Origin of the sequence: Nonomuraea sp. NPDC050783, from assembly GCF_040802095.1 — a bacterium.
GTDB lineage: Bacteria > Actinomycetota > Actinomycetes > Streptosporangiales > Streptosporangiaceae > Nonomuraea.
Genome location: NZ_JBFAHK010000017.1, coordinates 1 through 56879, shown reverse-complemented (window position 1 = coordinate 56879; position 56879 = coordinate 1). Strand labels below are relative to the sequence as shown.

Annotated in this window: 46 protein-coding genes (1 of these 46 running past the window's edge); 28 read left to right on the top strand and 18 right to left on the bottom strand. The window is 73.8% G+C overall.

Features of this window, described 5'->3' with window-relative positions; translation table 11 throughout:
- The 4 genes from AB0H75_RS35220 to AB0H75_RS35205 all read left to right on the top strand — a co-directional run.
- A protein-coding gene (locus AB0H75_RS35220) for a PP2C family protein-serine/threonine phosphatase (RefSeq protein WP_367803966.1) crosses the window boundary here: on the top strand, nt 1-1001 show its 3' portion. 178 nt of this gene lie to the left of the window's left edge; only the last 1001 of its 1179 coding nucleotides appear in the window; its start codon lies off the left edge, out of view; it ends in the stop codon at nt 999-1001.
- 83 nt (nt 1002-1084) lie between these two features.
- Nucleotides 1085-1573, top strand: a complete 489-nt coding sequence (locus AB0H75_RS35215; RefSeq protein WP_367803965.1) for a MarR family winged helix-turn-helix transcriptional regulator — start codon at nt 1085-1087, stop codon at nt 1571-1573.
- Between the two features lie 14 nt (nt 1574-1587).
- A complete protein-coding gene (locus AB0H75_RS35210) occupies nt 1588-2898 on the top strand; it encodes a hypothetical protein (protein WP_367803964.1) in 1311 nt (436 codons plus the stop codon).
- A gap of 30 nt (nt 2899-2928) precedes the next feature.
- Nucleotides 2929-3465: a hypothetical protein gene (locus AB0H75_RS35205; RefSeq protein ID WP_367803963.1), complete on the top strand. Its 537-nt coding sequence runs from the start codon at nt 2929-2931 to the stop codon at nt 3463-3465.
- A gap of 6 nt (nt 3466-3471) precedes the next feature.
- On the opposite strand, the gene AB0H75_RS35200 is transcribed toward AB0H75_RS35205, so the two are convergent.
- The 6 genes from AB0H75_RS35200 to AB0H75_RS35175 all read right to left on the bottom strand — a co-directional run bounded on the left by AB0H75_RS35200 (nt 3472) and on the right by AB0H75_RS35175 (nt 7021).
- Nucleotides 3472-3876: a hypothetical protein gene (locus AB0H75_RS35200; RefSeq protein ID WP_367803962.1), complete on the bottom strand. Its 405-nt coding sequence runs from the start codon at nt 3874-3876 to the stop codon at nt 3472-3474.
- 87 nt (nt 3877-3963) lie between these two features.
- A complete protein-coding gene (locus tag AB0H75_RS35195) occupies nt 3964-4428 on the bottom strand; it encodes a PPOX class F420-dependent oxidoreductase (protein WP_367803961.1) in 465 nt (154 codons plus the stop codon).
- Between the two features lie 43 nt (nt 4429-4471).
- Nucleotides 4472-5242: a MauE/DoxX family redox-associated membrane protein gene (locus AB0H75_RS35190; RefSeq protein ID WP_367803960.1), complete on the bottom strand. Its 771-nt coding sequence runs from the start codon at nt 5240-5242 to the stop codon at nt 4472-4474.
- A gap of 17 nt (nt 5243-5259) precedes the next feature.
- Complete coding sequence (locus AB0H75_RS35185; protein WP_367803959.1) at nt 5260-5859, bottom strand: cell wall protein; 600 nt, start codon at nt 5857-5859, stop codon at nt 5260-5262.
- Nucleotides 5860-5868: 9 nt separating this feature from the next.
- Nucleotides 5869-6318: an RlpA-like double-psi beta-barrel domain-containing protein gene (locus AB0H75_RS35180; RefSeq protein ID WP_367803958.1), complete on the bottom strand. Its 450-nt coding sequence runs from the start codon at nt 6316-6318 to the stop codon at nt 5869-5871.
- Between the two features lie 106 nt (nt 6319-6424).
- Nucleotides 6425-7021: a TetR/AcrR family transcriptional regulator gene (locus AB0H75_RS35175; RefSeq protein WP_367803957.1), complete on the bottom strand. Its 597-nt coding sequence runs from the start codon at nt 7019-7021 to the stop codon at nt 6425-6427.
- Between the two features lie 101 nt (nt 7022-7122).
- Between AB0H75_RS35175 and AB0H75_RS35170 the strand changes: the two genes are divergently transcribed.
- A complete protein-coding gene (locus AB0H75_RS35170; RefSeq protein WP_367803956.1) occupies nt 7123-8088 on the top strand; it encodes an oxidoreductase in 966 nt (321 codons plus the stop codon).
- Between the two features lie 119 nt (nt 8089-8207).
- Here the strand turns inward: AB0H75_RS35170 and AB0H75_RS35165 are convergent, their stop codons facing one another.
- Entirely contained in the window at nt 8208-9062 is an 855-nt protein-coding gene (locus AB0H75_RS35165) for a hypothetical protein (protein WP_367803955.1), read from the bottom strand.
- Nucleotides 9063-9264: 202 nt separating this feature from the next.
- Here AB0H75_RS35165 and AB0H75_RS35160 point away from each other — a divergent pair, with 202 nt between their 5' ends.
- Nucleotides 9265-9969, top strand: coding sequence for a ThuA domain-containing protein (locus AB0H75_RS35160; RefSeq protein ID WP_367803954.1), 705 nt, complete (start codon nt 9265-9267; stop codon nt 9967-9969).
- Entirely contained in the window at nt 9954-11039 is a 1086-nt protein-coding gene (locus tag AB0H75_RS35155; RefSeq protein ID WP_367803953.1) for a Gfo/Idh/MocA family protein, read from the top strand. Before AB0H75_RS35160 ends, AB0H75_RS35155 begins: the two co-directional genes overlap by 16 nt.
- Before the next feature lie 32 nt (nt 11040-11071).
- Here AB0H75_RS35155 and AB0H75_RS35150 read toward each other — a convergent pair whose 3' ends face one another.
- From AB0H75_RS35150 to AB0H75_RS35140, 3 genes are read right to left on the bottom strand one after another with little or no spacing between them, the layout of a single operon-like run.
- Entirely contained in the window at nt 11072-11377 is a 306-nt protein-coding gene (locus AB0H75_RS35150; RefSeq protein ID WP_367803952.1) for a hypothetical protein, read from the bottom strand.
- Nucleotide 11378: 1 nt separating this feature from the next.
- A complete protein-coding gene (locus AB0H75_RS35145; protein ID WP_367803951.1) occupies nt 11379-11735 on the bottom strand; it encodes a PRC-barrel domain containing protein in 357 nt (118 codons plus the stop codon).
- Nucleotides 11736-11752: 17 nt separating this feature from the next.
- Entirely contained in the window at nt 11753-12190 is a 438-nt protein-coding gene (locus tag AB0H75_RS35140; protein WP_367803950.1) for a DUF1772 domain-containing protein, read from the bottom strand.
- A gap of 150 nt (nt 12191-12340) precedes the next feature.
- Between AB0H75_RS35140 and AB0H75_RS35135 the strand changes: the two genes are divergently transcribed.
- From AB0H75_RS35135 to AB0H75_RS35125, 3 genes are all read left to right on the top strand, one after another.
- Nucleotides 12341-13573: a cytochrome P450 gene (locus AB0H75_RS35135; protein ID WP_367803949.1), complete on the top strand. Its 1233-nt coding sequence runs from the start codon at nt 12341-12343 to the stop codon at nt 13571-13573.
- A 112-nt stretch (nt 13574-13685) separates the two neighbouring features.
- A complete protein-coding gene (locus tag AB0H75_RS35130; protein ID WP_367803948.1) occupies nt 13686-16202 on the top strand; it encodes a polysaccharide lyase family 8 super-sandwich domain-containing protein in 2517 nt (838 codons plus the stop codon).
- 286 nt (nt 16203-16488) lie between these two features.
- Complete coding sequence (locus tag AB0H75_RS35125) at nt 16489-17265, top strand: glycoside hydrolase family 25 protein (protein WP_367803947.1); 777 nt, start codon at nt 16489-16491, stop codon at nt 17263-17265.
- A 25-nt stretch (nt 17266-17290) separates the two neighbouring features.
- Here AB0H75_RS35125 and AB0H75_RS35120 read toward each other — a convergent pair whose 3' ends face one another.
- Both AB0H75_RS35120 and AB0H75_RS35115 read right to left on the bottom strand, forming a co-directional pair.
- Nucleotides 17291-19411 carry a DUF4132 domain-containing protein gene (locus AB0H75_RS35120; protein ID WP_367803946.1) on the bottom strand — a complete coding sequence of 707 codons (2121 nt, stop codon included), beginning with the start codon at nt 19409-19411 and terminating at the stop codon, nt 17291-17293.
- A 1-nt stretch (nt 19412) separates the two neighbouring features.
- Nucleotides 19413-19805 (bottom strand): hypothetical protein, encoded by a 393-nt coding sequence (locus AB0H75_RS35115; protein WP_367803945.1) that lies wholly within the window; start codon nt 19803-19805, stop codon nt 19413-19415.
- A gap of 161 nt (nt 19806-19966) precedes the next feature.
- On the opposite strand from AB0H75_RS35115, the gene AB0H75_RS35110 reads away from it, so the two are divergent.
- The 5 genes from AB0H75_RS35110 to AB0H75_RS35090 are packed head-to-tail and all read left to right on the top strand — an operon-like array spanning nt 19967 to nt 24728.
- Nucleotides 19967-20797 (top strand): S1C family serine protease, encoded by an 831-nt coding sequence (locus tag AB0H75_RS35110; RefSeq protein WP_367803944.1) that lies wholly within the window; start codon nt 19967-19969, stop codon nt 20795-20797.
- Between the two features lie 14 nt (nt 20798-20811).
- Entirely contained in the window at nt 20812-21798 is a 987-nt protein-coding gene (locus AB0H75_RS35105) for an AAA family ATPase (RefSeq protein ID WP_367803943.1), read from the top strand.
- A gap of 7 nt (nt 21799-21805) precedes the next feature.
- A complete protein-coding gene (locus AB0H75_RS35100) occupies nt 21806-22693 on the top strand; it encodes a DUF58 domain-containing protein (protein WP_367803942.1) in 888 nt (295 codons plus the stop codon).
- Nucleotides 22690-23655, top strand: a complete 966-nt coding sequence (locus tag AB0H75_RS35095; RefSeq protein WP_367803941.1) for a VWA domain-containing protein — start codon at nt 22690-22692, stop codon at nt 23653-23655. Before AB0H75_RS35100 ends, AB0H75_RS35095 begins: the two co-directional genes overlap by 4 nt.
- A complete protein-coding gene (locus AB0H75_RS35090; protein WP_367803940.1) occupies nt 23655-24728 on the top strand; it encodes a VWA domain-containing protein in 1074 nt (357 codons plus the stop codon). Before AB0H75_RS35095 ends, AB0H75_RS35090 begins: the two co-directional genes overlap by 1 nt.
- Here the strand turns inward: AB0H75_RS35090 and AB0H75_RS35085 are convergent.
- From AB0H75_RS35085 to AB0H75_RS35070, 4 genes are all read right to left on the bottom strand, one after another.
- Nucleotides 24706-25038 carry a YnfA family protein gene (locus AB0H75_RS35085; RefSeq protein WP_367803939.1) on the bottom strand — a complete coding sequence of 111 codons (333 nt, stop codon included), beginning with the start codon at nt 25036-25038 and terminating at the stop codon, nt 24706-24708. The two genes, AB0H75_RS35090 and AB0H75_RS35085, sit on opposite strands and share 23 nt — an antisense overlap.
- Nucleotides 25035-25547, bottom strand: a complete 513-nt coding sequence (locus AB0H75_RS35080) for a MerR family transcriptional regulator (protein WP_367803938.1) — start codon at nt 25545-25547, stop codon at nt 25035-25037. Before AB0H75_RS35080 ends, AB0H75_RS35085 begins: the two co-directional genes overlap by 4 nt.
- Entirely contained in the window at nt 25544-25894 is a 351-nt protein-coding gene (locus tag AB0H75_RS35075; RefSeq protein WP_367803937.1) for a hypothetical protein, read from the bottom strand. Before AB0H75_RS35075 ends, AB0H75_RS35080 begins: the two co-directional genes overlap by 4 nt.
- Nucleotides 25895-25957: 63 nt before the next feature.
- Nucleotides 25958-26581: a carboxymuconolactone decarboxylase family protein gene (locus AB0H75_RS35070; protein WP_367803936.1), complete on the bottom strand. Its 624-nt coding sequence runs from the start codon at nt 26579-26581 to the stop codon at nt 25958-25960.
- 333 nt (nt 26582-26914) lie between these two features.
- Between AB0H75_RS35070 and AB0H75_RS35065 the strand changes: the two genes are divergently transcribed.
- From AB0H75_RS35065 to AB0H75_RS35045, 5 genes are all read left to right on the top strand, one after another.
- Nucleotides 26915-28234, top strand: a complete 1320-nt coding sequence (locus tag AB0H75_RS35065; RefSeq protein ID WP_367803935.1) for a trypsin-like serine protease — start codon at nt 26915-26917, stop codon at nt 28232-28234.
- 95 nt (nt 28235-28329) lie between these two features.
- Nucleotides 28330-28650, top strand: a complete 321-nt coding sequence (locus AB0H75_RS35060; RefSeq protein ID WP_367803934.1) for an ALF repeat-containing protein — start codon at nt 28330-28332, stop codon at nt 28648-28650.
- Nucleotides 28599-29693, top strand: coding sequence for an ALF repeat-containing protein (locus tag AB0H75_RS35055; RefSeq protein WP_367803933.1), 1095 nt, complete (start codon nt 28599-28601; stop codon nt 29691-29693). Before AB0H75_RS35060 ends, AB0H75_RS35055 begins: the two co-directional genes overlap by 52 nt.
- Nucleotides 29678-30682 (top strand): DddA-like double-stranded DNA deaminase toxin, encoded by a 1005-nt coding sequence (locus tag AB0H75_RS35050; protein WP_367804127.1) that lies wholly within the window; start codon nt 29678-29680, stop codon nt 30680-30682. The genes AB0H75_RS35055 and AB0H75_RS35050 overlap by 16 nt, the downstream gene beginning before the upstream one ends.
- Nucleotides 30683-30720: 38 nt before the next feature.
- On the top strand, nt 30721-34386 hold the full coding sequence (locus AB0H75_RS35045) for an AAA family ATPase (RefSeq protein WP_367803932.1): 3666 nt from the start codon (nt 30721-30723) through the stop codon (nt 34384-34386).
- A 35-nt stretch (nt 34387-34421) separates the two neighbouring features.
- Here AB0H75_RS35045 and AB0H75_RS35040 read toward each other — a convergent pair whose 3' ends face one another.
- Nucleotides 34422-34979: a dihydrofolate reductase family protein gene (locus AB0H75_RS35040; RefSeq protein WP_367803930.1), complete on the bottom strand. Its 558-nt coding sequence runs from the start codon at nt 34977-34979 to the stop codon at nt 34422-34424.
- Between the two features lie 408 nt (nt 34980-35387).
- Between AB0H75_RS35040 and AB0H75_RS35035 the strand changes: the two genes are divergently transcribed.
- Nucleotides 35388-37571, top strand: a complete 2184-nt coding sequence (locus AB0H75_RS35035; RefSeq protein ID WP_367803929.1) for an iron-containing redox enzyme family protein — start codon at nt 35388-35390, stop codon at nt 37569-37571.
- A gap of 17 nt (nt 37572-37588) precedes the next feature.
- On the opposite strand, the gene AB0H75_RS35030 is transcribed toward AB0H75_RS35035, so the two are convergent.
- The gene (locus AB0H75_RS35030; RefSeq protein WP_367804126.1) at nt 37589-38203 is read right to left on the bottom strand and encodes an LmbU family transcriptional regulator; all 615 of its coding nucleotides are present in this window, start codon (nt 38201-38203) and stop codon (nt 37589-37591) included.
- A 656-nt stretch (nt 38204-38859) separates the two neighbouring features.
- On the opposite strand from AB0H75_RS35030, the gene AB0H75_RS35025 reads away from it, so the two are divergent.
- The 7 genes from AB0H75_RS35025 to AB0H75_RS34995 all read left to right on the top strand — a co-directional run.
- Complete coding sequence (locus AB0H75_RS35025; protein WP_367804125.1) at nt 38860-42156, top strand: amino acid adenylation domain-containing protein; 3297 nt, start codon at nt 38860-38862, stop codon at nt 42154-42156.
- Nucleotides 42149-43306, top strand: coding sequence for an acyltransferase domain-containing protein (locus AB0H75_RS35020; RefSeq protein ID WP_367803928.1), 1158 nt, complete (start codon nt 42149-42151; stop codon nt 43304-43306). Before AB0H75_RS35025 ends, AB0H75_RS35020 begins: the two co-directional genes overlap by 8 nt.
- Entirely contained in the window at nt 43303-46662 is a 3360-nt protein-coding gene (locus AB0H75_RS35015) for an amino acid adenylation domain-containing protein (RefSeq protein ID WP_367803927.1), read from the top strand. Before AB0H75_RS35020 ends, AB0H75_RS35015 begins: the two co-directional genes overlap by 4 nt.
- Nucleotides 46655-49237 carry a type I polyketide synthase gene (locus AB0H75_RS35010; RefSeq protein WP_367803926.1) on the top strand — a complete coding sequence of 861 codons (2583 nt, stop codon included), beginning with the start codon at nt 46655-46657 and terminating at the stop codon, nt 49235-49237. The genes AB0H75_RS35015 and AB0H75_RS35010 overlap by 8 nt, the downstream gene beginning before the upstream one ends.
- Before the next feature lies 1 nt (nt 49238).
- The gene (locus AB0H75_RS35005) at nt 49239-52595 is read left to right on the top strand and encodes an aminotransferase class III-fold pyridoxal phosphate-dependent enzyme (RefSeq protein ID WP_367803925.1); all 3357 of its coding nucleotides are present in this window, start codon (nt 49239-49241) and stop codon (nt 52593-52595) included.
- 29 nt (nt 52596-52624) lie between these two features.
- Nucleotides 52625-54328: a carbamoyltransferase N-terminal domain-containing protein gene (locus tag AB0H75_RS35000; RefSeq protein WP_367803924.1), complete on the top strand. Its 1704-nt coding sequence runs from the start codon at nt 52625-52627 to the stop codon at nt 54326-54328.
- Nucleotides 54329-56879 (top strand): condensation domain-containing protein (locus AB0H75_RS34995; protein WP_367803923.1); only part of this gene is annotated, 2551 nt, incomplete at its 3' end.

Here is a 56879-nt window from a genome sequence, read left to right as displayed (position 1 = left end):
GCACGCCCGCCGGCCGCGCGTTCGCCGCCCAGGTGCCCCAGCTGGAGGGCAACCTGTTGCACCTGCCGGTGAGCGCGTGCGGCGAGCGGGTCGGGGTCCTCAGCCTGAGCTTCGCCACGCCGCCCGGCACGGAGGTCGTCGAGGACCTGCGGGACGTGGCCGTCGCGCTCGGTCACGCCCTGCGCGACGCCGACCGCATCACCGACCGTTACCACCGGGTACGCCGCGCCGCCCGCCTCACCCTCGCCGCCGAGATGCAGTGGGCCCTGCTGCCCGGCTGCGGCCACCAGGGCGACGGCTACCGCCTGGCCGGCCAGCTCGAACCCGCCTACGCCGTCTACGGCGACAACTTCGACTGGTCCTGCGGCCCCCGCCGGCTCATCCTGTCGGTCACCGACGGCATGGGCGCCGGCGTGGAGGCCGCCATGCTCACCACGCTCGCCATCACCGCCCTGCGCAACGCCCGCCGCTCGGGCGCGGGCCTGGAGGAGCAGGCGGGCCTCGCCGACGAGGCGATCTACGGCCAGTACGGCGGCCGCCTGCACGTCTCGACGCTGCTGCTGCGCTTCGACGCCACCACCGGCGAGGTGGCCATGGTGGACGCCGGCTCGCCCAAGCTCATGCTCATGCGCGCCGGCCAGGTCCGCCACGTCGAGCTGGACCAGCAGCTCCCGCTCGGCATGTTCGGCAACACCGCCTACACCGAGCAGCACCTGCGGCTGGAGCCCGGAGACCGGCTCATCATCGCCAGCGACGGCGTCCACTCCTCGCGCTCCCAGGGCGGCGTGGAGTTCGGCGTCGCGTCGCTGGAGGCGCTGATCAAGTCCACCCGGATGCAGCCCGCCGACGAGGCGGTACGCACGATGATCCGGGGACTGCTGGACTTCCGGCAGGGTATGGAAGTGCTGGATGATGCGGTGGTGGTTTGTCTCGACTGGACCCCCGACCCCGATTCGAGACAAGAGCCATCGCAGACGCGCCCCGACCGAGACCTACCATGACCGGCACTACCTCATTGAGTGGATAGCGAGTGATAGACGAGCCTGTCCCGACTGCTGGAGCACCTGACCCCTTCGTCGGCCACTTGCCGCCGACGGAGTGGGCTGTCATCGAGCGAGAGGCCGCGGCCCTGGTGGCCGTCTGGGGCCGCTCGCGGCAGGCGTTCGCCACGAAGGTGTCCTCCATCCAGCTCCAGGCGCTCCTGACCATCGAGAGACACGAGACGATCAACCTGGGCAGCCTGGCCGCGGCGCTCGGCGCGGTGCCCTCCTCCGCCAGCCGCCTGTGCGACCGGCTGGAGGCCGCCGGCCTGGTCCGGCGCTCCCACTGCGAGGAGGACCGGCGCGAGCTGACGCTCTCCCTCACGCCCTCGGGCCGCTCCCTCGTCGAGGAGTTGCAGCAGCGGCGGCGCGACGACCTGGCGCGGGTGCTCAGCGAGATGCCGGCGGCCGGGCGCATCGCGCTGCTGCGCGGGTTGCAGGCCTTCGCCGAGGCGGCCGACCGGATCACGGCGCGCGAGACGCCCGAGGAGGACGACGACTGGACCCAGATCGCCGCCCGCCTCCTCGCCTGAGGGTGACGGCACGGATGGCCGCGCGGGTGAGGGGTGTTGGCCCGCTGCTGGTCGCGTTCGCTCTCGTGGTGGCGGGCTGCGCGGCCGGGCGGGAGACGCGTGGCGCCCCGCCGCCGGTGCCCGCCTCCTCGTCCACCCCGGCGTCCGCCTCCTCGGCCGTGTCCGCCGCGCCGGACGACGGCTCCCCGACGCCGGGCCCGGTCGTCACCCCGGCCGCCGCCACCGCCGCCGGCGGCTGGCGCTACGCCTACGTCAGCGACCGGCCCGGCTCCCGCCTCACCGATGTCACCGCCGCCGGCCCCCGCGAGGCCTGGGCCGCCGGCGCCGAGGAGGACCGGCTCCTGCTCCTGCGCCACGACGGCACCGCCTGGCGCAGGGCCGAGCCGCCGCCCGGCGCGCCCGCGGTGCCGGCGGGCGCGGACGTGCGCGTCGCCGCCTCCGGCCCCCACGACGTCTGGCTGCTGCTGCCCGAGGTCTCGGCCGGCGACCAGGTCGAGTCCCTCACCGCCGTCCGCTGGGACGGCACCGCCTGGCACCGGGTCCCCGGGCGCGTCGAGGCCCCGGCCGTCGCCGACTTCGCGGTGCTCGGCCCCGCCGACGCCTGGGCCGTCTACGGCGCCGACCGCCCGCAGGCCGCCCACTGGGACGGCCGCGCCTGGACCGAGGTGCCCCTGCCCGCGGACGCGACGGCGCTGAGCGGCACGAGCCCCACCGACCTGTGGGCGGTCGGCTCCCGCCGGTCCGGCCCGGGCATCACCGACACCGAGCTGAGCCAGCCCGCCGCGATGCACTGGGACGGCCGCTCCTGGCGGCTGGTCCCCACCCCGTCGTACGCCTTCCCCCCGCCCAAGCCGCCCGAGGGCAGCGCCGGGCTGGACGGCGTGCTCGCGCTGTCGTCCACCGACGTGTGGGCGATCGGCGCCCACACCTTCAACCACGGCGAGACGGACGACGAGCCGCCCGACCCGCCCGCGATCCTCCTGCACTGGGACGGCCGCCGCTGGAGCAGGCACCCCGCCGTCCCTCAGGCCGGTTACTGCTGCCCCCGCCTGGCCCCGGACGCCTCCGGCGGCGTCCTGGTCGTGACCGGCAGCCCGCGCCTGCGCGACACCTGGCGGCTGGCGCCCGCCGGCGGCCCCGGCCGCTCCGGCGGCACGGGCGGCACCGCGACCCGGCTGCCGCGCCTGCCCGCCGTCCCCGGCCTGAAGCGCTCGCAGTTCTTCACCCCCGAGGGGCTGGCCCGCTCGGGCGCCACGTGGGCGGCCGGCACGCTGGAGGCCGACGGCGGTTTCTGGCGCCGCGCCGCCATCGCCGCGCTCTCGTGAGATCGGCCGCGGTGTGGTGGAATCCGCGGAGTGGACAAGGATCGGGCCCGGCAGTCAGCCGGGGAGTCGCTTCTCTACTTCTTCGTGCTCCTGCTGCTGAGCGGCGGGCGCCTGGCGTACTTCTACACGCCCAGCGGCGAGACGGTGGCGTACACCGGCTGGTACGAACCGCTGCGCGGCACGCCCATGACGGCCGCCTACGAGTCGGTCCTGGCGATCAGCACCGACGTGCCCCAGGGCCTGCTCACGCGGCAGCTCCACGTCAAGGTGACGACCGTCCTCGCGCTGGGCACCGTGGTGTGGGCCCTGCTCGGCCGCTTCCGGTACGCCCTGGCCGTGCTGGTGCTGATCGCCGTGGCCGGCACGGCCGGGTACGGCGCCGCCGACGAGATCGTCCTGGTGGAGCTGCCCATCCCCGTCTGGTACGGCCTGCACCTGGCGGCGGCGCTGGCCATCGCGGTCACGCTGGTGGTCTCCTCCCGCCGCGAGGCCGCCCGGCGGCCGCGTACGCCCGCCTTCGTGGCCCTGGCCGCGGGGCTGGCGCTGCTGGCGGTCTACGTCCTCTGACCGGCGTCAGCCCATCGTGAGCACGGGCTTCCACGTCGAGCACTCGCCCGTCGGGCGGGCGGCGGTGCCGCGGCAGACCTGGACGCGGATCTGCACCACGTTGCGGTAGTCCTTCTTGAACGTGCCCACGCCCGGCTGGCAGTTGTAGAAGCCGTAGGTCTTCCAGCGCCCGTTGCGCGAGTCCTGGGCCTTGAGCACGGCCCACGCGCAGCCCTTGCCGCGCGTGTCCTCCAGGTTGCCCCGCACCTGGTAGCCGAACTGGTGGAGGTACACCTTCCCCCACGAGCCCGCCATGCCGTCGGCGGAGTAGGCGGGGCCCCACTTCCAGACGGCCGGGGTGGCCGAGGCGGGCGTGGCGGCCACCCCGAGGGGCAGGACGACGGCGGCGGCGAGGACGGCGAGCAGACGCACGAGGGGTCTCCGTAAGAAAGCATGAATCGGACACCTCTACTAATAGGCCCCCATACTTGCGAGCGGCTTGGAGCCCAATGGTCCTCTCTACGGCGCCAGCCGGGCGGGGAAGCCGCCGGTGGCGATCGGGCCCCAGCGCTCGATGTGCAGGCGGATCAGCGACTTGTCCTGGCGGCGCATGGCCTCGCGGTACTCGTCCCAGTCGGGGTGCTCGCCGGCGATGCACCGGTAGTACTCGACCAGCCCGTCCAGCGCCTCGGGCATGTCCAGCACCTCGGCCCGGCCGTCCACCTGCACCCAGGGGCCGTTCCAGTCGTCGGACAACACGCAGATCGACACCCGCTCGTCCCGCCTGGCGTTGCGGGCCTTGGCCCGCTCGGGATAGGTGGACACCACGATCCGCCCGCCCTCGTCCACGCCGCAGGTGACCGGCGAGAGCTGCGGGCGGCCGTCGGCGCGGGCGGTGGACAGCAGGCCGTGGTGCCGGGGGCGGAGGAAGTCGAGCAGCTCGGGCAGCTCGACGCGGCGCGCGGTGGCGATGTTCGGAGCCATCTTCGGAGTGCCTTTCGGGTCGGACGGGAGTCCGATCCTTTCATCAGGCGAGGGCGGCCTCGTCGACCAGGGCGACCCTGACGGTACGCGGGTCGTCGCCGCCCAGCGGGAGCGCGAAGACCGCCGTGCGGTCGCCGGCCCCGTAGACCACGAACCGCGTCCCGTCCTCGTCCCAGGTCTCCCGCACGTCCGAGGTGAGCCGGGCGGACGCCGAGCAGTACGCGGGGCTGCGGCGCAGCAGGTGCAGCGAGGTCTCCAGCGGCACGTCCCCGGCGGGCGGGACGGCCAGCGGCGGGCACAGCCGGGCGCGCAGGCGGCGCAGCGGGACGAGCCAGTGGCGGTCCAGCTCCGCCGAGAGGGCGAGCAGCGCCACGACCTCCAGGACGGCCAGGGGCACGAGCGGCGGGTGTGCGCCCGTCGCGCCGGTCGCCAGCAGGCCGGCCGCGAGCAGCAGCCCGGCGCGGGCGAAGGCCCGCACGTCCACGGGGCGGGAGTGCCCGCCCAGGCAGCCGCACGAGGTGGCCGGCGCGGCCACGGAGGCGTAGGCGAGGTAGGCGAGGAACCCCGCCGACAGCAGCGCGGCGGCCGCGCCGTCCAGGGGGTGGACCGGCGGCACGAGCAGCGCCGCGGCCACGGCCAGCTCCGCCAGCCCCACCAGGCGGAGCGCCGGGACCGCGCGCGCCGCGCCCACGAGCCGGGCCAGGGCGGTCCGCCCGGCCTGGGCCCGCGTCCGCCGGCTGAGCAGCTTCACCAGCCCCGCCCAGAGGAGGAAGAGGGCGATCACGTACGGCTGCGACGCGGCGATCCCGTCCATCACGGTCCTCCTGGTTCCTAGTGCGGCGAGAAGACGGTGGCGATGTCGACCTCGTTGGTGTCCGGCCGCCAGGCGCCCAGGATCTGCACGTGCTGGGCGACCTTCAGCAGCGACAGGTCGGAGGTCGGCGGGGACTCGGAGTGGACGGCGACCGACGTGCCGGGCACGACGTGGCACAGCACCTCGTGCCCGTTGTGGTCCAGGTGGAGGGTCTGGTGCTTGATGTCGGTGATGTGGCCCTTGATGTTGACGATGTTGAGCCACACCGCCTCGGCGGCCAGCATCCCGTCGGGCATGCGGACGCCGCGCGCGTACAGGCCGTCACCCGGCCTGGCCTGGTCGAAGCCGACCGGGCCGAGCTTCCACAGGCTGGTGCCGTCCACGACCCTGATGGTGTGGAAGACCATGTTCGAGCCGAGGACGAGCAGCGTGTTGTCCTTGATCGAGCGGATCCGGCCCTCGGCGAAGTTCGGGTCGGGGGCGCCGGGCTCGGCGTCGGGGGCCGCGGCGGTGGCGAAGGCGGCCTCCGGGCCGAGCGAGCCGAGCGCGGTGGCGGCCACGACGCCGGCGCCGCCGCCGAGCACGGCGGACCTGAGCACATCCCGTCTGCTGCGCATGCCCGCCCCCTACACCGTCGAGATCTCGGCCGGGCGCAGGCCCGCGGACAGGCTGGCGATCCGGCTGAACGCGGCCGGGGTGAGGTCGATCAGCCGGTTGCTCGCGCAGGTGGCGCCGCAGCAGCTCTGCTCGCCGCAGAACAGGTCGGTCTGCGGGCCGCAGTCGGCGATGGTGGTGACGACGCTGGTGCCGGTGCACAGTGCCGTGGTGCGGTGCTGGAAGCCGCAGGTCCGGCGCGAGAGGCTGAAGCCGCAGCTGTCGGGGCGGGTGATGGCCCAGCAGGCGTCGGAGGTGTTGGGCCAGGCGTGTTGCAGGTTGCCGGAGTTGCAGGTGCCGCAGGCTCCCTTGCCGGTGCTGCTGCAGGGGCCCCAGGCGTTGCCGCAGCAGAACCAGGAGACCTCACCTTGGACGGGGCCGAGTAAGTCGGCGGGCGGTCCGGCGGACGTGGTACGCGCCATGCGCGTCTCCCTTCGGGTGAGCTTCGGGGGGTTGAAGCTTTCCGACTCGATCTATGAGTACCATGTAAGGATTTTTCGTCAATGCCCGATTTGTAGAAGGCCCGATCTACAGGGCGCCGGCGCGCGCGGCGGCCAGCGTGACGCGTACCGCGTGGTCGGCGGTCGTCTCGTCGACCGGGTCGGCGGTGACGAGCAGGCGCAGATAGATCGGCGCGGCCAGGGTCTTCAGCACCTCGGCGGGATCGACGCCCCGGGGCAGTTCGCCGCGCTCGACGGCACGCGTGACCACCGGCTCGGCCCTGGCGAGCCGGTCGGCGAAGACCCGCCGCCGGGCCGCGGCGATCTCCGGCAGGTGGGCCGCGCCGGTGAACATGGCGGCGAGGACGGCCCGCCCGGACGGGCTGGTGAACGTCTGGACGATCGAGCGGGCCAGCGCCCGCAGGTCGTCCTCGACGGCCCCGGTGTCGGGCACGGGGATGTCCGCCGCCATGTGCTCGGCCAGGGCGTCGGCGAGCAGCGTCTCCCGGTCCTTCCACCGCCGGTACACCGTCGTCTTGTGGACCCCGGCGCGCTGGGCGACGTTCTCGACGGTCAGCGCGGCGTAGCCCTTGTCCACCAGCTCGGCGAGGGTGGCGGCGTGGACGGCGGCCCGTACTTTGGCGCCGCGGCCGACCGGCCGGGCGGGGGACTGCTCAGGCTGCATGGCAACTCCGAGTTGCGATGTTCGGCGGCGGGTGACACGATCATCGTATCGCAACTTGAAGTTGCGATACGAGTTCCCGCTCTCCTCTGAGGTGGCACACCATGCGCAGATCCCCCGGATGGACCCCGCGTTCCATGCCCGGCCAGGCCGGCCGGATCGTGGTGGTGACCGGCGCCAACAGCGGCATCGGCTACGTCACCGCCCGCGAGCTGGCCCTCCGCGGGGCGCACGTCGTCCTGGCCTGCCGGAGCCCCGAACGGGGCCGCGACGCGCTCGGCCGCCTGCGGGCGGAGGCCCCCGCCGCCCGCCTGGAGCTGCGCCGGGTGGACCTGGGGAGCCTCGCCTCCATCCGCGCGTTCGCCGCCGCCTGGGACCATGACCGGCTCGACCTGCTGGTCAACAACGCGGGAGTGGCGATGGTGCCCTACGCGCGGACCGCCGACGGGTTCGAGTCGCAGTTCGGCATCAACCACCTGGGCACCTTCGCCCTGACCGGCCTGCTGCTGCCCCACCTGCTCGCCGCGCCCGATCCGCGCGTGGTCACCGTCAGCAGCGAGGGCCAGCGCTTCGCCCGCTTCGACCTGGGCAACCTCAACGCCGAGCGCGGCTACCGGACGGCCTTCGCCTACGTGGCCTCCAAGCGGGCCAACCTCCACTTCGCCATGGAGCTGCAACGCCGGGCGGACGCCGCCGGGCTGAGGCTGCGGAGCATGGCCGTCGCCCCCGGGCTCACCCGCACCAACGTGCTCACCGGCGGCGCCAACAGCGGCAGGGGGCGGCTGTACGCGGCCCTCACGCGCCTGCTGCTGCGCCTGGCCTTCCGCCCGGTCCAGGAGGGGGCGAAGACCTCGCTGTACGCGGCGACCGTACCGGACCTGCCGGGGGGCAGCTACGTCGTCCCCGACGGCCTTCTGCAACTGCGTGGCGAGCCCGTCCGCCGCACCCGCGAGCGCGCCGTCCGTGACACCGGCACGGCCGCACGCCTGTGGCTGATGTCCGAACGCCTGACCGGCGTCACCTACGCGCCGCTCGCCGCCCCGGCGGCCCGCCCGCCGCGGGGCCGCTGACCGCCGGTGTGTCCCAGGGGGCCGACCGCGCCACCGGCGTGCTCGCGCCGGCCGGGGGCCGGGACCCGCACCTGGGACGGGGGTACTGCTCGGGACCGGTGGGTGTCGCTAGCGATCGGTCACGGGCTCGGCGGCGGCGTCGTGAGGGCCGTCGTCGGGGTGTCCGTGGGCGGGGTGGGCGGGGTGATGGTCGGGGTGGCGGTCGGGGTGGCGGTCGGGGTGACGGTCGGGGTCGGCGGGGTCGCGGTCGAGGTCACCGTCGGCGGGGTCGCGGTCGGCGTGGTGGGCGACGTCGGCGTGGGGCAGGTGGCCGGCGTGCGCCACGACGGCGCGGGAGCCCACCAGTGCCAGCCGCGGCCCCAGCCCTTCCAGGTCCGCTTGACCGGGCGCGACAGGTCGTAGACGTACAGGGCCGTGCCGTTGCCGCCCTCATCGGCGGGGACGGCGGTCACCGACACCCAGTCGTCCTGCCGGATCGGGCTGGTGCCGCGACGGCCGGCGATCGTTTGGGTGTCCTCGCCGATCGTGTACGTCTTCTCCAGGCCGTCCTGGCTGCGTACCGTGATGGAGTCCTCCGACACGGCGGTCGCCTGGCCCGTCTGGGCGAACAGCGTCACCGAGCCGCAGCCGTCCTTGGTGGCCACCGCGAACTCGCCGTGCATCGCGCCGACGAAGCCCCAGGGGCTGAGCGGGGCGAGCTCGGGAGTGGGGGTCGCGGTGGGGGTGCCGGTCGGGGTGTCGGTCGGGGGTTCCTCGGTGGCGGTGGCGGTGATCGTGATCGTGTCGGTCGGGGTGGCGCTGTCCGTGGGGGGCGCGCTGTCGGTGGGGGTGGCGGTCGGGGGATCGGCGGGCGTGGCGCCCGCCGCGGCCACCGCGACTCCGGCACCGGCCCCGCCCGTCGCCATTAACACCGCGGTGGCGGCGACGAACAGCGGCCGCCTGATCCGGTGGTCGCGATGATGATCGGCATTCATAGGCGTTACCTTTCGTCTCATTCGCGTCGTCTCATTTGCGTTGATCCCTCTGTATGAGAACCCCGCCGGACTAAGGCATCCGTAAACTGCCGCCCCTCGTGCCCCGGCCGGGGGTCTGCCCGGAAAGCGCTGCCCACTCTCACGCCACCTATGCGGGAATGGGACGATCGGAGCGTTCGACCACTCGGCGATAGGCGAAAGCATGGCAAGTGACCAGGGCCGAAAGGCTCTCGTGGTTCGGGGCGGCTGGGAAGGGCACTCCCCGGTCGAGGCCACGGAGCTGTTCATCCCCTTCCTGGAGAAGAACGGGTTCGAGGTGCGGAGGGCCGACTCACCGGCGCCGTACGCGGACCCCTCGTACATGTCCGGCGTCGATCTCATCGTGCAGTGCTACACCATGGGCACCATCGCGCCGGAGGAGCTGAAGGGACTGGAGGCCGCGATCCGGGCCGGCACCGGCATGGCCGGCTGGCACGGCGGCATCGCCGACTCCTACCGCAACTCCTCCGACTACCTCCACCTCATCGGCGGCCAGTTCGCCTGCCACCCCGGCAAGCACCCGGACGAGCGGGAGGGCACGCAGGCCGACAACTTCGTCCCCTACACCGTGAACCTGCTGCCCGAGGCGGCCGGGCACCCGATCACCGAGGGCCTGGCCGACTTCGACCTCGTGACCGAGCAGTACTGGGTCCTGACCGACGACTACATCGACGTGCTCGCCACGACCACCCAGCGGGTCCGCCCCTGGGACCCGTGGCACCGTGAGGTCACCTCGCCCGCCCTCTGGACCCGCCAGTGGGGCGAGGGCCGCATCTTCGTCACCACCCCCGGCCACAGCCTGGACGTCCTCCAGCACGAGACCGTCCGCACCATCATCGAGAGGGGCATGTTGTGGGCCAGCCGCTGAACGTCGGCGTCGTCGGCTGCGGCGCGATCTCGGCCCAGTACTTCCGCACCATCGACCGCCTGCCGCAGCTCCGCCTGGCGGCCGTCGCCGACCTCGACCTGGACCGGGCGCGGGAGGCGGTCGCGCCCTACCCCGGCGTCGCGGTCATGACCGTCGCGGACCTGGTGGCCGAGCCGGACGTGGACGTCGTGCTCAACCTCACCGTCCCGGCCGCGCACGCCGAGGTCGCGCTGCTGGCGATCGCCGCGGGCAAGGACGTCTACGGCGAGAAGCCGCTGGCCGCCACCTCGGAGGAGGCGGCCGGGGTGCTGCGGGCGGCCGAGGCGGCGGGCGTGCGGGTGGGCTGCGCGCCGGACACCGTGCTCGGCACCGGCACGCAGACCGCCCGCAAGGCCATCGACGACGGCCTCGTCGGCCGCCCGCTCGCCGCCACCGCCACGATGGTCACGCCGGGCCACGAGCGCTGGCACCCCAACCCCGACTTCTACTACGTCCCCGGTGGCGGGCCGCTGCTCGACATGGGCCCGTACTACATCACCAGCCTGGTGACGCTCCTCGGGCCGGTGGCCTCGGTGATCGGCGCGGCCGCCCGCCCCCGGGCCAAGCGCACGATCGGCTCCGGCCCGCGGCGCGGCGAGGAGATCCCGGTGACCGTGGACACCCACGTCACCGGCGTCCTCGTGCACGCCTCGGGCGCGCTGTCCACGCTGGTGATGAGCTTCGACGCGGCGGCCACCAGGGCGCCGCACATCGAGGTGCACGGCGAGCGCGGCTCGCTGGTCGTCCCCAACCCCAACCACTTCGACGGCGTCGTCCAGCTCTCCGGGGTGGGCGAGGAGGGCTGGCGCGACCTGCCGGAGTCGGCCGGCTACCGGGACGCGGGCCGCGGCGTCGGCCTGGCCGACCTGGCCGCCACCCCGGCGGGCGAGGAGCCGCGGGCGAGCGGGACGCTGGCCTTCCACGTCCTCGACGTCATGGAGTCGCTGCTGGCCTCGGCCCACTCGGGGGCGGCGGTGCCGATCACCAGCACCTGCGAGCGCCCGTCACCGGTCGCCCTGCTGTCCCTCTGAGAGCCCGGGCACTCCGTGGTTCCGGACGCGGGTCATGGGCGCGGCGAGATCCGCGTCCATGTCCCGCTCCACCCCCGGTGCGAGCGCCGCCCCGACGCGGCCACGCACCTGCGGCACACCTCGCCGATCTCCTCGGCCGCGCCGCCCGACTCCGGGAAGACCTCGGGCCAGCGGACGTGGTGGAAGCGCAGCAGGCGGGCCCGGCTCAGCGGCAGGCCGCACAGGGTCTGGTTGGTGCCGGGGTACCAGGCGTGCGCCTCGCCGGCGGGCATGCGCACGCCGTTCTCGTCCCGCCACTGGCCGGAGGCCGCGACCGACGGTTCCCCTCGCTTCGTCATGTCACATCGTGCCCGGGAAGGCCGCGTAGTAGCCGCCGACCTCGTCGCGGTAGCGGGTGTCCCGGTAGGAGGTCTCGTCGAACTCCGGCGCCTTCTTGATCTCGTCCTTGGTGCGGCCGACGTAGAGCTTGCGGGCGTCCTGGTCGATGCGCTCGACCGCGCCCGCCGGGATCAGCACCTTCCTGCCGAAGATCCACGGCCCGGTGTCCACGACCACGTAGCTGTCGCCGACGGCGTTGTTGGCCGCGTCCACCGCGCCGATCTTCCCGTCGGTCGCCTCCACCTCGAAGCCGACCAGCTCCACCGACTCGTGCTCCTTGAGCTCCGGCCGGTAGCGCCACAGATTGTCGTTCGCCATGCCTGGCCCCTACCCCTCTACAGGGCGATAAGCCCGGCTCCGACCAGCGCGAGAGCCGCCACGGAGGCCGCGGCCCGCAGCGTGTTCCAGGCCGTCCACCTGCGCGTGTAGTCCTTCCACGGCATCGTCCCCGCGTCGAGCGCGTTGTTCATCGGGACGTTGATCGCGGCGGTGACGAGGAAGGAGCCGGCGAAGCCCACCGCGGCCGCGGCGAGGAACCACGCCGCGGCGGCGCCGTCCGCCAGGAGCCCGGTCACCAGCGCGGCCACCGGCGAGCCCAGGAACACCACGAAGAGCCAGGGGTTGAGGATCTTGCGGTTGACGCTGCGCATCGCCGCCTCGGCCTGCGCCGGCTCGACCGCGTTCAGGCCGGGCACGACGGACATCGAGAAGGTGTAGAAGAGGCCGGCGAGCAGGCCGTGCAGGACGAGGGTGACGAGGGCGAGGATCATCATGCCCTCATGGTGGTCCCGGCCGCCCCGGGCGGTCCATGCACGGGACGCTCACCCGCATACGCGACCGTCCACCGCCAATGGCGCCGCACGCGGGGAAGTATCCTTCGCGGCACTGACGGGCGGGGCCCTGACGTCCGTAGATTCGGGTGGATGGCGACGACGAAACTGCCCTCCTTTCCTGTCGCGGGCGAGAGCCCGCTCGACACCTGTCTCAGGCTCCGCGAGCTGGCCCCCGTGGTCGAGGTGGAGTTCCCGGGAGGCGTCCCCGCCTACCTGGCGCTGACCCACCAGGCCGCGCAGGAGATCCTCGCCGGGGACGACCGGACCTTCCTGCGCGACCCCGCCCGCTGGCCCGCCCTGCACGACGGGTCGATCCCCGAGGACTGGCCGCTGCGCGCGATCGTCCAGGGCGGTCACCTGGCCACCATCGACGGCGCCGACCACCGGCGCCTGCGCGGCCTCGTCGGCCGGGCGTTCACCCCGGCCCGCGTCGCGGCCCTGGAGCCGCGCGTCCAGCAGATCATCGACGGCCTGCTGGACGGCGTGGTGGCCGCCGGCGACGGCGTGGACCTGGTGCCCGCCTTCACCGGGGCGCTGCCGATGGACGTGATCTGCGAGCTGTTCGGCGTGGCCGCCGCGGACCGGCCCCGGGTGCGCGCCTGGACCGCCACGCTGCTCGCGCACGACAACACGCCGGAGGCGGCGTTCGCGACGCAGCGCGACCTGCAGGCGTTCCTGTACGACCTGGTGGCGCGCAAGCAGCGCGACCCCGGCGACGACCTCACCTCCGGCCTGGTCCAGGCCCGCGACGAGGCCGACCGGCTCACCACCGACGAACTGGTGGGCGTGTTGTGGCTCATGCTCGTCGCCGGCCACGAGACCACCGTGCACCTGCTCGGGCACGCCGTCGTGGCCCTGGCCCGCGATCCCGGGCAGCTCGCGCTGGCCAAGGCCGGCGACCGGTGGGCCGACGTGGTCGAGGAGACCCTGCGTTACCGCCACTCGGTGCTGATGACCAGCTTCCGCTTCACCGCCGCCGAGGTGAGCGTCGCCGGGGTGCGCATCCCCGCGGGGCGGGCGGTGGGCGTCGCCTTCCAGGCGACCGGCCTCGATCCGGCCCGGTACGGCGACAGCGCGGACCGCTTCGACCTCACCCGCGAGCAGATTGGCCACCTAGGCTTCGGCCACGGCCCCCGCTACTGCGTCGGCGCGGCGCTGGCCCGGCTGGAGAGCCGGCTGGCGCTGGCCTCCCTGTACGGGCGGCTGCCGGACCTCACCCTCGCGATCGACCCGGACGACATCCCGTACTCGCCGTCGTTCTTCACGGTCGGCCCGCTGACCCTTCCCGTCCGGCTCGGCCTGCCGCCCGGAGGTGCGCGATAGCGCGCGGCGGCGGCCCCGGCCGCGCAGGAACAGTCACCGGAGGCCCTGGGCGAGCCCGAAAAGATCATGTATGGTGAGCGCGGCCCGTCCTCCCAACGGCCTGGAGCCCGCCGTGCCGCAGCCTTCCCGCCGCCAGGTCCTCTCCCTGCTCCCCGCCGGCCTCCTGCTGGCCGCCGCCGCTCCCGCCCGCGCGGCGGCCGGCCTCGACCACGCCCGCCTGCTCGACCACGCCCGCCTGCTCGCCAACACCGTCGCCATGCTCGCCGGCACGCCCGAGGTCAACGCCCGCCCCGAGGTCGCCGCCAAGCTCGCCGCCGTCCTCACCACCGCCCGGCAGCGCCTGGCCGCGATGGACCGGGCCGGCGAGGGCGAGCTGTTCGCCGGCCTGGCGCTCGGCACCGACGACGTCAACCTGCGGCTGGCCTTCCAGTACCTGTACGAGATCGCCCTGGCCACTCGCACCCCCGGCGGCGGGCTCGACGGCGACGCCGCCGCCCAGCGCCGCGTCGCCGACGGCCTGCGGTGGCTGCACGAGCGCTACTACGGCGACCAGTCGAAGGGCTACTACGGCAACTGGCACAACTGGGAGATCGGCATCCCCACCCACGTGACCAGGACCCTCGCCCTGCTGCCCGAGCCGTCGCGCGCCGATCTGACCGCGACCTACCTGGCCACGATGGACGCCTACCTCCGCAACGGCAGGAACGGCGACGTCGATCTCGACTCCCGCTTCCACACCGGCGCGAACCTGGCCGACATCACCGCCAACCGCATCGTGCAGGGCGCCCTCACCGCCGACGACGCCCGCGTCGCCAAGGCGATCGCCGACCAGTCCACCGTGTTCGCCACCATCGACCCGTACGCCCTCCAGCACGGCAACACCGACGGCTACTACCGCGACGGCTCCTTCATCCAGCACCACTCGGTGGCCTACACCGGCTCCTACGGCCGCGCCCTGCTGACCCGCGTCGTGCAGACCCTGAAGACGCTGGAGGGCGTGACCACCGAGGGCGCCGCCGGCCTGCCCGGCGTCGTCCACCGCTGGATCGCCGACGGCTTCGCCCCGCTGATCTTCGAGGGCTGGATGATGGAGATCGTCAAGGGCCGGGCGGTCTCCCGCACCACCACCGGCTACACCGACGTCGGCGTGATCGTGGAGGCCGCCACCGACCTCGCCGGCCTCCTGCCGGAGCAGGACGCCCTGGCGCTGAAGAAGTACGTCAAGCACCTGCCGGCCGCCGACACCGCCGCCTTCGTCTCGCCGGTCAGCATCGCCCGCTACGCCGCCATCCGCGCCGACGCCACGATCCCGGCCGCCGACCTCAACCCGCCCGAGCGCAGCGTCGCCTTCAACGCCATGGACCGCACCGTCCACCGCCGCCCCGGCTACGCCTTCGCCCTGGCGCGCAGCTCCGAGCGCATCAGCAAGTACGAGTACATGAGCGGCGAGAACCTCATGCCCTGGTTCCAGGGCGACGGCGCTCACTACCTCTACCTGGCCGGCGAGGACCAGCGCGAGGTCTTCGGCGTCGACTACTACACGACGGTCTCGCCGTACCGGCTGGCCGGGGTGACGGCCCCGGTGGAGGAGCGCCGCACGATCCCCGAGCTGTACGGCGGCCGCCTGTGGTACGACAACCCGGGCCACCCGCTCAACTTCACCTCCTCCTCCGAGTCCCAGAACACCTACGTGTACTTCCCGGTCGCCGGCAACGCCTTCTCCGGCGGCGCGACCCTCGGCGCGTACGGCGTGGCGGGCATGGTCCAGTCCGACGACGCCGCCTACACCGCCAAGCAGGCGGGCCTGTTGCCCGACGACTTCGTCGCCTACCGCGACGCCCGCGCCACCAAGTCCTGGTTCCTGCTCGACGACGAGATCGTGGTCCTGGCCGCGGACGTCTCCGGCCAGGCCGGCCGCGCCGCCGTCACCACCGTGGACAGCCGCATCGCGGCCCCCTCCGACGCGGTCACGCTGAGCGGCGAGACCTGGGCCGGCTCCCCCTGGCGGCAGGGCGGGGCGGGCGCGCCGCGCTGGCTGCGTTACGCCAACGCCACCCGCGGCACCGCCGTCGGCTACGCCTTCCTCTCCCGCCAGCCCGTCGCCGCCGGCCTGGAGACGGTGACCCGCAGCCGCCGGGTCGTCCGCACCTCGAACCCGGACACCCCGGTCACCAAGAACGTCTTCACCGCCACGGTCACCCACCCCGCCACCGGCGAGCTGCCCGCCTTCGCCTACGCCCTGGTCCCCCACGCGACCGAGGCCCGCCTGCGCGGCTACGCCAGGGGGCCGCTCGCCGTCCTGGCCAACACCCGGCACCTCCAGGCGGTCCGGCACCGGGATCTCGGCCTGCTGGCGGCCAACGCCTTCACGGCGGGCCCGCACCACGCCGGCCCGCTCGTGCTCGACGGCCCGGCCTCGGTGCTCGTACGGTCGGGGGAGCGCACGACGGTCGCGCTGTCGGACCCGACGATGAAGCGCGAGCGCGTCACCGTCGTGCTGCACGGCCGCTCCCTCCGCCTGGACCGGGCCGACGAGGGGGTGACGGCGCGGCGCGTCCCCGGCGGCACGCTGGTCGAGGCCGTCACCCGCCACGCCTACGGCCGCACCCTCACCGCCGTGCTGCGTTAGGGACGGCCGGAAAGATCTACCCGGGTACGGATCCCCTGCTGGAGCGGCGTTTCCGGGCGTTCCACGCCGCCGCGGGCTGGGTTGGGCTTTATCATATTTGCTCTCCTTTTGGTGGGATATGTACCTTTTATGAGCAGCGGTGTGCTCGGCCGCGGCCTCTTGCCGTCCCGCCACCGCCCCGTTGACCGGACCGCCTGATCCGCGACTCGCGGAACCGGGGCCCCTCGTGCGCCCGAACCCCTCAGCTCACCCGGCAGGCGGCATGGAACCAAGGAGTCATCACCTCATGCCCGAGTCCCGGCTCGCCGCAACGCTCAAGAACCGGCTCTCCGACCGCTTCGGCCTGGCCGTCGGCGGCGCGATCCTGGCCACGACCACCGCGATCACCGGCGTGACCTGCGCGGCGCTGGCCTCGTCCGCCGAGCGGGCCGCCACCGGCCACGCCGCCACCGCCGGCGAGGCGCGCCACGAGGCCCGCACGCCCATCTACGGCGTGGACGTCTCCAACTACGAGCCGGCCTACGACTGGAACGACAGCCCGGCCCAGTTCGGCTTCATCAAGGCCACCGAGGGCACCGGCTTCCAGGACGCCTCCTTCGCCAGGCACTGGCGCGAGATGGGCGCCAAGGGCATCGTGCGCGGGGCCTACCACTACGGCCGCCCCGGCAACGATCCCGTCGCCGAGGCCGACCACTTCCTGTCCGTGGTGAACGCGCAGCCCGCCAAGCCCGGCGACCTGCTGGTCCTGGACCTGGAGACCGCCGACGGCCGGTCGGTCGAGGAGGTCAACGCCTGGGCCAGGACCTGGCTGTCGCACGTGAAGGCCAGGACCGGCATCACCCCGATGTTCTACAGCGGCTGGAACTTCGCCGACACCTACGGCAAGGGCCTGTCCGAGTACCCCCTCTGGGTCGCGCACTACAGCCGGGCCAAGGGCGCGATCACCCCGCCCGCCGACTGGAAGTCCTGGGCGATCCACCAGTACACCGACGCGCCGATCGACCAGAACGTCTCCGCCCTGACGACCGACCAGCTGCGCGAGCTGGGCCGCCCGTCCGCCTGAGCCACCGCGGGGGCCGCCCGGCGGTTCACGTCCGCAGCTGGCGGGTGATGGAGGGGTCGGTGATGGCGGTGTCGTCGGCCAGCAGGAACGCCTTGCTGAGGATGAGCGCCAGCCGGCCGTCCTCCTCGAAGGGCAGGAACAGGCCCGCGTGCGGGTCGCCCATGGTCACGATGCACAGGTAGGCGTCGTTGGGCTCCATCAGGACGTTCGCGGACCCCAGGTGGATCTTGTAGGTGCGCAGGTCGCCGCGTACCACCAGGAAACGGTCGGTGAGCGTGCACCGGCCGGCGATGGCCGTGCGCCCGATCAGGCGGGCCAGCGCGTCGCGGCGCACCTCAGCGGAGGGCGGCAGCGGCGCGGACGCGCCGGTCCGCCAGTAGTCCAGCAACGGGCCGGGCCCCTGGTCGCCCCACCGGGGATCCGCCGCGACCGAGGCGACGGCCACGAACAGGTCGACGTCCCGCATGGCCTCGCTGAACACCAGTGCGGGCACCTCCGCCAGCCGGGCCTGCCGCCACCCGCCCCCGGCCGACTGATGGAAGCGGATCGGGCCGGTGCTCGCGTGGAACTCGTCGTACAGGGAGTGCTCCAGCGTCGCCCGCCACAGCCCGCCCGCCATCACCCTTTCGGCCTGCCCCTCGAAGCCGCCGTCCCACATCCCCAGGAAGTCCGAGCGCCAGCCGCGCTGCTTGAACAGCGCGCGGAGCCGGCGGTAGTGCGCGATGTGGCCGGCGAACCGGTTGGAGTGGTCGCCGGTGGCCTCCTCGGCCGGCGTGAGCAGGTAGATCTCGCGGAAGGCCTGCTTGAACGGCTGGCGCAGCTCCTTGTCCTGCACCGCGTCCCGCCAGGCGCGCACCTCCGCCACCGCCGCGCGGGCCGGATGCCACAGCCGCACCGGCACGTCCGGCACGTTCATCCCCAGCTCGGCGCGCCATACGCCAGGGGAGACCTCGAACTCCCAGATCAGCCGGTCGGTGATCGGCCGGCCTTCCAGCTGCCGGTACGGCGGGACCGTGGTGCCGGTGTAGCCGGCCTCCAGCGCCCTGGCCAGGGTCGCCTCCTGCTGCCGGGCCTGCTGGGCCAGCTCGCGCAGCCGCTTGACCTCGCCGGAGTGCTCGCGCCTGACCGCCGCGGGAACGGTCTTCAGCTTCCTGCCGCCGCGCCACCACGACAGCTCGACCTCGCCGTCGGTCGAGATCACCGCCGCGTACTCGCCGAACTCCTGCCGCGCCCGCCCGTCGGGCAGCCGGAAGGCCACCTCCAGCCGGTCGGCCAGGGCGGGCTCGATGCGCTTGAACTTGCGGTCGAGCTGCAACGGCACCCCGCCGTGCCGGGTGATCCTGCGGGCGGTGCGCAACGCCGAGACGGCCTCGGGCGTCGGGTACTCCTCCGCCGCGCGGGCGATCTCGAACAGCAGCCCCTGGGAGGGCAGGGTCCTGGCCGCCGGGTCGGGCGCCACGGCGATCCCGCGTACCAGCTCGTCCAGCAGCTCGGGCAGCCAGGGCTCGTCCCGGCCCAGCGCCAGCCGCACGGCCCGGCCCAGCGCCTGCTTCTCCCCGTCGCCGAACGCCTTCTCCGCCCGGTACGGGATCTCGCCGGCGTGGATCGCCGCGACGCGGGCCCTGGCCGCCTCCAGGGCGGTCCGGGCGAAGGCGGGGTAGCCGGGCAGGCCGCCGAGCCATTCGGTCAGGCCGGGCAGCGGCTCGTCCGCCCGTGCCCGCGTCGCCTCGGCGAACAGCGCCCGCCGCTCGACGTCCCAGCCGAGCACCAGGTCCAGCTCGGCGACCGCGATCGGCCCGCACCCGGGGACGAGCCGGGCGCGCACCTCGGCGTCCAGGCCGGCCAGCCCGGCGGCGACCAGCACGGTGAAGGTCCCGGCGCGCCGCTCGCCGTCCCGCGGGAGCAGGAACGCGACCAGCTCGCGGGCCGGCGCGACCAGCAGCCGCCTGGTCTGCTCGCTGAGGGCGTACCGCTCGGACCTCGGCAGGTCGCCGCCGGCCTGGACCGGCTCGCCGGTGCCCAGACCGGCCAGCCCGACGCTCAGCCGGGAGACCTCGGGCCAGTGGGAGGGGTCGTTCGCCCATCCATCGATCAGGTCGCGCAGGCGCGACGCGAGCGGGGACAGGAGGAGCTGGGGGACGTCCATGTCAGCCCCCGACCAGCGGGACGAGCTTGACGAACGAGACGACGGGATCGGCGGCCAGGTCGATCTCGGTGTCCAGGTCCTCGATCTGCCGGTCGCCGACCAGCAGCAGGAAGCCGTTGCGGGCGAAGGCGGCCTCGGCGGCGTCGGCCTGCCGCTCCCAGTTCAGCCTGCGGGCGGCGCGCATCCGGTAGCCGTTCAGCTCGGCCTCGGCGTCGGCCGGCTTGACCAGGCCGCGGAAGTGGTGGCTCGGGGCGGCGTTGTGCCGGGCCACCTCCTCGCGGACGCGTAGTCGCACCAGCTCGCGGGCCGAGATGCGCTCGGGCAGGCCGGACAGGGGGAGCTCCGCCAGTGCCCGGCCGGTCGCGGTCTCGTCGCGTAACGTCACTGATGCCATCGAACGCCCTGCTTCCGTGAAGATCAATTAATGCGCCATCTATAGCAGCGGCGTACGACAGAAGCTCTCATCCGGACGCCCGACGCTCCGGCCGGTGGTTCTCATGGAGTTCTCAGGTGAGCTTTGTGGCGCTTTGAGCAGAATTTTATGACGATGGAGCGATGGAGGACGTGCCGCAGGCGGCCGGGAGAGCCCGGTGGTTCGTCGCCGGTGGCGTCGCGCTGGCCGTCGTGGCGGTGCTGGCGTACTGGCTGGGCGGCGGCGGCCGGAGCGTCGAGGGGGCCGGGCCCAGGCCGAGCCCCACGCCGACGCCCGCCGCCACGCTCGCGGTGCCCGAGGTCTTCAAGCGGGTCGGGCCGTCGGTGGTGGTCGTCCAGACCGGGAAGTCGCTCGGCACCGGGGTGATCGCGGCCGAGGACGGGACGATCCTCACCGCGCACCACGTCGTCAAGGGCACCGGGGGAAAGGGCACCGGTGGAAAGGGCACCAAGGGCAAGGGCGCCAGAGGAAAGGACACCGAGGACGTCACCGTGACGTTCGCCGACGGCACCAGGGCGAAGGCGGCCGTCGTGTCCGCCGATCCCGAGCGCGACGTGGCCACCCTCAAGCCCGCCAAGCTGCCCGAGATCGTCGTCCCCGCGACGCTCGGCGGCGCCGTGGACGTCGGCGCGACCGTCGTCGCGATCGGCAACCCGCTGGGCCTGACCTACAGCGTCTCCACCGGCGTCGTGTCGGGCCTGAACAGGACCGCCGACCGCACGGCCGACGGCGACGACCTGGACGGGCTCATCCAGTTCGACGCCTCCGTCAACCCGGGCAGCTCCGGCGGCCCCCTCCTGGACGCCCGTGGCCTGCTCGTCGGGATCGTCGTCTCGATGGCCGACCCGGGAGGCGACGAGGCGTTCGCCGGAATCGCGTTCGCGGTGCCGATCGGCGCGGCCCTGGGCGGCGACGAGGGCGACGGCCCGCCGGGCAACAGAGGGCAGATATGACGACAAGGAATGGTATGACCTCGACCACGCCGGCCGGTTCCCACCCGCTCGAACAGGTGCTGTTCGAGGTCAAACGCACGATCGTCGGCCAGGACGCCCTGCTGGAACGCATGGCCGTCGCCCTCGTCGCCGACGGCCACCTGCTGGTGGAAGGCGTGCCCGGCCTGGCCAAGACCCTCGCGGTGCGGTCGCTGGCCGCCGCGATCGAGGGCACGTTCCAGCGCGTCCAGTTCACCCCCGACCTGGTGCCCGCCGACCTCGTCGGCACGCGGGTCTACCACCAGCACTCCGGCGAGTTCAAGACCGAGCTGGGCCCGGTGTTCGCGAACCTGCTGCTCGCCGACGAGATCAACCGCGCCCCCGCCAAGGTGCAGAGCGCCCTGCTGGAGGTGATGCAGGAGCACCAGGTGACGATCGGGCGCGAGACGTTCCGGGTGCCCGAGCCGTTCCTCGTCATGGCGACGGAGAACCCGATCGAGTCGGAGGGCACCTACCCGCTGCCCGAGGCGCAGGTGGACCGCTTCATGATGAAGGTGGTCGTGAACTACCCGACGCAGCCCGAGGAGCAGGCGATCGTCCAGCGGGCGCTGCGCCCGCCGGAGCCGCCCCAGCCGATGCTGACGACCGCCGACCTGATCGCCATGCGGGCCCGCGCCCAGGAGGTGTACGTCGATCCGGCGATCGTGGACTACGCGGTGCGCCTGGTCGGCGCCACCCGTTCCCCGGCGACCGCCGGCCTCGGCGAGCTGGAGCACTACGTCACCCACGGGGCGAGCCCCCGGGCGTCCATCGCGCTGGTCACCGGCGCCCGGGCGCTGGCGTTCCTGCGCGGCCGCGACTACGTCCTGCCGCACGACCTGTCCGAGCTGGCGCTGGACGTGCTGCGCCACCGCCTCGTGCTGTCCTACGAGGCCCTGGCGGACGACGTGGACGCCGACACCGTCGTCACCAGGGTGCTCGGAGCCGTCCGGGCGCCCGACGTCGTCCTGCGGAACCGCTGACCCGCCCATGACCACCGCTCCCGAGAGGCTGCTGCTCCGCCTGGAGTGGAAGGTCGTCCGCAGGCTGGACGGCCGGCTCCAGGGCGCCCACCGCACCGCGCACCGGGGCGCCGGGATCGACTTCACCGGGCTGCGCGCGTACGCGGAGGGCGACGACGCCCGGCACATCGACTGGAACGTCACCGCCCGCCTGGACCAGCCGCACCTGCGCGTCTTCACCGAGGACCGCGAGCTGACGGTGTGGCTCGTCCTCGACCGCTCGGCGTCGATGGCGGTCGGCAGGCCGGGGCGCGGCAAGCACGACGTGCTCGCCGAGCTGGCGCTCGTCCTGGCCCGGCTGTTCGGGCGGGGCGGCAACCGGGTCGGCGCGCTGCTGTTCGACACCGGGGTACTGCGCGTGGTGCCGCCCGGCACCTCCCGCAGGCACGCGCTGCGGATCGCCGCCGAGCTGGACCGCACCGCCTCGGCCCAGGGCGGCGGCGCCACCACGGACCTGGCCGGGATGCTCGACGCGGCCGGGCGCCTGGCCCGCCGCCGCGCCCTCGTCGTCGTGCTGTCGGACTTCATCGGCGACGGCGACTGGGAACGCTCGCTCCAGCGCCTGGCCCGCCGGCACGAGGTCGTCGCCCTGCGCATCGTGGACGCCGCCGACGACGTCCTGCCCGAGGCCGGTCTCGTCGTGGTCGAGGACGCCGAGACCGGCGAGCAGCTCGTCGTGGACACCGCCGACCCGCTGCTGCGCCTGCGCCTGCGCGAGGAGGTGGACGCCCGCGACGCCCGGCTGGCGGCGGGCATGCGCCGGGCCGGCGTGCCCGTCCACCGGATCGGCACCGACCGCGACCTGGCCGAGGCGCTGGTCGAGGTCGTCGCCAGGACCCGGGACCGGTCGCCATGACCCTGGCCTCCCCGCTGCTGCTGGCCGCCGGGCTGCTCGTCACGGCGGCGCTCGCCTGGGCGGCCGTCGTCTCGGCCCGCCGCAGGAGGGCCGCGCTCGCCGCGGCCGGCGTCGCCCTGCCGGGCGGCGGGCGCCGGGCGCACCTCGGGACCGGCCTGACCATCGCCGGCGTCGCCGTGCTCGCGCTCGCCACCGCCGGGCCGGCGGCCCTGGTGCCGGTCCCGCGGACCGCCGGGACCGTCGTCCTCGCCATCGACGTCTCCAACAGCATGGGCGCCGACGACGTCGCCCCCAACCGGCTGGCGGCCGCGCAGCGGGCGGCCCGCGCGTTCGTCGAGGCGCAGCCCGACAGCGTGGACATCGGCGTCGTCGCGTTCGAGCGGGGCGCGCTCACCACCGCCCGCCCCGACGCCGACCACGCCAAGGCGCTGGCCGCCATCGACCGCCTGAAGGTCTCCGGCGGCACCTCGCTCGGGACGGCCATCACGGCCTCGCTGACGGCGATCACCGGCAGGCAGGTCGCCGTCCGCACCGACGGCACCGTCCCCGACCTCGGCTACTGGCCGTCCGCGACGATCGTGATGTTCTCCGACGGCCAGAACCGGGGCCAGAACGCCGACGCGGAGACCGAGCGCGCCGCCGAGGTCGCCCAGAAGGCTGGCGTCCACATCCACACCGTCGGCGTCGGCACCACGGCCGGGACGACGGTGATGGTGGACGGCTTCCGTCTGCAGACCTCGCTGGAGGAGGAGACCCTCACCTTGATCGCGCAGACCACCGGCGGCGGCTACCACCCCGCCTCCGACGCCGCGCGGCTCGACGGGATCGCCGACACGATCGACCTGCGGCTCACCGTCTCCGACGAGCCGCTGCCCCTCGCCGGCGGGCTGATCGTGCTCGCCCTCGCGCTGCTCGGCGCGGGGGCGGCGCTCACCGTGCTCAGGACCGGGCGGGTGATCTGATGTCGCTGTCGTGGCCGTGGGCGCTGCTGTCCGTCCTGGTCGTCCCGCTGATCCTCGTCGTGCGCTGGTGGGCGCTGCGCCGCCGCCGGCGGGCCGCCGTGCGCGTCACCTCGATCGCGCTGGTCCGCGCCGCGCTGCCGGGACGTACCCGCTGGACCAGGAGGATCCCGCCCGCGCTGCTCGTCGCCGGGCTCGTGCTGCTCGCGGCCGGCGCCGCCCGCCCGCAGGCGTCGGTGCCGGTGCCGATGAGGTCGGCGACGATCCTGCTCGCCCTCGACACCTCCGGCTCCATGTGCTCCACGGACGTGGACCCCAACCGCCTCACCGCCGCCAGGAAGGCCGCCGCCGACTTCATCGAGTCGCAGCGCGGCGGGCCGCGCATCGGCCTGGTCACCTTCGCGGGCACCGCGGGCCTGCTCGTCCCGCCCACCGACGACACCGACGCGCTGATCGAGGCGCTGGAGAACCTCAGCACCTACCGCGGCACCGCGATCGGCCAGGCCGTGCTCACCTCCATCGACGCGATCGCCGAGGTGGACCCGTCGGTCGCCCCCACGGGCGCGACCCCGCCCGCCGGCTCAGGACAGGGCTACGCCGGCGCGGCGATCGTCGTCCTCACCGACGGCGCCAACACCCAGGGCGTCGATCCGCGGACCGCCGCCCAGGAGGCGGCCCTGCGCCGCGTCCGCGTCTTCACCATCGGCTTCGGCACCACGAACCCGGCCCCGATGGTCTGCGACAGCTCCCAGCTCGACAGCCGCGGCTTCACCTGGGGCGGCGGCTTCGGCGGCCGGGGCGGCTTCGACCGGGGCGGCCGCAACGTCCGCCTCATCGACGAGCCCGCGCTCAGGCAGATCGCGCGCACCACCGGCGGCTCCTACCACCGCGCCGAGAACGCCGACCAGCTCCAGGACGCCCTCGACGCCCTCCCCGGCACCTTCACCGTCGTCCACGAGCGCGTGGACACCGCCGCCGCCTTCGCGGGAGCCGGTGCCCTCCTCGTCGCCGCGGCCCTGTCCCTGTCCCTGTGGTGGAACCGGAGCCGGGCGGTCAGCCGCGCGGCGCGTACATGATCACCAGGACGCCCGCCAGGCAGACCAGCGCGCCGGTGACGTCCCAGCGGTCGGGCCGGAACCCGTCCACCACCATGCCCCAGAGCAGCGACCCGGCGACGAAGACGCCGCCGTAGGCGGCCAGGACGCGGCCGAAGCCCGCGTCCGGCTGCAACGTGGCGACGAGCCCGTACAGGCCGAGCGCGACCACGCCGGCCCCGATCCACAGCAGGCCGCGCTGCTCGCGCACCCCCTGCCAGACCAGCCAGGCCCCGCCGATCTCGGCTACCGCGGCCAGGGCGAACAACAACAACGAGCGAACGACCGTCATGACCGCCAGTACACCGCAGTCCGGCCCGCGTTCGGCCCGGTCGTCGGCTCGGTGGCCGGTCCGGTGGTCGGCTCGGTCGTCGGCCCGGTGGTCGGCCCGGTGGCCGGCAGCGGGCAGCCGGGGCAGGTGCAGTGCGTCAGGCTGTCGCAGCCGGCGGCGACGACCGCGGCGAGCGCCCGCCGGACGGTGGTCAGGTCGGCGATCCGCGCGTCCACCTCGGCGATCTTGGCCTCGGCCCGGGCCCGCAGGTCGGGGGTGGGACGGCCGCGCCCGCCGGGGCCGATCAGCTCGCCCACCTCCTCCAGGGTGAAGCCGAGCCGCTGAGCGGCCTTGATCACGGTGAGCAGGGTGACGGTCTCCGGCGGGTACGCGCGGTGCCCGCCGGGGCTGCGCCGGGGCTCGGGGATCAGCCCCCGCCGCTCGTAGTACCGCAGGGTCTGGAGGTTGACACCCGCCCGCTCCGCCACCTGCCCGCTGCGCAGATAAGGCCCGTCGAGATCCCGTCTCATGCCGGGGCGGCCGCCGCGCCGGCGCGGGCCTGCAACGCGTCCAGCACCCCGGCGTGCTCCGGCGGCACCGCGACCTCCAGCGCGAGGCCGCCGTCCGCGACGGTGAGGGTGAAGGTGAAGAACGAGCAGCAGCCGCTCTCGCGCGCCGTCAGCTCGGCGGCCCGCGCCGCGTTGCCGGGGCTGAAGGCCAGCTCCAGCCGCAGCCGCTCGCGGCCGGGGCGCCGCACCGCCCGCACGGCCCCGGCGAACAGCTCGTCGAACTCGGCCACCCGCGGCGGCCGCTCGGCGGTGGGCAGCGTGCACGCCGGGGGCACCCACTGCCAGCCGGGGGAAGGTCCTCGTGTCATGTCCCGACGGTAAACCCGTACCCGGGTACCGGATGCAAGCCCCTTCCGCCCGCCGGCAGCGGGTCAGAGCGGCTGGTCCTCGGTCGGGCGGTCCTCGGTCGGGCGGTCCTCGATCGGGCGGCCGAAGGTGACGGCCTCCAGCACGGGCCGCGGCGCCGCGTCGCGCAGGGCGGCGTCGGGCCGCGCGCCGAGCGCGTCGTTGACGGTCGAGAACGCGACCCGCAGCGCCACGAAGACGGTGATCGCGAAGATCCGGCCGTCGTCGAACCCCGCCTCCCGCAGCGCGCCCACGTCCGCCTGGCCGATCCCGTTGGGGTCGCGGGCCACCATCCGCGCCCAGCGGGCCAGCACCCGCTCCCGGGGCGTCAGCCCGTCGTCGTCGCCCCGCAGCACCCCCGCCGCCGTACGGGCCCCGGCGGACTCGGCCAGCCTGCCTCCCCAGGCCAGCGAGCAGTACGAGTCCCCGAGGGCCGAGGCGCAGGCGGTCACCAGGACGCCGCGGGTACGCAGGTCGAGCCCGCCCGCCTCGACGCTCTGCCGGAGCAGGTCGAACAGCCCGGTGACGGTGTCCGGCTGGTGGGCCCACAGCCGGGTGAGGTTCATGACGTGGCCGTGCTCGGCCAGGTCCTCGTCGTACAGCCGCCGTACCTCCGGTGTCGTCTCCGGAGGCCGCAGGAATCCGCTCATGGTGCTCTCCCTTCCGCGGAGAGCATCGCCCGGCGCGCTTGCCGAACGATTGCCGGCCGCGCGCGGCCGGCCCGCCGGGCCCGCCGCGCGAGTGACCGCCGGATGTCCGGTTGCTGTCCTGGCCCGCCCGGAGCCCGGCTCCCACCATCGTGCCGTGAACCTCCAGCGGGCATTCCGCCACTTGTCCCTCTCCACCCTCGCGATCCTCCTGGCCGTCTCCTCCGCCGTTCTCTGGGCCGGGGCGACGCCGGCCCACGCGGTGAGGGGCAGGAGCCCGCCCACCGACAGCGCGTGGGGCTTCGAGGCGAAGGTGAACGTCGGCGAGCTGCACAGTTGCACCGGGCCCTGGTCAGCCCGCAGTGGGTGATCACCGCCACCAGTTGCTTCGCCTCCGAGGGGGAGGCCGTCGCGAGCGCGGCACCGACGGTGACGATCGGCGGGACGGACCCGTCCGGCTCGGGCGGGCGGGTGCTGCCGGTGAACTGGATCCACCCGCACCGCGACCGGGAGGTCGTGCTGATCCGGCTGGCGCTGCGGGTGCTCGACATCGCGCCTGTCGCGGTCGGCGCCACCGCCCCGGCCACCGGGGACGCACTGCGGGTCGCCGATTACGGCCGGACCGCCGGGGAGTGGGCGCCGCGCCGGCCGCACACCGCGCCGGTCGTGACGGGGAGCGTGGCCGCCGGCTCGTTCGGCTGGACCGGAGCGGACGGCGGCGAGGTGAGCGCCTGCCAGGGCGACGCGGGCGCGCCGGTCGTCCGCACCGGCGGGAGCGGCCCGGAGCTCGTCGGGCTCAGCATCGACGCGGGGCAGGGGGGCTGCCTCGGCGCGGCCGGCGACGGGCCGCGGGGCGCCGAGGCGGTGCGGGTGGACGACCTGGCGAGCTGGGTGCGCCTGGTCGCGGCCGAGCCCACCACGTCCTTCCGGGCGTACTGGCCCAGCTCGGCCGGGATCGGCGGCTACGAGCTGAAGAACGGGGCGGACCGCGCCATCGCCCTGGACCACCGGAGCTGGGGCGCGCAGGGGCAGCTGTTCTTCTACCAGCCGGGCGGCCAGCTCGCGTGGGTCGTGGGCCGGGCCTACCCGCCCGCGGTGCCGGCCCTGGTCACCGTGCGGCCCGCCGTCCGCCCCGACTCCATCCTGGAGAGCTTCGCCTACCCCGTGGACTTCCGCCACCAGTTCGCGGGCACCTCCGGCCAGGCCGACTGGGGGACGGACGAGGCCGAGGCGCGGAACTTCGAGCTGCTCTCCGGCAACGGCGGGATCATCTGGGTCTCGTGCACCGCGTCCCCCGAGAACGGGGTCGGCGTGATCAAGGTCTTCCCCGGCCTGCTGAACGGCCAGACCGAGGTCGGCGAGCCGCACCTCGGCGTGACGGCGGTGTGCTTCAAAGTCCTCGCACCCGCGGGGTACGTGAAGCTCCGGATCCCGAACGTCTACGAGGTCCAGGGCGACAGCCGCTCGCCGGGAGCCGGCCATGACGTGGACGCGACCGTGGTGAACGTGACATCCGGCACGGAGCGGACCAAGCGCGTCGAGCGGGACGAGAGCGAGCAGTTCGGCCGGACGGACACCATCTGCGACGAGAACCATCCGGATTATCCCGACAACTGCCGAGAAACCCTCCTGGAACTGCGGGTCGTCACCTCATGAACCCGATGAACGCAATGAACGCGATGAACCCGATGAACGCGGTACGCGCGTGGCGAGGCCGGCCTTCATGGCGGGCCGTGGGTGCCGTCGGCGTCGTGCTCCCGCTACTCCCGCTGCTCCTCCTGGGCGGCCCGGCCGGTGCGGCCCGGGCGGCGGAGGCGGACCCGCCCGGCGCGCCGGCCTGCGACCGCCAGGTGGTCCTGGAAGCCTGGGTCACGGGCGGCGTCAACGTCCGCCCGGCCGCCGAGGAGGCCCTGCTCGGGGACGACGCGGCGATCTGCGCCTTCCTCGGCCGGCTTCCCCGGCTCGCGACGCAGGACGACCGCGAGCAGGTCGGCCGCATCAAGGCCCACGGGGCCCCGAGGTGTCCGCCGCCGCCAACGCGGCCCTGGTCTCGGACGACTCCGGCGCCGTGACGAGGTTCCTCGACGGCGGCTGGGAGCGGTCCAGGGAAATCGACCTGCGCGCCGGCGTGAACGAGATGCGGGCGGCCGGCGGGCCGGAGGTCAGGGCCGCCGCGAACGCGGTGCTGCGCAACGGGTCGCGCGAGGACCTGGGACGGTTCATCGAGTCGGGGTGGCGGCTGCCGTACCGGATGGACCTGCGGGCGGTGGTCAACCGCGCGATGGCCGAAGGCCGCCCGGAGGTGCAGGCCGCGGCGAACCGGGCGCTCCAGGACGGCAGCCTGGAGATGCAGGAACGGTTCGTCCAGATCGACTGGGGGGTGGCCCAGGCCCGGGACAACGAGAACCAGACCCTGGGCGACCTCCGGGCGAGCGCCGAGGAGGCGACCCGCCGCGCGGCGTTCGAGGCGATCTCCGCCGCCGCGCGGGCCGAGCGGGCGAAGGCCGAGTCCCTGGCGGCCAGGAACGACGCGCAGGAGGCGGAGCACCTCGCCGCGCTGGCCGGGCGGGAGTCGGCGGAGGCCAAACGCCAGGCACAACGGGCGACCGAGGCCGTCGCCCACGCCCGCGACGCCGCCGCCTCCGCCGAACGGGCCGCGCAGGCCGTCCGCACCGCCGCCGACGCGACCAGGCAGGCCCAGGAGCCGGCCGGGAGGGCGTCCCTTTCCGCCCGCTGGGCCCGCGCCTCGGCCGTGTCGGCGGCACGGGACGCGGCCGGCGCCTTCGCCGCCTACGACGCCGCGTACGCGGCGCAGATCCGGGCGGGCAGGAGCGCGTCCGAAGCGGCCCGCATCGCCGCCGAGGTGTTCGACCACTACCGGGCGGAGGCCAAGGAACGTCTGGACGACCTCAAGGCCGAGTGGTACGGGCACTGCAAGTGGGGCCCGAGGACGGCCTGCCCGGGTACCACGACTGCAACGCCTACGTCGACAAGATCCTCAACGACCCCAAGGGGCCGCTCTACGACCCGGACGGCTACGCCCAGGAGCGCGTCAAGCACTGCAGGGAGCAGTTCGTCGGCAAGGCCCGGGACGCCTACATGTCCGTCGTCCTGAGCCCGCTGTTCGCCTTCGCGGCGCGAGGGATCGCCGACCGGGAGACGGAGACCCACCGCCTCGCCGAGGAGTACATGGCCCTGACCGGACAGGACCTGATCAACGCCGCCTCCCAGTGGAACGTGGTCAAGACGTGCAAGTCCCTCGCCGTGGGCGGCTCCGCGAGCGTGAAGAAGAACTTCTCGGACTGCGTCACCGGGCTCCTGGACCAGACCGATCCCGACTGGGACAAGTACGCGAGCCAGTGGAAGGGGACCTTCGTGGAGTCGCTCGTCCCGGAGGAGCTGCGCTTCGCGGAGTACAACTCGATCTGGGGCACGATGTACCTGCGCGAGCACCTGTCCGACCGGACCATCCTCTCGGCGATCCACGAGAGCGACCTGGCGACCTCGCTCCTGCGCCTGGTGCCGATCGGATGCGTCATGGACGGCGGGCAGTGCCCGTTCGCGGATGCCGCCTCCCGGCTCAGGGACGTGAGCGAGTCGATCAAGAAGCTGAACAACCAGGGCTACATCGTCGACGGCTCCGGGCGGGTGCTCGACGCGAACGGGCTGCCGATCGCGAGCCTGCCACCCGCCGACGACCTCCAGAAGTGGGCCGGCTCCACGGTCGAGAGCGGGCTGCACGCCGGCCTGGCGGCCCTTGAGGACCGTCTCGGCCTGCTGTACAGGCAGGAGTTCGGCCTGCCCATGACGCCCCCGGCCTGGCACCTGGAGACGCAGCTCGCCTACCGCGTCGCCACGCGGGAGGTGGCGCTGCGCGAGAACACGCTCCGGCTGGTCATGAACAACCCGGGCGGCGTCTGCGACGCGGTGCCGGTCACGGGCACCGGGCCCGACCGGCAGCGCCAGGTCGTGGCCGGGTGCGTCCAGGCCGTCAAGATGTTGCTCCCGGCCGGCACCACCATGATCATCTACTACCCCGACCCGGCGGACCCGGCGAAGCTGCTCGACGTCACCGTGCGTGGCGTCGGCCGCTGGCTGGACTGAGCCCGGCGGCCGGCCGGCGCGCGGCGAGAATGAGGAGCATGGGAGAGCGGGAGGCGTCCGGCACGGCCCCCGGCCCGGTCCCCGGCCCGGGCGAGGCGCGCCCTGACGAGGTGCGCCCTGACGAGATGTGCCCGTACCAGGGGCTCGCGCCGTTCGACAGCGACAGGAGCGAGCTGTTCTTCGGCCGCCGGCGGGCGCTCCGCGACCTGCTGGAACGGCTCGCGCCCCGGCTGCGGGAGCACGGCTCCATCCTGCTGGTCTCGGGGGCCTCGGGCGTGGGCAAGTCGTCGCTGCTGCGGGCGGGCCTGCTGCCGGCGCTCGCGGAGGGCACGCCGCTGCTGCCCGGGTCGCGGGACTGGCCGCGCCTGCTCGTCACGCCGACCGCGGAGCCGTTCCGCGCGCTGGCCGAAGCCTGGGCGCGGGCGTACGGCGGCGGCGCGGAGGAGGCCCGCGAGCGATTACGGCCCCTCCTGGGGAGGAGCGGCCCGCCGGAAGGGCGGTTCGTGCTGGTGGTGGACCAGTTCGAGGAGCTGTTCACCCTGGTGGACGACGAGGAGGAGCGCCAGGCGTTCGTCCGGGCCCTGCACGCCCTGGCCGGGGCCGGCGGCGCGGTGGTCATCGGGGTGCGCGCGGACTACTGGGACCGCTGCGCCGCCTACCCCCTGCTCGCCGGGGCCATCCAGGACGGCCAGGTGATCGTCGAGCCGATGACGGAGCCGGACCTGCGGCTGGCCATCACCGGCCCCGCCGCCGCGGCGGGCCTGGAGCTCGAACCCGGCCTGGTGGACATCATCCTGCGGGAGGTGCGCGCCGGTGACGGCTTCGAGGCCGCCTCCCTGCCGCTGCTGTCGCAGGCCCTGCTCAACACCTGGGAAAGGCGCGAGGGCGGCAGGCTGACCATCCGCGGGTACGAGGAGTCCGGCCAGGTCCGCGCCTCCGTGCAGCGCACGGCCGACGAGGTGCTCGGCCGGCTGCCTCCCGACGACCGCAAGGCCACGCTGCGGATGTTCCGGCGGATGACCCTGATCACCCCGGGCGGGCGGCTGGCGCGACGCGGCGCGACCTGGGCCGAGCTGCACGCGGCCGCCGCGGCCGTCGCGGACCCGCAGCGGCGCGAGGCCCGGGTCGCGGAGCTGCTGTCGGCGTTCGCGGGACTGCGCCTGATCACGCTGCACGAGGACCGCGCGGAGATCGCCCACGACGCCCTGCTGACCGCCTGGCCCACCCTGCGGCAGTGGCTCGAACCCGACCTCACCGCGCACGCCGTGTACGACCGGCTCGTCGAGGACGCCCGGCAATGGGCCGACAACCACCGCGACCCCGCCTTCCTCTACCGCGGGGCCCGGCTGCTGGCCGTCCAGGACAGCCGGCCCCGCTGGGACCGCGACCCGGGCAGCTTCCCGCCGCCCGGCCCCGTCGTGGACCGCTTCGTCGCGGCGTCCGCCGGGGCCGCGCGGCGGGCGGGCCGGCGCCGCGCCTCCGTCATGGCCGGCCTGGCCACGCTGTCGGCGCTGGCCCTGCTCGCCGCCGGCCTCGCCGTGAACGCGGCGGACAACGCCGACCGGCAGCGCCTGCTGGCGGTCCAGGAGCGGCAACTGGCGGTGTCGCGCCGGCTCGCCGTGGAGAGCGAGGTCACCGAGGACCCCGTCACGTCCGCGCTGCTGGCCGTGACGGCGTGGCGGCTGGCGGAGACCCCCGAGACGCGCCGGCGCCTGCTCGACGTGGCGGCCCGCGCGGACCGGGGCATCCTCCCCGCGCAGGACGGCCCCGTCGACCAGTTGTCGTTCAGCCCCACCGGTTCCATCCTCGCGACCGGCCACGACGGCACCGTCCGGTTGTGGGACTCGGCGAGCCACCGGCAGCTCGGCGACCCGATCGTCCACGAGGGCCCGTGCGTCTTCGGGTTCCGGACGGCCTTCAGCCCCAACGGGAAGGTGCTGGCCACGGCCTGCTTCCACGAGGTCGTGTTCTGGGACGTGGCCACCCGCCGGCCGCTGGGACGCCCGATGGACGTCGTGGACGGGGTACGCGCGATGGCGTTCAGCCCGAGCGGCAGGACCCTCGCGACCGCGACCGCGAGCGGCACCGTGCGGTTGTGGGACGCCGTCGAGCGCCGGCAGGCCGGAGCCCCCCTCGGCCAAGCCGACCACACCTCCGTCCACCGCTCCGTCGATCAGGTCGCCTTCAGCCCGGACGGAAGGCGGCTGATCAGCGCCGGCGCCGACGACACCGCCCGCGTCTGGGACCTCGCCACCCGCCGCCAGACCGGCCGGGCGCTCACCGGGCACACCGGCGACATCAGCGGCATCTCCCTCAGCCCGGACGGCCGGACGCTGGCGACGATCAGCACCGCGGACCGTACCGCCCGGTTGTGGGACCTGACCACCCACGAGCAGATCGGCGGCGTCCTGCGGGGCACCGGCAGCGACCTCGGCTTCTCCGCGGTGGCCTTCAGCCCGGACGGGACGCGGCTCGCCACGGGCGGCAGGGACGGCTACACCAGGCTGTGGGACACCGCGAGCCGCCGGCAGGTGGGCGAGCCGCTGACCAGCAGGCGGTTCTGGAACAAGGGACTGGCATTCAGCCCCGACGGGCGGACCCTCGCCGCCGCCGACGCGGACGGCCGGGTGTGGTTGTGGGACCCGGCGGCGCACCGGCAGCTCGGCGCGGCGATGCCCGGCACGTACGACGTCGCCTTCGCCCCCGGAGGAAAGGTCCTGGCCGCCTCCGACCCCGTGGTCGCGATGGGCACCGGCCGCGAGGACAGCGGTGTCCGCTTCTTCGACGTGGCCACCCGCCGCGAGTCCGGCCCGCGCCTGCGCCCCGAGGACGATCCGGCGCCCCGCGAGTGGACCGGCGCCCGCGCCATCAGGTTCAGCGGGGACGGCAGGACGCTCACCACGGCCGGGACGGACGGCACCGTACGGCGGTGGGACGCCGCCACCCGCCGCCAGATCGGCCGCGCCGACAGGCTCGCCTCGCTCGGCGAGCTGAGCGCCGACGGCGGGCTCGCCGCCTTCTGGGTGCTGACCGGCAACAGCGGCTCCGTCGCGATCCGGGACGTCGCGGGCCGCCGCGAGACCGGGCCGCGCATCGTCGTCAAGGGCCACACCGACTTCGTGCCCGCCAAGGCGTTCAGCCCCGACGGCTCGATCCTGGCGCTGGCGGGCAGCGACCGGACCGTGCGGCTGTTCGACGTCGCCACCCGCCGCCAGATCGGGGAGCCCCTGCGCGGCGCCGCCACGGACCAGCACAGCGCCCTGGCCTTCAGCGGCGACGGGAAGATCCTGGCCACCACGGCGGCCGACGGCGCCGTACGGCTGTGGGACGTGGCGAGCGGGCGCCAGAACGGGGTCGTCCTGACCGGCCACACCAACTCCGTCGACGCGATGGCGTTCAGCCCCGACGGCGGGATCCTCGCCACCGGCTCGGGGGACACCACCGTGCGGCTGTGGGACGTACCGACCCTCCGCCAGATCGGCCCCACGCTGACCGGCCACACGAAGAACGTGGCCGACGTGGCCTTCAGCCCGGACGGGACCGTGCTCGCCACGGCGGGCGCCGACCTGACCGTGCGGCTGTGGGACGTCGCGGCGCCCGCCGACCCCGCCGCCGCGGTGTGCGCGCAGGCGGGCCGCTCGTTCACCCGCGCCGAGTGGGGGCGCCACGTCGAGGGGGAGGAGTTCCGGCAGGTGTGCCCCTGACCGCCGAGGCCCGCCGCGCCGCTCGCCGTGTCGTTCTAGGAGGCTTTGGCGGGGCGGTAGACCAGGTAGAGCACGCCCGTGGTGAAGGTCTCGGACTTGACCAGCTCCAGGGGGACGGGCTGGTCCGCCTCGTCGAACAGGTGCTGGCCCTTGCGGACGGCGATGGGGTGGACCAGCAGGTGCAGCTCGTCCAGCAGCCCGGCCTGCAGGAGCTGGCGGATCACGGAGATGGAGCCGCTCATGGCGATCCTGCCGCCCGGCTCGTTCTTCAGCGCGGTGACGGCCTCGATCAGGTCGCCGCGCAGCAGCTCGGAGTTGCGCCAGGTGAACTCCAGGGCCTGGCGTGAGACCACGATCTTGCGGGCGTCACCCAGGGTCTTGGCGTAGCCGGCGTCCTCGCCGCCTTCCGCCTCGATGGCCGGCCACGCGCCGGCGAAGCTGTCGTAGGTCTTGCGGCCCAGGAGCAGGGTGTCGGCCGACTGGGCGGCCACGGCGGCGCCCATCTCGTCGTTGAAGTAGGGGAAGTGCCAGTTGCCGGGCTCTTCCACGACACCGTCGAGGGAGATGAACAGGCTCGCGGCGATCGTCCTCATGATGATGTTCCTCCAAGGTGGGGGCTGTCCGGCCCGGCCGTTTCTCGATGTGCTGACAGCGTCGCGCACCTGGCTTACCGAACTCTTAAGATCCTCGCTACCCGGCGTAACAGGTGATCACTTTCAGTGATGACCCGGGGCTCCGGATAAACGCCGGAGGCGTCGCACGCATTCTCGGATTACTCGCGGAAAACCTCACCCGCGCGCCGCCGGATTATCACTTCTCGCGTCCGCCGGAGCGGCATCCGTTTTTTGTCTTGCTGGCGAGACAAGGGCCGGCGACCAATGGCTCCCAGCTTCCGGCGGCACGCCGGCCTTGGGTACGGTGATGCCGGCGTGGCAGACCGATCAGGCCGTATCGGAATTTGCTCCTTCACGATGTCGCGCAGACCTGGGGGAATTTTTCAGATGACCGTGGATCACGCTCGGCTGCCCGGCGACGAGCTTTGCGCGCATCGGGTTCTTTATGTAAGGGCGAGCGATCCGGAGGAGATCCTGCTCTCGGATGCCCTGATCGACGATCTGGCCCGGGCGATCCACGGGCGGGAGCACGTCGGCGGACCCCCTGCGGACCCTGGTGCCGAGCTTGACCACATCCTGCGTCGCGCCGGGGAGTGGGCGGACGCCGAGGGCGAGCGCTACCGGCTCGTCGCCGAGTCTCCGCGATTCGCCGACGCGCGGTCGTCGATAGCCGGCCGGATCGCGTTGAACAGCGCCCCGATGGCCCTGATCTCCGGGGCCTGGCTCCAGTGGCTCGTCTCGTCGGGCAACGGCGACAGTGAGCTGAGCACTCTCGTGCTGGGCATGTACGCGACTGACGTCGGGGTCGGGCATTCGCGCTCCGACCGGGGGAGCCGGTATGCGGAGCTCCTTCAGGACCTCGGTCTCGCGAGCCGGGCGGTGCCGGAGTCGCGCCTGGCGGCCGAGCCCCAGACGCTGGACCGCGCGTTCGAACTGCCCGGCGTGCTGCTGGCCATGAGCCGTTGCGGCGAGGAGTTCCTGCCGGAGCTGCTGGGCGCCGACGTCTGCCTCCGGTGGCTGGGCCTGCTGCCGCCCCTCGGATTCCTGCGGGACAGCCTGCGCGTCGAGGCGCGGTGGGACTCCATCGATCTCGGCCGGCAGACCCGCGACACCTCGCTCGCGATCGCGCGGGCCTTCGTCGCGGCCGACGGCGGTGAGGCGGCGAGACTGCTGCACGGCGCGCGATGGGCTCTCGCGCGTGTGCAGGAGTGGAGCGCCGAGTTGCGCGCCGACGTCGAGAACGCTCTCGACCCGGCGTTCGAGATGGCGGAGATGCTCCGGCTGCGCGCCCGGCAGGCGGCCGCGTACCACGACGACTTCCTGCTCGACGGCAAGCCGCTGAGGGAGTGGTTCGTGGACGCCAGGGACGGCGGCGCCGAGGGGTTCATGGCGGCGCTGGCCGCGAGCAGGCTGGTGAAGCCGGGGCAGCCGGACGGCAGCAGGCTCCTCGGCGGGCTCGTCGACGCCACCGGGCCGATGTTCCGGATCTTCTCCCCGGACGACGTGAGCGTGATCCGCCGGTGGATCGCGTCTCTGGGGGAGGGCGACGGGTGGAGCGCGGGTTCGCCGCCGGAGGACGGCCGTTCCACGAAGCCCGAGGCCGGTGGAGGGGAACCGGGCGGAGCCGAGGTCTCCCGCACGGCGCCGCCCGCCCCGGCCGGCCGGCGGCGAGGCGCCGTCGCCGGCGAGGCGCCGGCGACGATTCGCCTGGCCTACCACCGGCTGCTCCGCCGGGGCGACTCGCCCGAGCTCCGCCGCTATGCGCTCACTTACGTCTCCGACTGGCTGGACCGGTCGCGAGCGGGCATCGAACGGGTCCGGAAACCCCCTCGGACCTGGCAGCCCGGCAGCCTCCGGAAATGGCTCCTCGACCAGCACGACGAGCACGACGAGCTGTTCCAGGCCTCCGGCGACCTGGAAGCGCCGGCCCGCGACCTGGTCATCGACACGTACGTGCAGATGGCGCCGTTGAACCTGATCGACGGAAGCTGGCTGTCCGGGTTCACCGACTACCGGCAGGCGTCGTCGGACTTCGGCCATTTCCTCTTCGCCACGTACTGGGACGAGCTCGGGAACGGCGAGCGCCGGCTGAACCATCCGCTGATCTACCGCGGACTCATGCGCGAGATGGGATTCGACCTGCCGCCCACGGCGTCTCTCGAATTCGCCGACTGGCCGGGCTTCCGGGACGAGTCCTTCGAACTCCCCGTCTACTGGCTGTCGATCAACAGGTTTCCCCGGCGGTTCCTGCCGGAGACCCTCGGGCTCAATCTCGCGATGGAGCTGTCGGGGGTCGGCGGGACGTACCGGCGGGAGCGGTCCAACCTTCGCGCGCACGGTTTCAGCAGCCAGTACTTCGACATCCACAACACCATCGACAATGTGGCGACCGGCCATTCGGCCTGGGCGGCCGACGCGATCGAGGTCTACCTCGCCGAGCTGTCCTCGCGGCTGGGGACGGAGGCGGCAGAGAAGTCGTGGGAGCGGATCAGGGTCGGCTTCCGCTCGTTGCACCCGCCGGTGACGCGCCCGCCCGCCGGGGACGGGCGCGTCGTCAGCGGCACGCCTTGAGCCGCGCTTCGGAGCGGTCAGGATCGGGCCGCGGCCTGCCGCAGTATCGCCGCGGCCCACGTCTTGAGCGGCTCGCCGTCCCTGGTGGCGGCCCTTTCCAGCCGCGCCAGGTCTTCGGCGGAGAGCTCGAGATGCAGCAGGCGCGCGTCGAGCGTCGAGCCGGCGTCGGCGGAGCCCCCGGCGTCCGGCAGCGGCGACTCGCCCCGCCGGGCCAGGAGGCTTCCCTTGACCTCGGCGCGCAGCTTGTTCCTGCTCCAGCTCAGCTCCTCCGCCTTCCGCAGCCAGTAGTCCTGCTCCGGCTGGTCGAGGGCCACGACCTCGAGGTGATGGCTGAAGCTCAGCCCCGCCCGCCGGCGGGGCAGCGGGAACCTGCGGGCCACCCAGGTGTAGTTGCGAAGGGTCTGGTAGCTCAGCGAGGTCCGTTTGATCGCTTCCTCGTAGCGGTCCTGGAACGTGGACTCGCCGTAGACCAGCCAGTCGGCGATCCACCAGGTCGAGGAATCGTTGATGGCGAAGAGCCTGCTGCCGGCCTGTTCCCACATTTCCAGGCTCTGCCTGGACGTGAACAACAGGCCCGACTTGTGGACGCGAATACCCGATCCGATGGACGGCCTCCCTGCGCCGGCCGCCACGGCGTGCGGTGCGGCCGACGGCGCCGTCCCGTGCAGTTTCGTCGTCCCGTGCGGCTGTTCCGAGTTGGGTCCGGTGTGCAACTATCCCCCAATTACCGCGTACCATGTGGTTCTTTTCCGCTCGCCGTGCCGACCCGAGACCCCGTATTTCTCGGTCCGCACGGCGATCCCCTGCCGGGTGAGCCGGCCAGGACGCTCAGCCGCCTGTCAGATGTGTTTCCCCGACACCTCTGCTGTGCTCGTCAGGGGGTGTGGATCCGGTCGCGCATGCCAAGGAGGCCCTTCTGCCAGTTGGGCCCGGTGGACGCCGCGTCCGAATTCCGTTGATTCAACTACCGGGCGTGGCTTCGCGCTATCGCGATTCCTGCCAAACGCCGACGGCTTGCTGCCAAGCTCCTCCGGCCGACGTCGCGGGGAGCGGGGTTCCTGAGCCCTCCGCGCCCCGTCCGCACCCTGCCCCCTGTCTCGCCGGCAAGACACGAGCCGAGGCGTTCCTGTGGGCGGCGGCGCGCTGGTACGTATATTAGCGACGCGGCGTCCCGGTTTATCGCGGGGCCGCCTGCGGCCCTTTCCGGCACGAGGAGAAACCTCGCGGGATCAGTAGGCTGAATTTTCGAGGACAGAACATATTCGGTGGGGGTTCCTTCGTGTCCGGAATGTTTGACGATAATGGGGGCGGGCGCGATTCCCGGATTGTCACCGCGTCATCCGCGCAGCGGAGGATGTATTTCGCCTGGGTCATGGAGCCAGGCGGCACCGCCGCCAACTGGAAAGTGATGCTCGCCGTGGGCGGGGACCTCGAGACGGACCGCCTCGAGCGCGCGCTCGACGTGCTGCGCCGCCGGCATGACGCCTTACGGACGACGTTCCTGGAGCGTGACGGCGACGTTCTCCAGGTGGTGCGGTCCGCTGACGACGTCGCCGCCCGCCCCGTCCTGGGCGACGTCGTGGAGGCCCGGGGCGGGTCGCCGGACGCGCGGCGGGAATGGGCGCGCGCCGAGGCCCGGCAGCTGGCCGACATCCCGTTCGACCTCGTGGCGGGGCCGCTGTGGCGGGCGAGCGTCATCCGCGTCGGGGCCGGACAGCACCTGGTGCTCCTCGCCTTCCACCACATCGTCATCGACGAGATCTCCGCGCAGATCTTCGCCGAGGAACTGCGCCTGGCCTACACCGACCCCGAGGCGGGTGCCCTCGCCGCGCCGGTCACCCAGTACGCCGAGTTCTGCCTGGCGCAGAACAGCCGCGGGGTGGATCGCGAGGGCCTGGACTACTGGAGCGGCCGGCTGGCCGGCGTCCGGCCGCCGCGCCTGCCCGAGGACGGCGAGCCCGGCCAGGACGGGGCCGTCGGCTCCCGGCTGCCCGTGCTGTTGCCTGAGGGTGTGCGGGCGGAATTCGCGGCGTTCTGCGAGGAGCACAAGGTCACCCCGTTCACCGTCCTGCTCGCGGTGTACTTCGTCCTGCTGCGGCGCTGGACGGGGGAGAGCGACGTGACGGTCGGCGCGCAGATGCTGGGCCGGCCGCACCCGGACTTCTTCCGGACGATCGGGTTCTTCGCCAACACGGTGGTGCTGCGCGCCCAGGTGCCGCCGACGCCGACCTTCGCCCAGTTCCTCGACGGGGTCGGGGACACGGTCCAGGACGCGCTGGACTACCAGGACGTGCCGTTCGAGGCCGTGGTGGACGCCCTGGCGCCGCAACGGGACGCCGACCGCAACCCGCTGTTCCAGGCCAACATCGAGTACGACACGCTCGACCCGAACCGGGTCTGGGCGCTGGACGGCCTCCAGGTGACGGTCGTGCCGGACCGGTCGGACCAGTCGGGGCTGCACTTCGACCTGAACCTGCGCGTCCAGCGGCCGGACGGGGAGCTCGCGGTCACCGTCGAGTACGACCGGCGGCGGTTCTCCGACGCGACCATGCGAGGGTTCGCCGAGGCGTACGGGACCCTGCTGCGGTCGCTCGTCCGGACGCCCGACGTCCCGCTCGGGAGGGTCCCGATCCTCGACGAGGCCGGGCTGGCGCGGACGCTGGCGCTCGGCGCCGGCGAGGGGACGCGTGACGGTGCCGCCGTGACACGCACCTCGGCGTGGGAGCTCTTCGAGCTGACCGCCGCGTCCACCCCGGACCGGGAAGCGGTGCGCGCGGGGGCGGAGCACCTCACCTTCGCCGAGCTGGCCGGCCGGGCGCGGGCGGCGGCCGCGGGCCTGCGTGCCCGCGGCGTGCGGACCGGCACCGTGGTGGGGATCTGCCTGCCCAGGCGCACCGACCTGCTCGCCGCGATGCTCGGCACCTGGTGCGCGGGCGGCGCTTTCCTGCTGCTGGACCCACGGCAGCCCGAGGCCCGCCGCCGGATGCTCATCGAGGAGGCGGGCGCCGCCCTGCTGGTCGCGGACGAGCCCTTCGCCGGGGTGGAGACGGTCTCCCCGGCCGGGCTCCTGGCGGACGCGACCCGGCCGGCCGAGGAGGAACCCGGCGTCACGCGCCGCCCGGCCGCCGCTCCGGCCTACGTGGTCTTCACCTCGGGCTCCACAGGAAGGCCGAAGGGCGTCGTCATCGACCAGGCGGGCGTGGTCGCGCTCGCCACCACCCAGCTCGCCCCGATGTACGCCCGGCTGCCCGCGGGCCGGCAGGCGACCGTCGGAGGGATCAGCGCCCTGACCTTCGACGTGTTCGTCAACCAGTGCCTGGCCATGATGGCCTTCGGGCACCGGCTGGTGCTGATCGACGACGACGAGCGCATGGACCCGCTCCGCCTCCTCGCCCGGGGAACGGACCCCGAGGCGGCGATCGACGTGCTCGACCTCAGTTGCAGCCAGCTGGAGGTCCTGGTGGACGGCGGCCTCTTGGAGTTGCCGCACCGGCCGAAGATCCTGGTGACCGGCAACGAGAAGGCGTCCGACCGGTTGTGGCAGCGCCTGCGCGACGAGCCCGGGCTTCTCGCGTTCACCTCGTACGGCGTCACGGAGTGCACGGTCGAGTCGACCCTGACGGAGATCCGCGGGCACCCCCGGCAGATGGCCGGGCGCGCGGCCGGGAGGTCCCGGCTGTACATCGTCGACGACCAGCTCCAGCTGCTGCCGCCGATGTTCGCCGGCGAGGTCTGCATCGGCGGGCCCGGCGTGGGCCAGGGCTACGTGGGGCAACCCGGGCACACCAGCGGGCGGTTCGTCGCCGACCCGTTCGGCGACGTCCCTGGACAGCGCATGTACCGCACCGGCGACAAGGGCCGGCTACGTCCGGACGGGCAGCTGGAGTTCCTGGGCCGGATCGACGACCAGGTCAAGATCCGCGGCGTGCGCGTCGAGCCCGGCGAGGTGGAGGCCGCGCTGCTCGCCCACCCCGCCATCGCCAGGGCCGCCGTCGTCGCGACCGGCGAGGGCACGCCCCTGGCGAAGCTGGTGGCCTGCGTCGTGCCGGGCGACGGAGGCGGGGCCGGGCTGACGACCTCGGCCGTCCGGGAGTTCCTGCGGGACAGGCTGCCCTCCGTGATGTTGCCCGACCGGGTGGAGGTTCTCGACACGTTCCCGGTCACGGCCAGCGGCAAGCTGGACCGCAGAGCGCTGGCGGCCCGCGCGCCGTCGAGCACCGGGCCGTCGGGCACTGAGTCGTCGGGCACTGAGCCGTCGGGCACCGGGCCGTCGAGCACCGGGCCGGGTGCGGGCCGGGCCGGCGCGGCGCCCGCCGATCCCCGGGAACAGGAGTTGTGCGCGATCGTGGCCGAGGTGCTCGACCTCCCGGAGGCCCATCCGGACGACGACTTCTTCACCCTCGGCGGAACGTCGCTGCTCGCCATGCAGGTGAGCAGCCGGGTGCGCGCCGTCCTGGGGTGCGAGCTCAACGTCCGGGCGGTCTTCGACTCCAAGACGATCCGGGGCATGGCGGCCCAGCTCACCGCCGCCGGCAGCGGCCCCCGGCCCGCGCTGCGCAGGAGGGGGAGCCGTGACAGTGGCTGAGACCGGACCCCGGATCGGGTTCATGTTCCCCGGGCAGAGCTCCGAGTACGCCGGCATGGGCGTCGGGCTGCACCGCGAGCACCCGGTGTTCCGCGCGGCGATCGACCGGCGGGCGGACGCCTTCCGCCGCCTCACGGGCGTCGGCCCGCTGGAGGTGTTCGCCGACACGGCCGCCCAGACCCGGGCCGAGCTGCTCCAGCCGGCGGTCTTCCTCCTTCAGGTCGCGCTGGCGGAGCTCTGGGCCTCGTACGGGGTGACGCCGGCCGCGGTGATCGGCCACAGCCTCGGCGAGTACGCGGCCGCCTGCGTGGCCGGGGTGTTCGATGCCGAGGAAGGGCTCGAACTGGTCAGCGCGCGCGGCCGGTCCTTCGCGGCCGTCCCCGGTGCCGGCCGGATGGTCGTCGTGAGCTGTCCCGACCTGGCCGAGCTGGAGCGGCTGGTCGCCGCCCAGGAGGACGCGGCGGTCGCGGCCTACAACGCGCCGCAACGCGTCACCGTCTCGGGCACGGACGCCGCGATGCGGGCGCTGGAGGGCGCGTTCGAGCAGCGGGGCTGGCTGACGATCCCGCTGGCGACCACGCACGCCTTCCACTCGGCGCTGGTCGCCCCGGCCGTCCCGGCCCTGGTGGCGGCGGCGGGCCGGGTCGCCCACCGGCCGCCGGCCGTGCCGCTGGCGCTGAACCTCACCGGCGCGTGGGCGACCGGCGGGGATCTCGGCGCGGAGTACTGGGGCCGTCAGCTCACCTCGCCGGTCCGCTTCCTCCCCGGCCTGCGCCGCCTGCTCGACGGCGGCTGCACGGTCTTCCTCGAAGTGGGGCCCGGCCGGACGCTCACCGCCGCGGGCCGGGCCCAGGCCGGCGGCGACGAGGTCTGGCTGCCGGGTCTGTCCGCCCGCAACCCGGACCCGGTCACGGTCCTGGAGCACCTGGACCGCCTGGAACGGGCCGGTGTCCGGATCGACCGCGCGGGGGGCTCCGCGCCGCCGACCGTGAGCGAGGCGTCCGCGCCCGCCGCGGATCCGTTCTCGCCCGAGGAGGCGGAACGGCTGCTGGCCTCGTTCCACGCGCTGACCCAGGACCAGATCGAGGCCCTGCTGCCCTGGCTGGCCGTCCACGACGCCGCCGGATCGACCGAGAGGACGATCTCATGACCGACCACGACACCCGGACGCGGCTGGAGGCGACGCTCCGGTCGCGGGCCGGCCGGGCACGGACCGAGCATCCGCTCTCGTACGCGCAGCGCTCGCTGCTGTTGCTGCACCAGATGAACCCGGACAGCGCTTCCTACAATGTCGCCTTCACCGCCCGGTTCACCGGCGGGTTCGACCCCGCCACGCTCCACCGGGCGATCCGGTCGCTCGTCGGCCGGCACGCGGCGCTGCGCACCACCTTCGGCCCGGTGGGGGCGGGCGGCCCGGACGGCACCGCGGGCCGCCAGACCGTGCACGGCTGGCTCGAACCCGACTTCGCCGAGCTGGACGCCCGCCGATGGACCGGGGAGCGGCTCGACGAGGCGGTGCGGGCCGCCCACCGCAGCCCGTTCGACCTGGCGACCGGCCCGCTGGTCCGCGTCCGGGTGTATCAGGTGGCGCCCGGAGAGGCCGTCGTCCTGCTGGCCCTCCACCACGTGGTGTGCGACTTCTGGTCGCTCGGCATCATCGTGGCCGAGCTCGAATCGCTCTACCTCGCGGAGGCCGAACGGCGCCCCGCGGAGCTGCCCGGGCGCAACGTCCCGTACAGCGACTTCGTCGCGCACCAGAGCGCGCTGATCTCCGGCCCGAAGGGCCGCAGGGCACGTGCCTACTGGCACGCCCAGCTCGCCGGCCGGTTGGATCCCACCGAATGGCCCCGGTTCGACCTCGACCCGGCGGACGCCGGCGAGGGCGGATCGATCGTGTTCCCCTTCCCCGCCGGGCTCGCCCGCGACGTGGCCGCGCTGGCCAAGGAGGAGGGGGTCACCCCCTACGTGGTGCTGCTGACGGCCTTCCAGGTCCTCGTCAGCCGCTACACCGGGCAGCGGGACGTGCTGGTGGGGGCCCCGTTCGCCGGCCGGACCGACCGGACGGCGTACGAGAGCGTCGGGAACTTCGTCAACCCCGTCGTGTTGCGCGCCGAGCTGGGCGACGCGGAGTCGTTCAGGGAACAGCTCGGCCGGACCCGCCGCACCGTGCTGGAGGCGCTGGAGCACCAGGGCTATCCGTTCGAGCTGCTGGTCGGCGAGCTGGCCCCGCACCGGGCGGGCGACCGGAACCCGATCTTCCAGGCGATGTTCGGCTACCAGAAGCCCGGCCGGTACCCGGCCCACGCCGGCCTGTACGTGGCCGACGAGGGCGCGGCGCCGGTCGCCTGGGCCGGGTTGACCGCCGTGCCGTTCCGGCTGGACCAGCAGGACGACCAGCTCGAACTCGTCATGGAGATCGTCCACGACGGGGACCGGCTCGTCGGGCTGCTCAAGCACCGCACGTCCGTCTTCTCCGCCGCGGCGGCCCGGCGGATGACCGGGCACTACCTGACACTGCTGCGGGCCGCGATCGACGGGCCGGACCGGCGCGTGGCGGAGCTGCCGCTCCTCCCCGAGGACGCGGCCGGTGCCGGTGACGGCATCAACGCGCGCGCCACGACGGTGCCCGTCGCGCCGGAGGACAGCCTGGCGGCCCGGTTCCGCAGGACCGCGGAGCGGCACGCCGATCGGGTGGCCGTGCGCTGCGCCGGCGACCAGCTCAGCTACGCCGAGCTCGACGAACTGGCCGGACGCTGGACGGCCCGGCTGCGGGCCGAGGGAGTCGGGCCGGGCAGCCGCGTCGCCCTCCTGCTCGAACCCTCCATCGACACGGTGGTCGCCATCGTCGCGGTCCAGCGGGCCGGCGCGGCCTACGTGGTCCTGGACCCGTCCTATCCCGCGGCGCGATGCCGGATGGTGCTGGAGGACAGCGAGGCGCGGGTGGTGCTCACCCAGCCGGATCTGGCGGGCATGCTGGCCGACGCCGCGGTGCCGGTCCTGGTGATGGCGGAGACCGACCTGCCGCCGGCCGGCGAGCCCGGGGACCTGCCGGGCGCCGGCGACGTGGCCTACACCGTCTACACCTCCGGCTCGACCGGGACGCCCAAGGGGATCGACGTCGAGCACGGCAACGTGCTGAGCCTGATCGAGGCGATGCGCGAGCACGTCGTCATGGACGAGACCGCGGTCGGGGCGCTCTTCCACTCGACCGGCTTCGACCTGTCGGTCTGGGAGCTGTGGGGCACCCTGCTCGCCGGAGCGCGCCTGGTCGTGGTGCCCTCGACCGCGGCCAGGTCGCCCGACCTCTTCCACCGGCTGCTCGTCGAGGAACGGGTCACCCACATCGTCCAGACCCCGTCGGCGCTGCACGGACTCGCGGCCGTGGTGCGGCAGAACGGCCCCCAGGGCCTGGCGCTGCGGCACGTCTTCTCCTGCGGCGAGCCGCTGCCCGCGCCGCTGGCCAGGACCGCCCGCGAGTGGTGCGGCACGTTGTGGAACATGTACGGCCCGGCCGAGACCACGGTCTGGGTCACCGCCCAGGAGGTCCGGGCGGAGGACTGCGCGGGTACCGGCGTGCCGGTCGGCCTCCCGCTGGCGAACACCCGGGTCCACGTGCTCGACGAGCAGGGCCGGCCGGTGCCGCCGGAGTTCACCGGGGAGCTGCACCTCGGCGGCCAGTGCGTCGCCCGCGGCTACGTCAACCGGCCGGAGCTGACGAAGGAACGTTTCCTGGACAGCTCCTTCGAGCCCCAGGGCCGGCTGTACCGCACCGGCGACCTGGCGCGGGTCAACTCCCAGGGGCTGCTGGAGATCCTCGGCCGCGTGGACAACCAGGTGAAGATCAGCGGGTTCCGGATCGAGCTGGAGGAGGTGGAAGCCCAGCTGGACAAGGTGCCCGGCGTCCGGAGGTCCACGGCGCTGGTCGTCGGCGCGGGGGTGGACGACCGCCGACTGGTCGCCTGCGTGATCCCCGAGCCGGGACGGCGGCTGACCGAGACCGCGCTGAAGGCCGAGCTGCGCGCGTGGCTGCCGCCGTACATGGTGCCGGCCGCGATCGGGTTCTTCGACGCGTTCCCGCTCAACGCCAGCCAGAAGGTCGACCGTGCGCGGCTGGCCGGGCAGTTCGCGAGCGCGGTCGCGCGGGCCGAGCCGGGCCCCGCCGTGCCGCTCAGCGCCCACGAGCGCCGGATCGCGGACATCTGGCGCGAGGTCCTGCGGCGGCCGGACGTCGGGCGCGAGGACAACTTCTTCGACCTCGGCGGCACCTCCGTGCTGCTGATGCAGGTCCACCATCAACTGCTCACCGGCGACGCCGCGGACCCGTCGCTGAAGGTCTCCGAGCTGTTCCGCCATCCGACGGTGGCCAGCCTGGCCGCGCGCCTCCGCCGGGTCCCCGCCGGTGACGACGGCGGGGACCGGACGTCGAACCGGCGGGCCCGGCCGGCGGACGACACGGTCCGCGCCGCGCGCCTGCGCGCCCGCGAACGGGGAGGGAAGAATGCCTGACGACGACGCCGGCCTGGCGGCCCGGCCGAACGACGTGGCCGTGATCGGGATGCGCGGCCGGTTCCCCGGCGCCCCCGACCTGGAACGGTTCTGGAGCCGGCTGCTCGCCGGGGACGACCTGCTGACCACGTTCACCGACGCCGAGCTCGCCGACGCCGGAGTGCCCGAGCGGGTGCTGCGCGATCCCCGCTACGTGCGGCGTTCCGCGTTCCTGCCCGACGCGTTCGACTTCGACCCCGAGTTCTTCGGCTACACGCGGCGCGAGGGGAGGCTGCTCGATCCGCAGCAGCGGATCCTGCTGGAGGTCGCGTGGGAGCTGCTCGAGACCATCGGCTACTCGGGCGGGGCGGGCGACCAGGCCGTGGGGGTGTTCGCCGGCGCGTCGATGAACACGTACCTGACGAACGTCGTGGCCCGGGCGTGCGACCCGCTGAGCTTCGACGGCACCGAGATCATGATCGCCAACGACAAGGACTACCTGACCACCCGGATCTCCTACAAGCTCGGCCTGACGGGGCCGAGCGTCAACGTGCAGACCGGCTGCTCGACGTCGCTGGTCGCGGTGCACATGGCCGTGCAGAGCCTGATCGCGGGGGAGTGCGACATCGCGCTGGCCGGTGGCGTCTCGGTGATCGCCAACAGCTTTCCCGGCTACGTGTTCAGCGAGGGGATGATGTTCTCCCCGGACGGGCGGTGCCGCCCGTTCGACGCGGACGCCGCGGGCACGACGTTCGGCGACGGGGTCGGCCTGGTCGCCCTGAAACGGCTGGCCGAGGCCGTCGAGGACGGCGATCAGGTCCTCGCCGTGGTGAAGGGCTCGGCGGTCAACAACGACGGATCCGACAAGATCGGCTACACCGCCCCGGGGTTCGAGGGGCAGCGGGCGGTGATCGCCGAGGCGCACGCGGTCGCCGGGGTGGACAGCGACACCATCACGCTCGTCGAGGCACACGGGACCGCGACGGCGCTGGGCGACCCCATCGAGTTCGCCGCGCTGAGCGAGGCGTTCACCGACGGCGGGGCCCGGCCGGGGCAGTGCGCCCTGGGCTCGGTGAAGGCGAACGTCGGGCACCTGGCCGGGGCGGCGGGGATCACCGGTTTCATCAAGGCCGTGCTGGCCCTGCGGCACCGGGAGATCCCCGGCCATCCGGGCTTCACCCGGCCGAACCCGCAGATCGACCTGGAAAGCAGCCCGTTCCGGATCGACACGGTGGCGACGGCCTGGCCGGCGGGGCCGACCCCGCGGAGGGCCGCGGTCAGCTCGTTCGGCATCGGCGGCACCAACGCCCACGTCGTCCTGGAGGAGACGCCGCCGCTCGACCGGCCGGCGCCGGCCGACGGCCCGCGGCTGCTCGCGGTGAGCGCCAAGAGCGACAGGGCGCTGCGCGAGCTGGCCGGTGACCTGGCCGACGCGCTGGACCGGCAGGACGCCCCCGATCTCGCCGCCGCTGCCTACACGCTGCGGGCCGGCCGGCGCGGCTTCGCGTACCGCCATGCCGTCGTCGCGGACGACCACGCCGGCGCCGTGGCCGGCCTGCGTGCCCTTGCCGCGGGGACGCCCGCGGCCCGGCCGGCGGCGGAGACCGCCCCGGCGGTGTCGTTCCTGTTCGGCGAGGTCCCGGTCGAGGACTTCCGGGTGCTGGCCGAGCGGCTGCCCGCCGTCGCCGACCTCGCGCAGCGGTCCATCGACAGTGCCCTGATCTGCGCCGAGAGCCCGCTGGCGGCCCGGGTGACCGCCGGCCAGGTGCTCGCGAGGTTGTGGGCCGAGTCCGGCGTCCGGCCCGAGGCGGTCGGCGGAGCGGGGGCCGGCGAAGTCCTCGCGGCCTGCTATGGCGGGGTCCTCGACCAGGCCGACGCGCTGGCGCTGCTGTCCTGGCGGGCGGGCCTGCTCGACGGGCCGCCCGCCGTGCGGCCGCGGGTCCCGCGCGTACCGATCCTGTCGGCCGCCGCCGGCGGCGAGCTGCCGGAGTCCCGGGCGCTCGATCCGCTGCACTGGACCCGGGATGTGTGGGAGGGCGGCCGGCTGGCCGAGGCCCTCGCGGGCCGGGGGTCGGACGGGGCGATGGTGCTCGCCATCGGCGCCCCGCCCGACGGGCTGCCCGCGGCCGGTCCGGGTGCGGATGCGGGCGCCGGTACGGGTGCCGACGCGGCGCTGGCGCCGGTGGCGCGGCTGCTGCACGACGCGGCCCGGCTGTGGACCGCGGGCGTGCCGGTGGACTGGTCGGGCTGGTTCGGTGAGGAGCCCCGCAGGGTCCCGCTGCCCGCGCATCCGTTGAACCGCAGCCGGCTTCGCCTCGACGAGCCGGATCCGGCACCGTCCGCCGGCGCCGTTCCCGGCGGTCCGCCGCGCGGCGACGAGCTGAAGCGGGTGCTGACGAAGCTGTGGTCCGAGGTGCTGCGCACCGAGGTCGACCGCGACGACCGGAGCCTCTTCGACATCGACGACGACCTGATGCTCGCGGTGCGGCTCGCCAAGCGGATCGAGGCCGAGCTGCGCGTGCCGCTGCCGACGGCCGACCTGCTCAAGAACCCGACGATCGACCGCCTGGCGGCGCGCCTGGACCGGGCAGGCTGACATGAGCCACGAGGAGAACACCGTGGAGCCACTGCTGCAAGAGGTCGTCGCGATGGTCGGCGGCTATTTCGACATCCCGCCGGACCAGGTGGACCCCGATCTCTCGTTCACCGATCTCGGCGCGGACTCGATGGCGCTGCTCGGGATGTTGCGGCTGGTGGAGGACCGCTTCGGCTGCAAGGTGCCGCTACGGCAGCTGTTCGGCGACGTTCCGACGCCGTCCGGCCTGGCGGCGCACCTCGCCGCGCACGCGCCGGCCGAGCGGTTGCCGGGAGCGCCGGCAGCGGCATCGGCGCGGTTCGCCGCCGAGGTGCCGTCGCAGGCGCCGCCCGAGCCGGTGGCGGTCGCGCGATCCGTCGCCGTGCCCCCGGTCGCGGCGCCCGTGCCCGCGTCCCCGGTGCCCGTGCCCGCGTCCCCGGCGCCCGCGGCGTCCGGTGCCCCGGCGGGCGTCGAGCACCTGATCGCCGAGCAGCTTCTCGTCATGCGGCGCCAGCTCGACCTGCTGGCCGGCGGCACCGCGCCCCCCACGACCGCCGCGATCACCGCGCCGGAGCCTTCCGCGAACTCCGCGAACTCCGCGAACTCCGCGAACTCCGCGAATCCCGTCCCGCCTCGCTCGGCCGTCCCGCTCGCCCCCGGCGCGCGGGGCGGGGCCGGCCCGGTGGAGACGGAGCGGCGCGCCCGGTACCTCAGGCTCCTGGCCGACCGGTTCGGCACCCGGACGAAGGGCTCGAAGGAGTTCGCCCAGCGGTTCCGGCCGCTGGTCGCCGACAGCCGCTCCTCCATCGGCTTCCGGCCCACGACGAAGGAGATGGTGTACCCGATCGTCTCCGAGCGCGGTCAGGGCGCGCGGCTGTGGGACATCGACGGCAACGAGTACGTCGACATCACCCTGGGCTGGGGCGTCCACCTCCTCGGCCACAACCCGCCGGTCGTGATGTCGGCCCTGCGCGAGCGGCTGGACCTCGGCTTCGTCCTGGCGCCGCGCACCGAGCTGGTCGAGGAGGTCGCCGCCGGCCTGATCGAGCTCACCGGCATGGAGCGGGTCGCCTTCCTGAACACCGGCACGGAGGCGGTCATGACGGCGCTGCGCATCGCCCGGGTGGCGACCGGCCGCGACGACGTCGTGATCTTCTCCACGGCGTACCACGGCCACGCCGACAGCGTCCTCGCCGCGGCGTCCTACGAGGGCGGCGAGTCGCGCACCCGGCCGGCCGCCGCGGGCATCCCGCCGAGCGCCGTGGCGAACGTCCACGTGCTCGAGTTCGGCACCGACGAGGCACTTGAGTACATCGACAGAAACGGTCCGCGGCTCGCGGCGGTGATGACCGAGCCGGTGACCCTCCGCACCCCCGGCGTGCAGAACCCCGAGTTCCTGCGCCGGGTCCGGGAGATCACCCGGCGGCACGGCACGAAGCTCGTCTTCGACGAGATGGTGACCGGCTTCCGCTGCCACCCGGCCGGCGTCCAGGGCCTGTACGGGATCGAGGCGGACCTGGCCACCTACGGCAAGGTCATCGGTGGCGGCATGCCGCTCGGGGTGATCGCGGGGCGGGGCGGGATCATGGACGCCATCGACGGCGGCGTCTGGAACTTCGGCGACGACTCCCGCCCGACGGCCGCGTCCACGTTCTTCGCCGGCACGTTCAACCAGCACCCGATGTCGATGGTGGCGGCCAAGGCGATGGTGGACCACCTGCGCGCGGCGGGCCCCGGCCTTCAGCGCGACCTCGACCGCAGGACCGAGCTGTTCACCGACCAGCTGAACGCCGACTTCCGCGAGCTCGACGTCCCGATCAGGGTCAGCCGGTTCTCCTCGCTGTTCCGGTTCGAGCACGAGCAGAACATGGACCCGCTCTACTTCAACCTGCTCGACCGGGGCGTGTTCGTCTGGGAGCTGCGCAACTTCTTCCTGTCCACGGCGCACGAGCAGGCCGATCTCGATCACATCCGGACCGCGGTGCGCGACTCCGTCACCGAGCTGCGGGAGCACGGCGTGCTCGGCGGCGGCCTGCCGGCTCCGGCGGCGGCCACCACGCCGCTGCCGGCGAACCCGCCCAGCACCCTCGCGCAGCGGCAACTGGTGGCGCTCGACGAGGGTGGCGTCCCTGCGTACGGGATGTCGGTCGGGTTCTGGCTCGACGGCCGGCTGGACGGCGACGCGCTGCGCGGCGCGGTGCGTGGCGTGGTCGCGCGGCACGAGGCGCTGCGGAGCACGCTCGGCGCGGACGGCCGGACGCTCGTGGTGCGTCCCGCGGCGGAGACGCCGCCCGACGTGCTGACCGAGGAGAGCTGCCGGACCGAGGAGGAGCTCGAAGCCTTCCTGGACTCCTGGGCCGGGCTGCGGTTCGACCTGACCGGCGGGCCGGTGTTCCGCGCCGCGGTGGTCCGGGTCGCCCCGGAGCGGCACCTGCTGCTGCTCTCGGCGCACAACGCGGCGATGGACGGCTGGTCGTTCGGCGTCCTGACCGGCGACCTGGCGGAGCTCTACAACGCGAGCCGCCGGGGCGCCGGAGCCCAGCTGCCGCCGGCCGTGCAGTTCCGGGACTACGTCGCCTGGCACGAGCGGGTCGGCGCCGGCCCGGCGGCCGCCGAGCACCGGGAGTACTGGCACGGCCTTCTGAAGGACGCGCCCCCGACGAGGTTGCCCGCGTCGGGCGGGGCGGCGGCCTTCCCGTACCGGGCGGTGCGGCACAGCTTCCTCATCGATCCGGCGTTCCGCGACCGGATGCGCGCCACCGCCCGCGAACAGGGCGCCACGGTGTTCGCCTACCTGGTCGCGGCGTGGGGGGCGGTGCTGCACCGGGTGACGGGACAGGACGACCTGGTCGTCCCGGTCGCCTCCGCCCGCCGCCCGCCGGAGCTGGACCCCGTGGTCGGGTACTGCTCGAACCTGCTGCCGTTGCGCCTGCGGATGCCGCCGGGCGTCCTGGTCGAGGAGTACGTGGCCGAGGTCCTGGACCACCTGGTGACCGGGCTCGAAAGCCAGGACTACCCGTTCGCGGACCTGATCAGGGATCTCGCCCCGGCCGGGGCCGGCCTGCGTGGCGAGCTGTTCACGACCTCGATCTCGTTCTACCGCCGGGTGGCGGTGCCTCCCCTGGAAGGGCTGGCGGTGTCCGAGGCCGATCCGCTGCCGATCAAGCACACCGGCCATCCCCTGGCGCTGAACATCGTGGAAGGCGCGGACGGGCTCCGGTGCGACGTCGAGGTCGCGGCCGACCTCGTTCCCGCGGATCTCGCCGAGGACCTCCCGGACCACTACCGGAGCCTGCTCGGCGCCATGATCGACGGCCCCGGGCGACGGCTGAGCGAACTGACCCACGGCGATCCCGGCGCCGCACGGCCCGGCGTATGAGCCCTTCGACGAACAGGAGACGCGAAACCATGATCACGGCAGGCGTGAAGCTCACCCAGAGCGGCGGCATCGCGTTGCTCGACGAGGACCGCCTCGTGTGCAACATCGAGATGCAGAAGATCGCCAACGGCGCCCGGTACAGCAACGTGGACGAACTCGACGACCTGGTCACGATCATGTCCACGTTCGGGGTCGGGCTCGGCGACGTCGGCCGATGGGCGCTGGACGGCTGGGACGGCGCCGAGAACGGCCACGTCTCGGTGCTCTCCGGCGGCGCCAGGACCGAGGTCCTCGTCGCCCCGTACCGCGAGACGTCCCTGGTGCCCGACCCGGGCCTGCCCGGCCACCGCGGCCGGATCCTCATCGGCGGCCGGTCCCTCGACTACGACAGCTACGTCCACGTGGCCGGGCACCTGGCCTCGGCCTACTGCACCAGCCCGTTCGCCCGGCGCGGCGAGCCGTCGATGGTCCTGGTGTGGGACGGCGGCTGCTTCCCGCGGCTCTACTCGGTGGACGCCGACGGCCGGATCGAGCCGGGTGGCGAGGCGTTCGCGCTCATCGGCCACACCTACGCGATGGCCTCCCAGTACTGGGGCCCGTTCAGGCGGCCGAACAAGTCGAAGAACGTCGACGACCTCTCCGTGGCCGGGAAGATGATGGCGTACATCGCCCTCGGCACGTCGCGGGAGGAGATCAAGCAGGTCTTCCGCGAGGAGTTCTTCGAGTACTTCGACGCGGACTCGCCGCGGGTGCGGAGCTACCGCGAGACCATCATCGGCTGCGGCAGCACCGGCGAGCCGTCCCATTCCTACGTGCACCAGTTCCTCACGGCCGTGCAGCAGCGCACCACGGGCCTCGGGGTCTCCGACGAGGACGTGCTGGCCAGCGTTCACACCTTCCTCGAAGAGCTGCTGATCGACCGGGTGACCCGGAAGATCCGGGCCTGGAAGGGCGACGGCCCCTGGAACCTGTGCTTCGCCGGCGGCTGCGCGCTGAACATCAAGTGGAACAGCGCCCTGCGGGCCCACCCGATGATCAAGTCCATGTGGGTGCCGCCGTTCCCGGACGACTCCGGCGTCGCGATCGGCGCGGCCTGCCTCGCCGCGGCCGGGGGCGAGGGTCTCCGGCCGATCGAGTGGGGCACCAGGCTCGGGCCCGAGCTGGAGCCGACGCCCGACGTGCCGCAGGGGTGGAGCGTCTCGCCGTGCACGCCGGAGGAGCTGGCCCGGATGTTGCACGAGACGGGCAAGGCCGCGGTCGTGCTCAACGGCCGCGCCGAGCTGGGGCCCCGGGCGCTCGGCGGGCGGAGCATCATCGCCCCGGCCGTCGAGGCGACGATGAAGAAGCTGCTGAACGAGGTGAAGAACCGCGAGCACTACCGGCCGGTCGCGCCGATCTGCCTGGAGGAGCACGCGCCCGCCATCTTCGACCCGGGCACGCCGGACCCGCACATGCTCTTCGAGCACAAGGTCCGCCCGGAGTGGGTCGATCGTGTCCCGGCCGTCCTGCATCTGGACGGCACCGCGCGGCTGCAGACCGTCAACGAGTCCGACGACCCGAACCTGCACGCGATCCTGCGCGAGTACTACAAGTGCAGCGGAATTCCGGTCCTGTGCAACACCAGCGCCAACTACCACGGCCGCAGTTTCTTCCCGGACGTCGCGTCGGCGATCGAGTGGGGACAGCTCGGCCTGGTGTGGAGCGAGGGCCTGCTCTATTCAAAAGGAGCCTGAATGATTCCGTTGTCGTTCGCGCAGCGGCGGTTGTGGTTCATCGGTCAGGTGCAGGGGCCGAGCGCGCTCTACAACGTGCCGTGGGTGCTGCGGATGTCGGGGTCACTGAACCGGGCGGCGCTCCACCAGGCCCTGCTCGACGTGGTGCGGCGCCACGAGAGCCTGCGGACGGTCTTCCCCGTGGTCGACGGCGAGCCGGTCCAGCGGATCGTGCCCGCCGACGAGGTCGTGCTGCCGGTCGTGTGGGCCGACGCCGGCGCGGCGGAGGTGACCGCGCTGGCGGCCGAGGCCGCGGGGCACGTGTTCGACCTGGCTTCCGAGATCCCGGTACGGGTGCGGGGGTTCTCGGTGGCACGGGACGAGCACGTGCTGGTCCTGCTGGTGCACCACATAGCGTGTGACGGCTGGTCCTCGGGCCCGCTGGGCCGGGACCTCGCGGCGGCGTACGCGGCCCGGGTGGCCGGGGCCGCGCCGGAGTGGGACGAGCTGCCGGTCCAGTACGCCGACTACACGTACTGGCAGCGGGATCTGCTGGGGGCCGAGGACGACCCGCACAGCGTGCTGGCCCGGCAGTCGGCGTACTGGCGCGAGAGGCTGGCCGGGCTGCCTGAGGAGCTGGCCCTGCCGTTCGACCGGCCGCGTCCGCCGAGAGCGGGTCACCGCGGTGCCCAGGTGCCGGTGACCATCGACGCCTCGGCGCACGCACGCGTCGAGGAGCTGGCCCGCGAGACCGGTGTGACGCCGTTCATGGTGGTGCAGGCCGCTCTGGCGACGCTGCTCTCCCGGCTGGGCGCGAGCACCGACATCCCGCTGGGCACGCCGGTGGCCGGCCGCGTCGATGAGGCGTTGCACGACCTGGTCGGGATCTTCGCCAACACCCTGGTGCTGCGGACCGACCTCTCGGGGAGCCCGACCTTCCGGGACCTCCTGGCCCGGGTCCGGGACACCGACCTGGCGGCCCTGGAGAACCAGGACCTGCCCTTCGAACGCCTGGTGGAGATCGTCGATCCGCCCCGGTCCCTGGCCCGCCACCCGCTGTTCCAGGTCATGGTGGGGTTCGAGACGGACGCCAGGATCGCCTTCGAGCTGCCTGGCCTGCTGGTCGAGGAGATCGACCTCCCGGCCTGGGACACCGCCAAGTTCGACCTGAACTTCGAGTTCCGCGAACGGCGCGGGCCCGACGGCCGGCCCGCCGGGATCGCGGGCATCGTCGAGTACGCCGTCGATCTGTTCGATCGCGGGAGTGTCGAGCGGATCGCCGAACGCTTCGTCCGGGTCCTGGACTCGGTGAGCGCCGACGCGGACCGGCGGGTGGATCGGGTTCCGGTGCTCTCCGAGGCGGAGCGCGAGCAGGTCCTGCGCACCTGGAACGAGCCGGTCCGCCCGGTCCGGGCCGGTACCCTGCCGGCGTTGTTCGAGACCCAGGCCGTCCGGTCCCCGGAGGCCACCGCGGTCGTCTCGGACGAGGGCGCGCTGACCTACCGGGAGCTCAATGTCCGGGCCAACCGCCTGGCGCACCACCTGATCGAGCACGGGGTCGGCCCGGAGTCCGTCGTCGCGCTGGCGCTGCCCCGCTCGGCCGACCTCATTGTGGCCCTGCTCGGCGTGGTGAAGGCCGGTGCGGCGTACCTGCCGATCGATGTCGAGTACCCGGTGGACCGGGTGCGGTTCATGGTGGAGGACGCGCGGCCGGCGTACGTCGTGACCCGGCAGGACACCGTGGGCCGGCTGCCGGCCGGTGTCCCCTTGCTGGTCCTCGACGACCCGGTGCTGCGTGCCGAGCTCGCCGCCGACCCGGCCCGGGAGCGTGATCCGGCCGACGCCGAGCGCACCGCTCCGCTCGTTCCGGCCCATCCCGCCTACGTCATCTACACCTCCGGTTCGACCGGGACGCCCAAGGGTGTGGCCGTATCACATGGCAGCATCACGAGCTATCTCGCCGTCCACCGCGAGGAGGTCTTCGGTGCCGCCGAGGTCGCTCCGAGCCGGCCTCTGCGGGTGGCGCTGACCTCCTCCATATCCTTCGACGCCTCCTGGGATCAGCTGTCGGCGTTGACCGAGGGCCACGAGCTGCACATCGTCGGTCAGGACACGCTCGCCGACGTCGGGCTGCTGGCCCGCTGGCTGGATGAGCACCACGTCGACTTCCTGGAGTTGACCGTTTCCCACATGGCGTCCGTGGTGGCGGGCGGCCTGTTCGACGGCCGGCCGCTCCCGCCGCTGCTGGTGGTCGGCGGTGAGGCGGTGCCACAGTCGTTGTGGGAATGGCTCGGGTCGGCCGGCGACGGCACCCGCGCCTTCAGCCTTTACGGGCCCACCGAATGCACCGATTATCAGGTCTTCGCCGATCCCAGGAGTGCGCCGCAGCCGGTGCTGGGCCGTCCGACCTTCACGATGCGGGTGTTCGTCCTGGACGACGTGCTGGAGCCGGTCGCCCCCGGGGTGGTGGGGGAGGTGTACATCGCCGGTCCGGGTCTGGCGCGGGGTTACCTGAACCGTCCGGGGTTGACCGCGGAGCGGTTCGTGGCCTGCCCGTTCGGCGAGCCCGGGG

Excerpts from the sequence above, each read along its gene's own strand:
- AB0H75_RS35090 (WP_367803940.1), top strand. The coding sequence starts at position 23,655 with ATGTCGCTGTCGTGGCCGTGGGCGCTGCTGTCCGTCCTGGTCGTCCCG.
- AB0H75_RS35195 (WP_367803961.1), bottom strand. The coding sequence starts at position 4,428 with ATGGCTCCGAACATCGCCACCGCGCGCCGCGTCGAGCTGCCCGAGCTG.
- AB0H75_RS35015 (WP_367803927.1), top strand. The coding sequence starts at position 43,303 with ATGACCGACCACGACACCCGGACGCGGCTGGAGGCGACGCTCCGGTCG.
- AB0H75_RS35110 (WP_367803944.1), top strand. The coding sequence starts at position 19,967 with ATGGAGGACGTGCCGCAGGCGGCCGGGAGAGCCCGGTGGTTCGTCGCC.
- AB0H75_RS35125 (WP_367803947.1), top strand. The coding sequence starts at position 16,489 with ATGCCCGAGTCCCGGCTCGCCGCAACGCTCAAGAACCGGCTCTCCGAC.
- AB0H75_RS35175 (WP_367803957.1), bottom strand. The coding sequence starts at position 7,021 with ATGCAGCCTGAGCAGTCCCCCGCCCGGCCGGTCGGCCGCGGCGCCAAA.
- AB0H75_RS35080 (WP_367803938.1), bottom strand. The coding sequence starts at position 25,547 with ATGAGACGGGATCTCGACGGGCCTTATCTGCGCAGCGGGCAGGTGGCG.
- AB0H75_RS35045 (WP_367803932.1), top strand. The coding sequence starts at position 30,721 with ATGGGAGAGCGGGAGGCGTCCGGCACGGCCCCCGGCCCGGTCCCCGGC.
- AB0H75_RS35070 (WP_367803936.1), bottom strand. The coding sequence starts at position 26,581 with ATGAGCGGATTCCTGCGGCCTCCGGAGACGACACCGGAGGTACGGCGG.
- AB0H75_RS35025 (WP_367804125.1), top strand. The coding sequence starts at position 38,860 with ATGTTTGACGATAATGGGGGCGGGCGCGATTCCCGGATTGTCACCGCG.
- AB0H75_RS35035 (WP_367803929.1), top strand. The coding sequence starts at position 35,388 with ATGACCGTGGATCACGCTCGGCTGCCCGGCGACGAGCTTTGCGCGCAT.
- AB0H75_RS35115 (WP_367803945.1), bottom strand. The coding sequence starts at position 19,805 with ATGGCATCAGTGACGTTACGCGACGAGACCGCGACCGGCCGGGCACTG.
- AB0H75_RS35145 (WP_367803951.1), bottom strand. The coding sequence starts at position 11,735 with ATGGCGAACGACAATCTGTGGCGCTACCGGCCGGAGCTCAAGGAGCAC.
- AB0H75_RS35140 (WP_367803950.1), bottom strand. The coding sequence starts at position 12,190 with ATGATGATCCTCGCCCTCGTCACCCTCGTCCTGCACGGCCTGCTCGCC.
- AB0H75_RS35050 (WP_367804127.1), top strand. The coding sequence starts at position 29,678 with ATGTCCGTCGTCCTGAGCCCGCTGTTCGCCTTCGCGGCGCGAGGGATC.
- AB0H75_RS35190 (WP_367803960.1), bottom strand. The coding sequence starts at position 5,242 with ATGGACGGGATCGCCGCGTCGCAGCCGTACGTGATCGCCCTCTTCCTC.
- AB0H75_RS35135 (WP_367803949.1), top strand. The coding sequence starts at position 12,341 with ATGGCGACGACGAAACTGCCCTCCTTTCCTGTCGCGGGCGAGAGCCCG.
- AB0H75_RS35150 (WP_367803952.1), bottom strand. The coding sequence starts at position 11,377 with ATGACGAAGCGAGGGGAACCGTCGGTCGCGGCCTCCGGCCAGTGGCGG.
- AB0H75_RS35160 (WP_367803954.1), top strand. The coding sequence starts at position 9,265 with ATGGCAAGTGACCAGGGCCGAAAGGCTCTCGTGGTTCGGGGCGGCTGG.
- AB0H75_RS35165 (WP_367803955.1), bottom strand. The coding sequence starts at position 9,062 with ATGAATGCCGATCATCATCGCGACCACCGGATCAGGCGGCCGCTGTTC.
- AB0H75_RS35180 (WP_367803958.1), bottom strand. The coding sequence starts at position 6,318 with ATGGCGCGTACCACGTCCGCCGGACCGCCCGCCGACTTACTCGGCCCC.
- AB0H75_RS35185 (WP_367803959.1), bottom strand. The coding sequence starts at position 5,859 with ATGCGCAGCAGACGGGATGTGCTCAGGTCCGCCGTGCTCGGCGGCGGC.
- AB0H75_RS35095 (WP_367803941.1), top strand. The coding sequence starts at position 22,690 with ATGACCCTGGCCTCCCCGCTGCTGCTGGCCGCCGGGCTGCTCGTCACG.
- AB0H75_RS35120 (WP_367803946.1), bottom strand. The coding sequence starts at position 19,411 with ATGGACGTCCCCCAGCTCCTCCTGTCCCCGCTCGCGTCGCGCCTGCGC.
- AB0H75_RS35085 (WP_367803939.1), bottom strand. The coding sequence starts at position 25,038 with ATGACGGTCGTTCGCTCGTTGTTGTTGTTCGCCCTGGCCGCGGTAGCC.
- AB0H75_RS35170 (WP_367803956.1), top strand. The coding sequence starts at position 7,123 with ATGCGCAGATCCCCCGGATGGACCCCGCGTTCCATGCCCGGCCAGGCC.
- AB0H75_RS35010 (WP_367803926.1), top strand. The coding sequence starts at position 46,655 with ATGCCTGACGACGACGCCGGCCTGGCGGCCCGGCCGAACGACGTGGCC.
- AB0H75_RS35000 (WP_367803924.1), top strand. The coding sequence starts at position 52,625 with ATGATCACGGCAGGCGTGAAGCTCACCCAGAGCGGCGGCATCGCGTTG.
- AB0H75_RS35210 (WP_367803964.1), top strand. The coding sequence starts at position 1,588 with ATGGCCGCGCGGGTGAGGGGTGTTGGCCCGCTGCTGGTCGCGTTCGCT.
- AB0H75_RS35040 (WP_367803930.1), bottom strand. The coding sequence starts at position 34,979 with ATGAGGACGATCGCCGCGAGCCTGTTCATCTCCCTCGACGGTGTCGTG.
- AB0H75_RS35100 (WP_367803942.1), top strand. The coding sequence starts at position 21,806 with ATGACCACCGCTCCCGAGAGGCTGCTGCTCCGCCTGGAGTGGAAGGTC.
- AB0H75_RS35075 (WP_367803937.1), bottom strand. The coding sequence starts at position 25,894 with ATGACACGAGGACCTTCCCCCGGCTGGCAGTGGGTGCCCCCGGCGTGC.
- AB0H75_RS35005 (WP_367803925.1), top strand. The coding sequence starts at position 49,239 with ATGAGCCACGAGGAGAACACCGTGGAGCCACTGCTGCAAGAGGTCGTC.
- AB0H75_RS35105 (WP_367803943.1), top strand. The coding sequence starts at position 20,812 with ATGACCTCGACCACGCCGGCCGGTTCCCACCCGCTCGAACAGGTGCTG.